Source organism: Pseudomonas sp. 4CAES_32.4 (assembly GCF_058136335.1).
The window spans coordinates 3,599,202-3,655,033 of record NZ_CM176882.1; the positions used below are offsets into that span (position 1 = coordinate 3,599,202).

The window sequence follows — 55,832 nt, forward strand, 5'->3', positions numbered from 1 at the left end:
AGCTGCTGATGCTGCCCATCGGCGGTTTGCTCGCCGGCCTGCTGGTGATGCTGATTGTGCGCCGCACGCGCCAACGCCTGTCGCCGCTGGCCGAATTGCAATTGGCGGTGAAAAACCGCGAATTCGTCGTTCACTACCAACCGATCATGCGCCTGAGCGATGGCGCCTGCGTCGGCGCCGAGGCGTTGGTGCGCTGGCAGCACCCGGACGGCACGCGGGTCTGCCCGGATGCGTTCATTCCGCTGGCCGAACACAGTGGCTTGATTATGCCGATCACCGATCAAGTCATCGACAACGTCATGCACGACCTCGGCCCGCTGCTGGTCAAGGAGCGCAGCCTGCACGTGGCGATCAATCTGGCAGCGAAGGACGTGAGCAGCGGCCGCTTTCTGCCGAAACTGGAAGCCGCATTGCGCCGAGCCGACGTACAACAACAGCAAATCTGGCTGGAAGCCACCGAGCGCGGTTTCGTCGAGATAGACGCCGCACGCGCCACGGTAAACCACGCCCGCGAGCTGGGTTATCGGGCCGCCATCGACGACTTCGGCACCGGATTTTCCAGCCTGCAGCATCTGCAGCAATTGCCGCTGGACGTGCTGAAGATCGACAAATCCTTCGTCGACAACATCGACCAAGACGCCGCGACCGGCACCGTGACCGGCCATATCATCGCCATGGCCAAGAGCCTGCGTTTGCAGATCGTCGCCGAGGGCATCGAGACCGAAGCCCAGCGCGATTACCTGCGTGATCACGGCGTGCATTTCGGTCAGGGTTGGCTGTTTGGCAGAGCGATGCCGGCGGAGGAGTTTTTACGGTTCTACGCAGAGCGCGAGAACGTCGCTGCTGAACGCGATGCCATCGAGGCTTAAGCGTCCAGCAGCGAAGTGCCAGGGTCAGTTGGTGCGGCTGACCACGCGAATGTCCGTCAGCCCTACCCGCTCGGCCTGTTCAAGAATCTGTTCCGGGGTGGCATCGGCGGTGGGCATGACCAGACTGTTTTCGGCGTCGCCCAGGTGCAATTCCAGCACATGCATGGCGGCTTCATGAGCGGCCAGTTGCGGCTCTTTGAGTTCGAGCAGGAACGTGCGTGGCTCGCCGTTGAATTTGTATTCGATGTCGTAGGTGTACATGGTGTTATCCGCGTCAGTGAATAGGGACTGAACATCCTGACGCTCCGGTCAGAATTTTAGTTCCCGCTGAATGCCGACGCGGGTCGATTTCATTTTCCCTGCAAACTTTTCGCGCGCCGGGGCGTCCCTTGCTTAACACTCCCAACCGGCTGAACGCAGCCAAGGACCGGCGATGACCTTTTTCATTTTTCTTCTGGCCTGCGCCGCAGCGGCGACCACTGGCGTCATGTTCAAACCAGGGCCGTGGTATGAAGGGCTGAACAAACCCGGTTTCACCCCGCCCAACTGGGCGTTTCCTGTGGCGTGGACGATTATCTATCTGTTGCTGGCCTGGGCCGGTTATCGCTTGAGTCTGATCCCCGGCAGTCAGACCGTGTTGGCGCTGTGGGCGGCGCAGATTGCCTTGAACACGCTGTGGACGCCGGTGTTCTTTGGCGCGCATCAGGTGTTGGCGGCGATGGTGATTCTGCTGTTGCTGTGGCTGGTGGTCGCGGCGATGGTGGTGCTGGCGCTGCAACTGGACTTGGTCACCGGGCTGATTCTTTTCCCGTATCTGGCGTGGCTGTGCGTCGCGGCTGCGTTGAATTTCTCCATCTTGCTGAAGAACCGCACATGACCGATGCGAATTGGGGCAAGGAAGCGCCGTGGCCGCAGGGCGAACGCGAGCTGGCGCAGGTGCGCGCCTTCAACCGGAAACTCGCCTGGCTGCCGCGTTTCAAGATCCGCAATCGCCTTACGCCGCGTTTGATTCAGGCGCTGCTGCGCGTCGGGCAGATCGGCGGCGACAACAAGTTGCGCCAACACGGGCTGACCGCTGAAAGCAGAACGATGGGCGCCGTGCCGGTGCGAATCATCCGCCCTCAAGGCCCGTCGAAAGGCGTGGTGCTGGATTTTCACGGTGGCGGCTGGGTGATTGGCAATGCGCAGATGGACGACAATTTCAACGTCGCCATCGTCAAAACCTGCAACGTCACCGTGGTCTCGGTCGATTACCGCTTGGCAGTGTCGACGCCGATTCAAGGCCTGTTGGAAGACTGTTTGAACGCAACTCGCGCGGTATTGAGCGATGCCGAGTTTCAAGGTTTGCCGGTGGTGGTGGTCGGCGAATCAGCGGGCGGTCACCTCGCCGCAGCGACGTTACTGGCGCTGAAACAGTGGCCCGAAATGCTGCAACGCATCCATGGCGCGCTGTTGTATTACGGCGTCTACGACCTGACCGGCACGCCCAGCGTACGCAACGCACCGCCTGACACGCTGGTGCTCGACGGCCCCGGCATGGTCGAAGCGCTGCGCCTGCTCACGCTGGGGCTGACCGATGAACAACGCCGCGAGCCCACTTTGTCGCCGCTCTACGGCGACTTCAGCGGTTTGCCACCGGCGCTGCTGTTTGCCGGTGAACTTGATCCGCTGCGCGACGACACGTTGATGATCGCCGAACGCTGGCGGCCATCAGCCCCGGTCGAGGTCTACACGCTGCCCGCCTCGCCCCACGGTTTCATCCACTTCCCCACGGCCATGGCGCAGAGCGTGCTCGCGTACAGCCGTGAGTGGATTTCGGCGCGCATCGAAACGTCGGTGGCAGTTACTCGTTCATATCCTTGATCAGGTACTGGTTGGCGATTTGCGAAACGCCGGTCAATGCCGTGCGCAGCAACTCCGGTTCGGTGCGGTAGCGCAGCGGCTCGTAACCGTAGGTGTTGGCGCCGTTGAACGGGGTGATTGCCTCGCTGCGCTGCCAGATCAATTCATCGCCGCGCTTCAATGCAGCGGTGACGTTGATAGTCGGGTAGACCACGCTGCTGAAACCCTGGGTCAGCGAGAAACCCCAATTGTTCACGGCCAGATCAATCTGCGCATCGGCGGGTTCGTTATCACCGACAATCTTGAAACGCCCGGACGCAACCAGTTGTTCCTCGAAGCTCTTTTTCACCACTTCGGCCAGGTTAATGTTGGCCGTTTCCATGTTGTAGACGATGGCATCGGTAGTCGACATCGACGCCAGATCGCCAGCCTTCAGGCCAGCAGCAAAACCGACCCCACCCAACGCTGCAGTCGCCGCTTTCGAGGCGCCTGAAGCCAGACCGATTCCGGTGCCGACGCCAGCACCAACGGCGGCGCTCCATGCCTGCTCGCGGCCCATGTAGGTGATCGCTTTCGGATCCCAGGTCGCCGGCATCACTTTCACCGTGTGGATCTGGGTGCGGTATTCGGGTTTGAATTTCTGGTTGGTGCAGCCGGCCATGACCAGCATTGCGAACATCAGGACAGCAATCTTCTTCATAAAGCGCTCACGACAGCAAATGGATTGGCATCTGTATCGTCAGCCTGGAGAAATTCTAAAGTGCCATCATGTGGTGCCTACCCGAAGGCAAGCAGCACGGCGTGGTTCAAGTGCCGCTTTTGACCTTGCTCCACACCCGCGTGCGCACCCGTTCGATTTTCAGCGGCAACGGCTGCGACGGGAACAGCGTGGCCAGGGTCGAGGCCGGTGGGTAGACGTCCGGGTTAGTCCTGAGTTTTTCATCGACAAACGCCAGCGCGCTCTTGTTGCCGTTGGGGTAGCCGAGGTAGTTGGAGCTTTTCGCGATCACGTCGGGGCGCATCATGTAGTTGATGAATTGCATGCCCTGCTGCGGGTGCGGGGCGTCCTTGAGCAACACCAGCGTTTCCATCCACACCGACGAACCTTCACGCGGGATGCGATACGCCAGGTTGCGGCCGTTCTTGGCGCGCTCGGCGTTGGTCTTCGCATCGAACACCCCGCCGGACCACGCCACCACCGCGCAGATGTTGCCGTTGGCCAGGTCGGTGATGAACCGCGACGAATCGAAATAGGTGATGTACGGGCGGATTTTCAGCATCAAGGCTTCGGCTTTGGCGTAGTCATCCGGGTTGGTGCTGTCGGGCGGCAAGCCGAGGTAGTGCAACGCAATCGGGATGATCTCGCCGGGCGAATCGAGCATCGCCACGCCGCACTGGCTGAGCTTTTTGATGTTTTCTTCTTTGAAGATCAGGTCCCAGGAATCCGTTGGCGCTTCGTCGCCGAAGATCTTCTTGATCTGATCGACGTCGTAACCAATCCCGGTGGTGCCCCACAGGTACGGAATCGAATAGCGGTTGCCGGGATCGTTCTGCGCCACTTTGGCGAGAATGTCGGGGTCAAGATTGCTGCGGTTGCTCAACTGAGTGTTGTCGAGTTCCTCAAGCACGCCGGCCTTGATCAGGTTGGGCAGCGCGCTGTTGGTCACCACGACCACGTCGTAGCCACTGCGCCCGACCATCAACTTGCTTTGCATGACTTCGGCGCTGTCGAAGGTGTCGAGCACCATCGGTGTGCCGGTTTCCTTTTCGAAATCTTTCGGTGCCTCGGGGGCGATGAAGTCGTACCAGTTGTAGAAATTCACCGTGGCCGGCTGTGCCCAACTGACGGCCGCGGCCAACCCGCAAACGGTGAACACGCCGAGGTGCAGCAAACGCTTGAGTGTCATGGGAAACTCCTGGCGGATCGGCCTCAATGGGCCGTGCGCCGCAATAGTGTTGTTGTGCGAAACCGCAAGGCTCAGGGGATCAGCAGCGTTCGGCGACCGTCCGGGTGTTCAGTGATTTGCGCGGCGAGCTGCAAGCGTTTTTCGGCGCGATAGTCATACAGTGCGCGGGCCGGGGCGATTTGCGCGAGGTCCAGGTCGACGACATGTCGGCACGCCTCTGCGCCGGCCTCGAACAGGCGCTGACCGAACGGATCGACCACCGTGCTGCCGCCAGCGAACACTTCACCGACGCCCTCGCCCACCCGATTGACCATCACCGCGAACAGCTGATTTTCCTGCGCCCTGGCGGCGACGGCGGTGTGATGCACGTGGCCGTAAGGCTGCATGTTGCCGTCGGTAATCAGGATCAGTTCAGCACCGAGCGCGGCCAGGGCGCAGGCGTTTTCCGGGAACTCGATGTCGTAGCAGATCAACAGACCGATGCGCACGCCGCGCCATTGCACCGTGGTGAAACGGTCGCCGGGCAGCACCAGACCGGGTTCGCCGACCCACAGGTGGGTCTTGCGATAGCGCAGGGTCACGCCGCTTTCAGGGGTGATGAACAGCGTGGTGTTGTAAAAGCGTTCGCCATCACGCTCGATCAGGCCGACCACCACCGCGACGTCATGCTCGCGGGCGGCGGCGCAAAGGGTTTCAACACAATCGCCATCAACCGGTTCGGCGCACTGGGCAATGTTGTCGTGGTCGAGAAAACCGGTGAGATACGCTTCGGGAAACACCACGATATCGCTGCCCGGCGCACACTCACCGATGGCGCGCAGGACGCGCTCCAGGTTGTCAGCGGTGTCGCCATCGCGACCCGCCAGCTGTACGAGTTCCAGTTTCATTGTCAGACCTTTCGGAAAAATAGCGTCCTGGCCAGGAAGCAGACGGCTTTGTCAAAGGCCTGACAAGTATGCGGGTCGTGGCAAAACTTCCTATCACGCTGAGTGAGTACCCCCAAAGGGGTAGAGGGCGGCCAGCGGCATCAAGGGGTATTCAACCTTCTTATAACGCTGCGCGAGCCTTGGGGTTTGTTTGGAAAGCGCTATACCCAGTCTTCACAGGGAAAGCGGCCATTGCGTATGGCCTTTCAAAACTGACCACTCAGGAGCCAGCCCATGAAAGAATTCACCGCCACCAATCCGGATTACGACAAGCACGTGCAGATGGCCGTGCTGAGCATGCCGGCGGCCAGATTGCTGGGGTTCAAATTCAATTACCTGAAGCCTGGGCATTGCGAGATCGAGCAAGTCACCCGCAAGGAACTGACCCAGCACAACGGCTATTTTCAGGGCGGGATCATCGGGGCGCTGGCGGATTTCGCCGGTGGCTCGGCGGCGGGCACGTTGCTGCCGCCCGGCTGGATCAACATGACCACCGATTTCACGGTCAAGTTGATCGCGCCGGCAGACGGCGAAACGCTGCTCGCCAGAGGGCGGGTGATTGATGCGTCGACCCACACCACGGTGGCCGCGGCGGATTTGTATGCGGTCAAGCAAGGCCGCGAAACCCTCTGCGCCACCTCGCTGGTGACCCTGCGCAACCTTGCCCTTAAAGGTTGAGCATCACAGGGATTGCGCGGCCACCCACTTGCGGTACTGGCGGGTGCGCAATGCCGTGCCGATCTGCTGCATGATCAGCGCACGCAGCGGCGAAACGTTCGGGTCTGTCTGCCGGGCCTGACTGAGCTTGCGCAGCTGAAACTTGACCACCGCCATGTTGGCCAGCGACGCCATGGCTTTGTTCTTCCAGGTGATCGGCGGCAGTTCGGGGGCACTGTCGCGGCCTTGCAGCCAGTCGCGCGGCAGATTGGGATCGATGGCCAGCGCCGTGCCGATGCCGACCATGTCCACGCCACTCTGCACGACCATTTCCGCAATCGGGCGGCGGCGCACGCCACCGGTGACCATCACCGGCATCTTCGCGACTTTCTGGATGTCACGGGCGAACTCGACGAAATACGCCTCGCGGGCCAAGGTGCGACCGTCGCGGGCCTCGCCCTGCATCGCCGGCGCTTCGTAGCTGCCGCCGGACAACTCGACCAGATCGACGCCCAGATCATTGAGCAACTCGACCACTTGCCGCGCGTCCTCGGCACTGAAGCCGCCGCGCTGGAAGTCCGCCGAGTTGAGCTTTACCGCCACGGCAAACTGCGCAGAAACCACGGCGCGCACAGCCTTGACGATGTCCAGCAACAGCCGCGCGCGGTTGGCCAGCGAACCGCCCCACTCGTCCGTGCGCTGATTGGTCAGCGGCGACAGGAACTGGCTCAACAGATAACCATGGGCGGCGTGGATTTCCACCCCGGTAAACCCCGCCTGTTCACCGATTTGCGCGGTGCGGGCGAAGCGCTGGACAACATCGGCGATCACTTCTGTGGTCATCGCGTGGGGCGTGGTGAAGTGTTTGGACAGGCTGCCCAAGTTCAGCGGCACCGCCGACGGCGCCCAGGTTTTCTGCCCGAGATTGGCTTGCATCTGCCGGCCAGGATGATTGATCTGTAGCCAGAATTGCGCCCCGCCAGCGCGACCGACCTGGGCCCAGCGCTTGAACTTGGCCAGTTGCCGATCGTCTTGCAGCACCACGCCGCCGGGCCCGGTCATCGCCCGGCCATCGACCATCACGTTGCCGGTAATCAGCAGACCGGCACCGCCGTCGGCCCAGGCTTGATACAGACGCAGCAGCTCGGCGGACGGCGCCTGATCGGCGTCGGCCATGTTCTCTTCCATGGCGGCTTTGGCGATGCGGTTTTTGATGCTCGAACCGTTGGGGAGCAGCAAGTTGTCGAACACGTTCATGAGGAGTCCTCGATTGGGCGTGGGACAACCATAAGATTAAAGCCAACTTTAAGGTCAAGGGCTTTTTACCGAGTCCGCTTATTTCGCCGTGACGCCCTTCTCTTGGCGCATCTGGTTGATCAGCAATTGCGCGTTGTCCGCACAACCGACATCGGCGGGTTTGCTCTCGATGCCCTGGATGACCCGCAGCAACTGCGCCTTGTTGTGCGCCAGGCGTTGCTGGAGGATTTCGATTTCTTCGACTTTGCGCTTGAGCGCGATCAGCATCGATTCCTGCTGCCAGTCCTGCGCGTTCACCGGCAGCAACTGGCGGATTTCTTCCAGCGAGAACCCCGCCGACTGTGCGCCAGTGATGATCTGCAGAATCCATTCGGTTTCCGGCGCGTAATCCCGATAACCATTGGCCTTGCGCCCGACCGATTTGATCAGACCGCTGGCCTCGTAAAAGCGGATACGCGAAGGCGCCAACCCGCTGAGTTTTGCCAGTTCACCGATTTTCATGTTCCACCCAAGCAGCGATTGACCCTGAAGCGGACTTTAAACCTTCACTGGCCGGACGACCAACTCTGAGAAATCATGAACTCTGTGCAACCACAGAAACTGTGGGAGCTGGCCCTGCTAGCGATTCGGCTAGTCCAAGCAACATCTTCACAACCTGACCCACCGCCATCGCTGGCAAGCCAGCTCCCACAAGTTTTGCGAAATGCCATCCACCCCAGCCACACCAAAAATCCCTGTGGGAGCTGGCTTGCCAGCGATTTGGCCAGCACAGCCAACATCTCCATCACTGCCCCACCGCCATCGCCAGCACAGCCAACATCTCCATCAATGAACCACCGCCATGGCTGGCAAGCCAGCTCCCACAAGTTTTGCGAAATCCCACCCACCCCAACCACACCAAAAATCCTTGTGGGAGCTAGCCCTGCTAGCGATTTGGCCAGCACAGCCAACATCTCCATCCACTGACCCACCGCCATCGCCAGCAGGGCTGGCTCCCACAGTTTTTGCGAAATGCCACCCACCCCAGCCACACCCAAGCACCCCTGTGGGATCTAGCCATGCTAGTGATTCGGCTAGTCCAAGCAACATCTTCACTACCTGACCCACCGCCATCGCTGGCAAGCCAGCTCCCACAAGTTTTGCGAAATGCCACCCACCCCAGCCACACCATAAATCCTTGTGGGAGCTAGCCTGCTAGCGATTTGGCCAGCACCAACAACATCTCCATCACTCACCCACCGCTATCGCTGGCAAGCCACCTCCACTGCTTTTGCGAAATGCCACCCACCCCAGCCACACCAAAAACCCCTGTGGGAGCTAGCCCTGCTAGCGATTTGGCCAGCACCAACAACATCTCCATTCACTGACCCACCGCTATCGCTGGCAAGCCAGCTCCCACAGTTTTTTTCGAAACCCCACCCACCCCAGCCACACCAAAAACCCCTGTGGCAGCTAGCCCTGCTAGCGATTCGGCCAGCACCAACAACATCTCCATCCACTGACCCACCGCCATCGCTGGCAAGCCAGCCCCCACAGTTTTCCGCGAAATCCCACCCACCCCAGCCACACCCAAGCACCCTGTGGGAGCTAGCCCTGCTAGCGATTGGGTCAGCACCAACAACATCTCCATCCACTGACCCACCGCCATCGCTGGCAAGCCAGCTCCCACAGTTTTTGCGAAATGCCACCCACCCCAGCCACACCATAAATCCTTGTGGGAGCTAGCCCTGCTAGCGATTGGGTCAGCACCAACAACATCTCCATTCACTGACCCACCGCCATCGCTGGCAAGCCAGCTCCCACAGTTTTTGCGAAATCCCACCCACCCCAGCCACACCAAAAATCCCTGTGGGAGCTGGCTTGCCAGCGATTTGGCCAGCACCAACAACATCTCCACTCACTGACCCACCGCCATCGCCAGCAGGGCTGGCTCCCACAGTTTCCGCGAAATCCCACCCACCCCAGCCACACCAAAAATCCCTGTGGGAGCTAGCCCTGCTAGCGATTTGGCCACCACCAACAACATCTCCATTCACTGACCCACCGCTATCGCTGGCAAGCCAGCTCCCACAGTTTTTGCGAAATGCCACCCATCCCAGCCACACCAAAAATCCCTGTGGGAGCTGGCTTGCCAGCGATTTGGCCAGCACAGCCAACATCTCCATCACTGACCCACCGCTATCGCTGGCAAGCCAGCTCCCACAGTTTTCCCCGAAATGCCACCAACCTCAGCCACACCACGCCCCCCTGTGGAAGTCTGCAGCCAGGCAAGTTGACGAACGGTCTGTCGGATGTTCAGATGCCGGCCTGTTTCAGGTGCCCCCTGCCGCCGTGCTTGGGGTGAAACGGGAAACCGGTAGGTTCTTTTTGAACGAGTCCGGTGCTGCCCCCGCAACGGTATGCGCGTGATGCTTTCGATACACCACTGTGGCCAGACGGCCATGGGAAGGTGAAAGCCTCGATACGCGCGAGCCCGGAGACCGGCCTGGAATTTCGTTTGGCAAAATCCTGCGGTGGGCGGGCATGGGCCGGTGTCGGCGTGTGCGCGATGCCTTCTCTTGCATGCTCTTCTGCGAAGATCCTTTTCGAGAAGACAATGATTCGACCTTTCTACACCTCTGCTCCGACCCTCTTGTTCAGCTGCCTGTTCAGCCCGGTTCTGTTGGCCGATGACGCGCCGCTGGAACTCAATCAGCAAATCGTTTCCGCGCCGTCGGTGGAGTCCACTACCGTCGCTGACATGGCGCACTACGGCAGCAAAGTCGAGATCGTTACGCGCGAGCAGATCGAACGCGCCGGGCCCAGTGCCGACGTCAGCCGCGTGATGCAGATGTTCATTCCCGGCCTGTACGTCGCGCCGAAAAACGGCCCGTTCGACTACGGCACCTATTCACTGCTAGGTGGGCGCAATGACGACACGCTGATCCTGCTCGACGGCGTGCGCCTGAATAACCGGCTGTACGGCGGCCTCTATCTCGACACCCTGCCAGCCAACGCCATCGAACGCATCGAAGTGCTCAAGGGTGGGCAAAGCCTGTTGTTCGGCACGCAAGCCGTCTCCGGTGTGATCAACATCGTCACCCGCAGCCCGCAGTCGCGCAAAGCCGCCGGTGAGGTGAACGTCGGTGTCGATACGTTTGGCGGCACCACTGAAGATGCACGGGTCGAGAACATTTTCAGCAATGGCTTCGGCGATCTCGGGTTGCTGGCGTACGTCAGCCACAACGTCTCCGATGGCTACCAGCCCTATCGCAACAGCGAGATGAAAAACGTCACCGAAAAGAATCGCGCCTACGAAGTCACCACGTTTGGCGGCAAGGCAATTCAGTCGTTCGGCGATGATTCGCGCCTGGAATTGTTCTACCAGTACGCCGACGCCAACCTCGATTTCGCCCGCCCGGTCGACAACCACACAACCACCAACGACCGCGTACAGCAGATCGCCACGGCGACCTTCGAACAGAACGTCAACGAACGCCTGAGCTACTTCGTCAAAGGCCACATCAACGACTGGGACACGCGCTACACCCGCGTCAACAACGTCGAGGGCGGTGGCACTAAAGTCATCAACCACAACGACTATTGGGGTTTCACCGATTGGGGCGTGCAGGCCGAAGGCAAGGCTGAATTGTCCGGCGGGCATGTGCTGGTGTTCGGCACCGACAACCAATGGTTCAAGGGTCAGGACGATGTGCTGATCATCGACAACGACAAGGCCGAAGCCCACGCCGTGTACACCCAATTGCGCCCGCAAATCGACGCCCTGCCCGACTGGCACCCGAGCATCGGCATCCGCCACGAAGCCATGGGCGGCGGCGACAGTGCCACGGTCGGCATGCTCACTTCGCTGTACGACCTCAACGACAACTGGGCCCTGCGCGGCCAATACGGCACGGCGTACAAACTGCCAAACGCCGAGCAATTGTTCGTCAACGAACCGGGCGACGAGATCGGCAATCGCAACCTCAAACCGGAGAAAAGCCGCAACGCCGAACTCGGCGTTGACTACAAAGGCTTGCTGCTAGAGCGTGAATTCAGCGCCAGCCTGACCCTGTTCAAGCGCAAGATCGACGACCTGATTACCCTCGACGACGTGCAGTGGGTCAACGGCGACGGCCAGATCCAGATGCGCGGTTTCGAGGCGGACGCCAAACTCGCGCTCAACGATCAGTGGAGCCTGCAAGCGGACATGACCCGCAACCTCACCGAGTCCCGCGCTGGCGTCACGATCAATGACATTCCGAGCTTCTTCGCCCGCTCGCGGGTTGGCTACGAGTCGGAAAACCGTATGTGGGGCGCCGGCGGTGCGATCCGCTATATCCGCGATGTGATCAGCTCGAAACAGGTCGAGTACGGCCATTATTCGGTGGTCGATGCCGACGCCTATCGCTACCTCGACAGCGCCCACCAACATCGCGTGAGCCTGTTGGTCGAGAACCTGTTCGACCGCGATTACGTCACCAGCCGTTCGAGCAACGTCGACAACCTCGGTCGGCCGTTCACCTCCGAAGTGCGCTACACGTACCGCTTCTGATGAGTGAAATCATCCAGGTCGACGGCGTCGACACGCACCCGGACTGGTCGCGCGTGCCCGAGCATGCGCGCCACGTATTCATCTGCACCGGCCCGCGCTGCACCCAGCGCGGCGCCCAGCAGTTATGGAAAACCTTGCGCCGGCATCTGCTGGCGCACGATCGCATCGAGACGCCCGACGGCGTGTTGCTGACCCGCACGCACTGTCAGTTTCCGTGCAATCTCGGGCCGGTGCTGACGGTGTATCCCGAACGGTGCTGGTATGGCGTGCACAGCCATGACGATGTACAGCGGCTGGTCGAAAAGCATCTGCTCGGCGGCGAAGTGGTCGCCGACCTGCTGATCAAGGTTCGACCATGAGAGCACTCATATATGGGCTGGGCGCCCTGCTCTGTTCATCGCCGGTGCTTGCCAACAGTTACCGCAACTGCGGGGAAAACTGGCGCGCCGCGCAACCTTCGCGCATCGTCGCGCTCAACCAGCATGCCGCCGATCTGGTGCTGGCGTTGGGCGCTGGTTCGTCTCTGGTCGGCGTGGCCTATCTGGATGACACCGAGGCCGGTCAGCGGCCATCGGCGTATTTCGGCGTGCCGGTGATTGCGCGGCAATACCCGGCCAGCGAAGTGCTGTATGCGCAAAAGCCGGATCTGGTGATCGGCGGGTTTGCCACGGCGTTTGGTGATGGCGTGACCTCACGTTCGGGGCTGGCGCGCAACGGCGTCGGATCGTATCTGCTTGAATCCGCCTGCAACGGGCATTCGCTGGATTACTTCGGCCATGTGCGCAATGACTTGCTGACCCTCGGCAAACTACTGCACAAACAGCCACAGGCGCGGCAATTGAGCGAAGCGATGGACGCCGATCTGGCCCGCGCCCGCGCACTGGCCAAGCCCGGCAAACCGCTGTCAGTGTTCTACCTCGACAGTGAAGTCAAAGGTCTGGATTCGGAAGGCTCGCGCGGTTTCGTCACCACACTGTTGGCCGCCGCCGGTGCGCGCAATGTGTTTGCCGACATCAACCAGTATCGCGTCACGGTCAGCCGCGAAACCCTGCTGGTCAGTGACCCCGACGTGATTCTGTTGGCCGACGCCGACTGGTCACCCGCCAGCCGCAAACGTTACCTGCTGAGCAACGATCCGGTGCTCTCGCAACTGCGCGCCGTGCGCGAAAACCGCTTGGTCGACATTCCCTTCACCCACCTGCTGCCCACCGTCAATAGCGGCCGCGTGGCCCTCGACCTGGCCCGGCAGCTCAATGCGCTGGATAAAAAGAAATGAACCCGCCGCCGCTCACACCACCTAATGCACAGACCAACAGGAGGTAGCCAATGCAAATCGAAACCGTGTGGATCGTACTGGCGGCAGTTCTTCTGCTAATCGAACTTTGGGCCATCAATCGGGTGCGCAAGAGCGAAGGGAAATCGAGCAATAAAGGTGTGTGGATCGTGTTGATCGTGTTTGTGCCACTGTTTGGCTTGATTGCCTGGGCGTTGGCGGGGCCGAAGCATATCAATCATCGCTCGGCGTAATGACTGACGGTGCGGGGCTTGCACTCAGCAAAGCCCCGCCCGATCAGGTTATTTAGGCGGGCACCAGGGGCGGCATCTCTTCCATTTGCGCCAGCGGCACATCACTGCTGCCGGGGGTCAGAATGACCTTGCGGCAGTTTTCCTCTTTCTTGTCGAAGATCCGGTAACCCTCGGCGACCTGCTCCAGCGACATCCGATGGGTGATGATTGCCTCGGGCTGCAGCCGCCCGGTCTCGATGTAGTCGAGCAATTGCGGCAAGTAGCGCTGCACATGGGTCTGGCCCATCTTGAAGGTCAGGCCTTTATCAAAGGCATCGCCAAACAGAAATCCATGAATGAACCCCGAGTACACGCCCGGCACGCTGACCACGCCGCCGCGACGCACGGCGGCAATGCATTGGCGCAACGCCTTACCGCTGCTGCCTTCGAGCTTAAGCGTGGCGAGAATGGTTTCCGTGGTGCTGCCCTTGGCTTCGAAGCCCACCGCATCGATCACCGCGTCCACGCCACGACTGCCGGGCGTCTGGCGAATAATGGTGTCCGCCGGGTCATCGTCGTCATCGAAGTTGATTGGAATCACGCCGTAGGTGCGTTGCGCATAATCGAGCCGGTACGGGTGGTGATCGACCATGAAAATCCGCTCGGCGCCGAGCATTTTTGCGCATGCCGCACTGAGCAGTCCGACCGGCCCCGCGCCGTAAATCGCGATGCTTGAGCCCGGTCCAATGCTGGCGTTAGTTACTGCTTGCCAAGCGGTCGGCAGGATGTCGGAGAGGAACAGCACCTTCTCGTCAGACAGCGTCCCCGGCACCTTGAACGGCCCGGTATTGGCCTTGGGCACGCGCACCAGCTCCGCCTGGCCACCGGGAATGCCGCCGTACATACGGCTGTAGCCAAACAACGCTGCGGGCGGCGGAATGATCTTTTTATTCATGGCCCCACCCGGCCCGCTGTTGGTCGTTTCGCAGGCTGCGTACAGCTCTTGCTGGCAGAAAAAACAATCACCGCAGGCAATCACAAACGGAATCACCACCCGGTCACCGCGCTGTACCGCCGTCACCGCCGATCCGGTTTCCTCGACCACGCCCATAAACTCATGGCCGAAAATATCGCCATGCTCGACGGTCGGAATCTTGCCGCGATACAGGTGCAGGTCCGAACCGCAAATCGCCGTGGCGGTCACTCGCAGGATGATGTCGTCGGGCGCTTCGAGTACGGGGTCCGGGACGGTTTCGACTCTGATGTCATGGGCGCCGTGATAGGTCATTGCTCGCATGGTGAGATCCTCATTCGCTTGAGTGAAATGCCTGCTGTTCTCATTACGGCAAAGCAATGCGAAAACGAGTTCAGAAGGCTTTTGCAGATTCGGATCAGCGGCGCCCCGAACGTGGCAAAGCGGTGATCTGCACTGCCGGCAACCCCCTTTTCATGCAGGCTGCACGAAGGCCTTTTGCCCGTGTTCGCGTAAGCCCTTGATCCATAGCGACAGAGCGTCACGGATGAAAATGGCACAACAAATGCGATGGATTGAGAGCATTCACAGCGCCGTGAGACAACGAGCCTGTGTTCACTCCGTGACAGCAGAGGCCACTCAATATGAACGCCATCGACCTTCTCAAAGCCGATCATGCAAAAGTCAAAGACATCCTTAGCCAACTGAGCGACTCGACGGAGCGGGCGCTGAAAAAACGCGTGGAACTGTTGGGCAAACTGGAAATGGAAATCTCGATCCACACCCGCCTGGAAGAGGAAATCCTCTACCCCGCGTTCAAGGAAGCCGGCAGCAAAGAACAGGACATCATGTACTTCGAGGCCAAGGAAGAACACCGCACCGTCGACTCCCTGGTCCTCCCCGATCTGAAACTCACCGACCCAGGCACCCCGGAGTTTTCCGGCCGAGTGAAAGTGGTCAAAGAGCTGCTTGAGCACCATATCGAAGAGGAAGAAACGGAGATGTTCCCGCAAGCGAAAAAGCTGCTGGGCAAGGAAAAACTCGAAGAGCTGGGCCTGCAGATGGAGGCCATGAAAGCCAGCTGCAAGAAGGAAATGGCCGCTGGAAACATGGCGGCGTAACGCTGCAAATCCAATATCGCCCGGCGCTTGCCGGGCTTTTTATGGGCGTAGAACACGTCTTTTGCGCAATGTAGTACCGTTGGCCCGCAGCGGCAGGATTTGGCCGGATTCACGCCAAGGCCCGGTTCGGCTATTTCACCCGTTTCAATGTACAGATTGGCGTAAAAAAGCAACCCAGATGCTTTGGCATCGACGTGAAATATCCCATGGACCCTATCGAATGGTTTGATCCTGCCGACAACACTCTGATGGACAGCGCCAGATTGAAAGAGGCCAGTCCAACCCCTCATTTTTGATGCAAGAGGCTGCACCTATGAGCAACGCCTGGAACGAAGGTTATTTCACCGACGAGGGCTACACCTACAGCTATAGCCGGGAAATCAATCCGGTTTTCCAGCGTTACTGCCTGTTGTTGCGCGGCTACTCCAGTCTGGACAATCCCGACGGCTACCACTGCGAGCTCGGCTTTGGTCAGGGTGTGTCGATCAATATCCACGCCACGGCCAACCCCGCAGCCTTCGTCGGTACGGACTTCCATCCGGGTCAAGCGGCCCATGCCATTGAACTGGCGGAACTCAGCAACAACGGCGCAAAGCTGTATGACGACAGTTTCGAGCAACTGCTGGCGCGCCAGGATTTGCCACAGTTCGACAGCATCAGCCTGCATGGCATCTGGAGTTGGGTCAGCCGTGACAACCACAAACTGATCGTCGAATTTGCCCGCCGCCACCTCAAACCGGGTGGTCATCTGTATGTCAGCTATAACGCTCTGCCGGGGTGGTCGCCTTCGGCGCCGTTGCGCCAACTGTTCAGCCTGCACGACCGTTTTGCCAATCACTCGACGCGCCCGGATCAGCGCATCGATGCCGCGTTGCAGTTTTCCGAGGCGTTGCTGGCGGCCAACCCCAAGTATGCGATTGCCGCGCCGCACTTGGGCGCCAGGTTGAAGACCATCAAAGGCCAGGATCGCCAATACGTCGCCCACGAATATTTCAATCGCGACTGGAACTGCATGTTTTTCGCCGACATGGCCGATGCGTTGGCCCCGGCCAAGCTCGACTACGTCACGACGGCGGTGCCGATGGACTCGGTCGATGCGCTCAATCTGAGCGCCGAAGGCCTGGCCTTTCTCGACGGTATCGAGCATCCGATCATGCGCGAACAAGCGCGTGACTATTTCGTCAACCAGTCCTTCCGTCGCGATCTATATGTGCGCGGTGCCAACCGCCTCAGCGCCGCCGAGCGCCGCTCGCGCATGCTCAAAACCCGATTCATCCTGATGCAGCCGGCAGAAAACGTCGCGTCCAGCGTCACTGGCCCTGCTGGCGAAGCGTCGCTGCAACCGGCAATCTACGGGCCGGTGCTCAATGCACTGGCGGGCCAGACGTATGAAGCCAAAACCCTGCAGCAGTTGCTCGCCGACGTCGCGCCGATGGCTTATGACGATCTCGAGCAAGCCATTGCAATCTTGATCGGCATGGGCGCCGTAGCGCCTTGCCAGAGCGAAGCCGCCGAGGCGCTGGTGTACGAGCGCTGCGCCGCGTTCAACCTGCAACTGTGCAAACGCGCGCTGTTCAACGCCGACATTCAGGTGCTGAGCAGCCCGGTCACCGGCGGTGGCGTCGCGGTCAGCCGCTACCAGCAACTGTTCCTGATTGCGATCCGCCAAGGCAAACAGCACCCGGCGGAATGGGCGCAACTGGTGTGGAGCGTCATCGCCGAACAGAACGAAGTGCTGCTCAAGGACGGCAAACCATTGACCACCGCCGAAGCCAACATCGCCGCGCTGACCGAACAGGCCCAGGCCTTTGCCGAGCAATCGCTGATCGTGCTGAGCGCTTTGAAAATCGTTTGATCGAGGTGGGTGGTGCATGGATGCACCGCCCGCTGCAACCGCCCTCCTCAGCTCATCACTGCACCTTGTACTGCATGAATTTCTCGACCATCTGATCCACCGTAAACGTCGCCGGGCGCTGGCGTGGCGGGAATTGCTGGAAGGTCGCGAGGAATTGCTGCACCCGCGCCATGGCCGGCAGGCCGACGACGCCGACTTTCTTGTCCCACCACTGGTTGTAATTGTTCGAGTCGGTGTCGGCGCGCTCATACGGATCGCGGCGCAGGTTGAATACCTTGGGGATACGCAGTTCGACAAACGGGTCGCGCCAGACGTCGAACTGATGGGCGCGCTGCTCAGCGAACACCAGTTTCCAGTCACCGTCGCGCACGCCAAGCAACTTGCCGTCATCACTGAAATAGTAGAAATCGGTGCGCGGGCCCTTGTCTTCCTGGCCGACGAGATACGGCAGGAAGTTGTAACCGTCCAGATGCACTTTGAAGTTCTTCATGCCGGTCTTGTAGCCTTTGAGCAACTGCTCCTTGACGTCATTGACGCCGGCGACAGCGAGCAAGGTCGGCATCCAGTCCTGGGCGGACATGATCTGGTTGGAAACCGTGTCGGGCTTGATGTGGTTCGGCCAGCGCACGATGGCGGGCACGCGGAAACCGCCCTCCCAGTTGGTGTTCTTTTCCCCGCGGAACGGCGTGACGCCGGCGTCCGGCCACTGATTGAAGTGCACACCGTTGTCGGTCGAATAAATCACGATGGTGTTGTCGGCAACGCCCAGTTCATCGAGTTTCTTCAGCAATTGGCCGACCTGGCCATCGTGTTCGAGCATGCCGTCGTTGTACTCGCCCTGCCCGGACTTGCCCTTCACTTTGTCGCTGATGTGCGTGTAGTAATGCATGCGCGTGGAGTTGTACCAGACAAAGAACGGTTTATCGGCCTTGACCGCTTTGTCCATGAAGTTGGTCGAGGCGGCGAGGAATTCCTCGTCGATAGTCTCCATGCGTTTTTTGGTCAGGGCACCGAGGTCTTCGATCTTGCCGTCGGCGCTGCTGCGAATCACGCCGCGCGGACGGAATCGCTTGTCCATCTCCGGATTCTTGGTCCAGTCCGGGTCTTCCGGGCCTTCTTCGGCGTTGAGGTGATAGAGGTTGCCGAAGAATTCGTCGAAACCATGGTTGGTCGGCAGGTATTCATCGCGATCACCCAAGTGGTTCTTGCCGAACTGGCCAGTGACGTAGCCGAGCGGTTTGAGCAACTCGGCGATGGTCGGATCTTCGGCCTTCAAACCGGTCACGGCGCCGGGAATGCCGACCTTGGTCAGGCCGGTGCGTACTGGATGCTGGCCGGTGATGAAGGCCGCGCGTCCGGCGGTGCAACTCTGTTCGCCGTAATAGTCGGTGAACATCACACCTTCCTTGGCCAGGCTGTCGATGTTGGGTGTCTGGTAGCCCATGATGCCGTTGCTGTAACGGCTGATGTTGGTGATGCCAATGTCATCACCGAAAATGACCAGGATGTTCGGTTTGTCGGCCGCCATCGCCGAGGACAGGCCAGCCGCCAGCAAGGCCAGCACGCCGCACCAGCGCTTGAGCGTTATGCTCGTCGTCATCATCCCCTTACCCCTTTTCTTATAGTTGTTGTGCTTGATCTGCTGTGATATTCAGCGCCTGTAGGCTGCCCTGAGAGGCGCGCCGAAACTTGGCATTTGACGACAGATCTTTGCCATTTGCCGCCACGGCGCAAACGGGTCACTGCACTTGGGCCACGCCCGGCGGTGTCCATCCACCGCTCAAGACTTGCGGTTTTGGCCAGTACGTACGAATGGTCACTTCGAACTCGCTTTTCGGCGCTGGCAGCCAGTTGGCTTCCTTGTCCTTGCCCGGCGAGTCGTGCTGGATATACAGGGTCAACGAGCCATCGGCGTTGGTCTGCATGCTCTTGCTGTTCTTGGTGCCGAGGGAATAACGATTGATCGCGTTGGGCGCGAAGAAGTGCTGCGGGTCATACAGGGTCAGCGACCAGAAACCCTCGGCCGGCGGCGTCTGGCCTTTGGGGAACGTCAGCGTGTAGCGGTGATCGCCGTGAAGGCGCTGGCCCTTCTCATCGACTTCGAGGAAGAAGTAGCGCGTCTCTTCGGGCTGATTGGTGTACATGTTCGACTTGGCCGTCGCCGTGCGACTGAGATAGTCATTGCCCCAGCGCGCCACGTTGGTCGGCGAGTTCCAGCCATTGGCCAGGCGCGAGCCGTTGGTGCGGAACGAGAACAAGGGCGAGACGACTTCTTCTTCGGTCTTGACCGCTGCCTTGACGATGGCGTCCTTGATTGCCGGGTCTTTCGCGGCAGCATCGAGCAGCGCGTGCATCATCGCGTAGCGGCTTTCTTCGCCGGCCAGCGGCGGCACCTTGGCGAGGACTTCCGGCAATTGCTCGAAGAATTTTTCCGGGATGACCCAACGCGACTCTGCAGCGCTTTTCTGCACTTGCGGGAAATGCGGAGTGGCTTTCCAGTCCTTGGTTATGGTTTTGCCGGTGTACTTGCTCAACGGGTAGACCACCACTTGATTGAGCACGGCCTGCACGGCTTTGCGATCTGCATCGCTGTCGTCGAGGAAGGTACGCGGGCCGACGGCAACCAGTTCGGTGGGCGACTTGATGACCGCCGTGATGCCTGCCGGCACGCTGCCCTTCCAGTTCGGCCCGACCACCAGATAATTGCCGGGCTTGGTCCCGTACTGTTTGCCCAGTCTGGAGAATTCCTCGCTGCGGGCGTCGTAGAGCGCGTAGACCCAAAAGCGATCGCCGAAGTCCGGCACCTGCAGCACCATCGGATCGTCGTCGGTGGCGCCATAACCAAAACCGTAAACCACGTCCTGGTTAGGGTGCGCGATCCAGCGCTGTTCGGGCGATATGTAGTCGGTGAGCATGCCCACATAGCCCGTTGGCGCCGCCGGCAGAATGCCGCCGACCAGACCCGGCTCCGGCGCCCTGGAAAACGAAGTGCGGCGGTTGAACGCGTTGACGATGGGCCAGCCCCACAGGTACGCATCCTGGGCAATCACGCTGGCGCTTGACGGGGTAATCACGGTGCCGACGGGAACACCCGGCACTTGCGACGCGGGTTTGCCGGCAGAGTTTTCACTGGCAAGGCTTTCACTCGCATGGATATTGGCGGCCATCACAGACGCCAGCGCTACCGCGAGCAATGAGTGGGTCAGTGGATTTTTCATTGGGTTCAAACTCCGTTTGGATGATGGGCAGACGTGCTGACTCGACCCAAAAATAGAAAATTGATCGCTGCTTCGAGCGTGGGGAAAAAGGGCCCGGCTCAACAATGAGCCGGGCCTTTCGGCAAGGATTCCGACAAGCGTCGATTCACTCAGATTTTTGGCGTGGGTTGCGCAGCCTTTGCCTTGGGCAGCAACCAGGCGGCCAGCGCCGGCAACAGCAGGATGGCGCCGAGCATGTTCACCAGGAACATGAAGGCCAGCAGGATGCCCATGTCCGCCTGGAACTTGAGGTTGGAAAACGCCCAGGTGGCAATCGACAACGTCATGGTGACCGCCGTGAACACCGACGCCGTGCCCCGCTGTTTCAGCGCTTCGACAAACGCCTCCCGCAGGCTCAGTCCGCCTTCGTGCATCTCGTGCTTGATCCGCTCGAACAGGTAGATGCCGTAATCCACGCCAACGCCGACACCCAACGCGACCACCGGCAAGGTGTTGACCTTGACGCCGATCCCGAGCAGCGCCATCAGCGCATTGCACAGCACGGTGACCAGCGCCAGCGGGATGATCACGCAGAGGGTGATGCGCCAGGAACGGAACATCCACAGACACAACAGCGCTACCGAGGCGAACAATGCGCCGTTGACCAGTCGATCTCCGGCGTGCACCACTTCGTTGGTCGCGGCCATGACGCCGACGTTGCCCGAGGCCAACTCGAAGGTGACGCTGTCGTTGTCATAGGCCGCCTTGAACGCCTTGATCTTGGCCATCAGGTTGCTGATGGTGTCGGCCTGGTGATCGCGGGTGTAGATCGACACCGGGATCGCATTGCACGCGCTGTTCATGTACTCGGTGCCGACCCGTGTCGCGAAGCCGACGCCTTGGGCGATTTGCGCAGTGGGTTCGGGCAGCACTCGCCACTTCAGGTCGGTTTCCGCGTAGGCCTGAGTGATATTGCCGACGAAACCGGCCAGGCTGCGCACCGATGACACGCCGTCATCCTGACGCAGGTACAGCTCCAGCTCACTGATCGGGTCGAGCACTTCGCGCTTCACGCACGGTGTTTCGTCGCCCTGCGCCTTGACGATCACTTGCAGCAAATCGACGCCAATCGCGAAGTCGCGGGTGATCGCGGCCACGTCCTGGTTGTAGCGCGAATCTGCGCGCAGTTCCGGCACACCGGCGCCGATGTCGCCGACGTGCAGTTGCCGCGCCTCCCACAATCCCCAGCCGAGCAGCAGCGCCGCACACAGCAACGCCCACGCCGCACCGCGCCGGGTTGCCAACACACCGAGGCGTTCCCACAGACCTGCACCGAGGGTTTCCTTGCCGCGCAGCTTTTGCGCGTCCGCCGCCGACAAACGCATGAACGACAACAGAATCGGCAAGAGCATCTTGTTGGTGACGATCATGACCGACACGCCGAGGGTCGCGGTGATCGCCAGTTCGCGCACCATTTCGATGTCGACCAGGGCAATCACCATGAAGCCCAAGGCGTTGGCGAGCAGCGCCACGGCGCCGGGCACGAAGAGTTTCTGGAAGCAGTTGCGCGACGCCGTGACGCCGTCAGCGCCGTTGAGGGTTTCCAGTTTCCACGCGTTGGTCATCTGCACCGCGTGGGACACGCCAATGGAGAAGATCAGGAACGGCACCAGAATCGACATCGGGTCCAGCGTCAGTTTCAGCAGCGGCAACAATCCGAGCAGCCAGACCACTGGCACCATCGCGCAGATCAGCGCCCAGCCAGTCAACATCAACGAGCCGCAATACCAGTACAACAGCAACGCGCTGATGACGAAGGCGATGACGAAGAACACCAGCACATCGGACGCACCCTCGGCGATGTCACCGATGGATTTGGCGAAACCGATAATGTGAATGCTAATGTCGGGGTTCTGGTTGTCCTGACGAATCTGCTCGAGTTTTTTCGCCACCTCCTGCAAATCCAGACGCTGGCCGGTCACCGGGTCGGTCTCTTGCAGGTTGGCCACCACCATCGCCGATGACAAATCATTGGAAACGATGCGTCCGACCCAGTCGGATTTAAGTGTGCGCTCGCGCACCTGTGCCACTTGCTGCGGTGTGCCGGCGTAGCTGGAATCGACCAGATTGCCGCCGGTAAAACCGTCTTCGACCACTTCGGTGTAGCGCACGTTGGAGGTGAACAGCGAGGTCACCGAACTGCGCTCTACGCCATTGATGAAAAACACTTCGTCGGAGACTTTGCGCAACGCGGCCATCGCTTGCGGGGTGAAAATTTCGCCCTTGTTGCTCTTCACCGCCACCAACACTTTGTTGGCGCCGCCGAAATCCTTCTGATACTCGAGGAAGGTCTTCATGTACGGATGATGCAGCGGGATCATCTTGAAAAAACCCGCTTCGATCTTCAGATTCGTGGCGCTGTAACCCAGCGCCACGGTAAGCAGAATGAACAGCGCCAGCAGCGGTTTGCGCTGATGGAAAATCCAGTAGGAGACTTTGCCGACAAGGCCTTGGGCAAAGTCCTTGCGCTTCATCTGTTCGGCATTCGTCACGTACTTTTCCTGAATGCTCATGGCTTACTCCTGACCCTGGGTCACGTTGGCCGCGAGGGGCGTGACGCCGCGATCGCCGACCGCGAGCAGTTGGCCGTCGGCCAGTTGCAGCGCCTTGGCCAGACTGGTGTGAGTGGATGGCAGCGTCTTGAAGGTCTGGCCCTGATCGTCACTGGCCAGCAGCAAACCACTGTTGCCCAGCACCAGCACCCGTCCCGACTTGAGCTGCAACGCCCCGTTGAACGCGAACGTGGTGGCCGTGTCGCGCCGCGCCCAGGTCTGGCCGTCATCGCTGGACTGCCAGACGTTGCCGCGCATGCCGTAGATCAGCAGCGCGCCATTTTGCAGTTGCAAGGCACCGAACAGGCTGCCGGCGTAAGGGCTGTCCATGGCTTGCCAGGTTTCGCCGTGATCCCGCGAACGGGCGAGCGTGCCGCTCTCGCCGACCATCAGGCAATCGCCATTGGCCAATGTGATGACTTGCGAAATATGCCGGTCGAAGTCGCCGTCCAGCACCGGCAGTCGCTGCCAGCTGACGCCGTTATCGCTGGAGCGCAGATACAGGCCGAACGCGCCCCAGGCAGCCATGCGCCCGTCGCCCAATGCAATGACACCGAGCAACGAATCACCATTGGCGGGCGTCTCGATCGACGACCAATGCTGGCCGCCGTCCTCGGTGCGCAACAACGTGCCGCCGTGCCCCACGGCGACACCAATCGCTGCGCTGACAAACGCCACGCCGGACAAGGTGCGTGTGGTGTCAGTGCGCACCGAGCGCCATTGCGCATTTTTTTCATCGGCGATCAGCACCACGCCGCGCTCGCCGACCGCCACCAGATGGTCGCCGCTGTCGGCAATGTTGAGCAGGAACGCGTGTTGCGAGCTGACCTGATAGTCGAGCTTGGGCGTTTCGGCGCGCAGTGCGCCGGCCAGCAGGCACAACCCCACGCCCGCCAGCCATTCCAGATGACGTAACGACATGACAAGGATTCCAGTAAGCCTGCGAACGACCGGATGGCCGTCCGCAGCGGGTTAATCAAGAGGCGTGGCGATCACTTGCCCATGCGCCGCAAGGCGTCAGGCTGGAAGTCGACGAAACGGCCCTTGATCCCGAATTTCCACGGTTGCTGTTCTTCGTTGGCCAGGCCGGACAGGTAGTAGCTGCCATTGCTCAGGTCATGCCAGATGTTGGCGCGATACCACGGCACTTGCGCGTCGTAGAACTGGATCAGCGGATGCACACCCACGCGCCACAAGGTGCCACGGGTGTCATAGGCATCACTGGCCAACACGGTCCAGGAATCTTCGTCGAGGTACATCACACGCTTGCCGTAAACGTGTTTGGCATCGGCGCGCAAGTTGCCTTCGACCACCCAGACACGGTGCAACTCGTAGCGCAGCAAATCGGGGTTGGGCGTGTTGACGGTGAGGATGTCTTTGTACTTGACCTGTTTCGAGCCGAGCTTGTAGTCGTTGTACGGCACGTACATTTCGCGCTTGCCGACGAGTTTCCAGTCGAAGCGATCCGGAGCACCGTTGTAGCCGTCGAAGTCGTCGGTCACGCGCAGGCCTTCGGTGCCGTCGTTGACGTTGTCATAGGCCAGATCCGGCGCACGACGCACGCGGCGCTGACCGACGTTGTAGATCCACGCCGAACGCACCTCCTTGACCTGATCGATCGGTTCCTGCACCAGTTGTACGGTGCCGGCGAGGGTTGCCGGGGAGATGAATCGCGCCGAATAGTTGAGCAGGCGGTTGTCCGATTGCTTGTCCATGTTGGCGTCGAAGACGCGATTTTCTTCCACGCGCAATGCGTAGTAATCACCGCCGCCCCGCACCGGGAACGAGGCGTAAGTGCGCTGCAAACCACCGCCGAGGTAACGCACGTTGTGGTTCCAGATGGCTTCAAGACCATTTTTCGGAATCGGGAACGGCGTGGTCGAACCGTTCAGGTTGCTCACGCCAAAACCGTTGAGTTCGACGTGCGGCGCCTCCTGTTTGACCTTGTCGGCAACGGCTGCCGGAACCATCGCCGTGCGATGCGTCGGGTAAACCGGCATGACAAAACTCGGGTACTTGGCCAGCAGCGCCTGCATGCCCGGCGTGAGTTTGTCCTTGTACTGCGCGAGGTTGGCGGCGGTGATGGTGAACAGCGGTTTTTCGCTGGCGAACGGGTCGACGTAGCCCTGCTCCGGGCTCCAGCCACTGGGCGGCTGCGCCATGCCGCCGGTGTAGGCCGGAATCGAGCCGTCAGCATTGCCGGCCATCTCCCCACCCAGCGGGGTCAGGTCTTTGCCCAGGCGGGCGGCTTGATCGGCGCTGATCTGGGCGTGCGCCGGGCTGCTCAAGGCGAGCAGCAAGGCAGACGCCACGCCACCCAGGCGCGTGGCATGAATAAGCTTGTTCATCAGACTTACCTCTTATTGTTCTGTCAGAAGCTGTAGCTGTAATTGACCGCGTAGAAATCGCGGTCATGCAGGGGGTCGTATTCGGCGCTGTTGTCGAAACTGACGTAGCTGAAATCAAGTTTTTGCTGCTTGTTGTAATCGAAGGTGATGCCCACCGCCGTGGTAATCCGCCCCTCGTTGAACTGGCCATCCATCGACACGCCATCGACGTCCTGACCGAAGAACGCGTAAGGCGAAGCGGTGACGCTGGTGCCGAGGAAGTTGTTGTAATCGAGCTGGCCGCGCAGGCGATAACCCCAGGCAAAATCGGTGACATAGCCTTGGTTCTTGCACCCGGCCGGGCTTGAGTTGTTCAGGCTGGCGATGGTCGTGGTGCAGGTGTTGCCACCCCCGGGAATGGTCGGTGACGAGCCCATGCCGTAGATGAAACCGCGACCGTAACGGCGGTCTTCGTCACCCTGCGCAATGTTGTTCCACTGGAACCCAGCTTCGGCAACCACTGTCAGGTTGTCCGCCTTGAGCACGTTGGGGAACACGTTGACGCCGTTGACCTGAAACTGGGTTTTCTCGTACCGGTCCCAACCGGCGGTGAATGGCGCACTTTGCACCTTCACCGCTTGCAGCAATTCACCTGCCGGGCCGACCCCGGTCAAAGCGCCGTTGAGCAAATCGGCGCCGTTGATTTGTGCCGGTTGATTGGGCGAATAGCTGAGTTCCGAGCCGATCGACCAGCCGCTCAGCGTGGTGGTGAAACTCAGCCCGTACAGGCGGATGTCTTCCGGGTATTCCCAGCTAGGCCCGACGAACTGACCTTGCGCGTTGCGCGCGATAGCACCGGGTGTGCCAGCGTTGGGAAACGCCGTCAGCGCGGCCGAACCGGTGCTGCGCATGCCCAGATAAGGCGTGCGCGAGTGGTAGTTCATGTAATACACGCCCAACTCGCCGTCGAGGGCATCGAGCGGGAAACGGAACGCCACGCCCCACTGGCCGCTGTCGCGCGGGTCTTTGCCCTTGACTTCCGGCAAGTACGCGCCAGCGGCAATCTTGGTGGGCGATGAAGGATTGGTGCCACCGAGTAAGGTGCCCACCTGGCAATCGCCGAAGTCCTGGCCAATGGCACTTTCGGTCACTGACCAATAGTGACCGCAGCCTTCGATGGCCGTGCTTTCGTACTTGAGCTGGTAGAACGCCTCCATGGAAATCCCGGCGGGCAGACCAATGTTGACGTAGCCCATCCACACCGGAATCAGCGCTTCCTTGAGCTCCGTGCCGGGGCGGCGCAAGGCCGGGACGTCGAGCGGGTTGATCTGGTTGATGCCCTGGATATAAGCGCTTTCGCCCCAGTTGACCACTTGCCGGCCAAGGCGCACCTGCACCGGCGTGTCGTCGAAGTAATAGGTGTTGTAGGCGTAGGCATCGAGCAGGTAGACGCCGCTGAATTTCTGCAGGTCGGCGTATCCGTCATCGTTGAGCGGTTTCTTGCGATAGCCATTGCCGGCGCTGCCGAAATTGACGTCTTCGTCCTTGAGCGCTTCGTCATACCAGCCTTTGACCCGCACCAGACCGCCCATGTCGCCATTGCGCAGCGACAGGTCGGTGACGAATTTGGCGATGGTGGAGACGCGGTCGCCCTTGTCATAGTTGAGGTTGCCAGCGTCAACCGAACCGCCCGTGCCGCCGGACTTGCCGAGCAGTGCACCGTTGGCGCCGCTGTACAGCGCTTTGTCCTGGTTTTCCGCACGCCATTGCGAACCGACCGACAGCGTGGTGTTCCACTCCCCTTCCCAGCCGTTTTCCAACTGGAACGGCAGGGCCTGCACGGCCCCGGCCGACACGCAGGAAATGGCCACGGCCAACGGTTTCATCCAGGTACGAACGTTGCTGTTTTTATTGTGCATGCAGGTCTCCGCCATCGCCCTTACCGTGCGGGGCCGGACTTGACCCCATGGCTGAGCGTTCTTGTTTGTGTGCGCAAGCATGCAGAGAGGGCGTGCAGAATCATTTGTCCGTTCATGTCAGACTTTTGTCATTAGCCGTCAGCCAACGAATTAAACTGTTCGTCCATCACAAATGCAGAGACGATGGCGCTGCCCGCCCGCAGAGGTCGGGCATCGCCTGTTTCATGACACAAGAGCCTAAAAGCCGACCATGACTGCCCTGATCAAAACCTCATCCCTGACCGGTTACCCCCAGCTCGTGCGAGAACTGGGCGGCAATCCCGATGACCTGCTGCGCCAGATGCAGATCGATCCCAAGTCGCTCGACAACGGCTCGGCCGTGGTACCCTACCGGGCGATGATCAACTTGCTGGAGCTGACTGCCGAACAGTTGCAATGCATTGATTTCGGCCTGCGTCTGGCCGAGCGGCAAAGCATCAATATCCTCGGCCCGTTGGCAGTGGTCGCACAGAATGCGCGCAATGTCGGCGAAGCGCTGACGGAGATCGTGCGTTTCCTGCACATCTACAGCCCCGGCGTGCTGGTGCACCTGGACACCGAAATCGACCCGGTCCACCCCTACCTGATCTATGAAATGACCCTGCGTCCGCCACCGCGCCAGCGCCAGGTGATCGAGACGTCCCTGGGGGTCATGTTCAAAACCTTGCAGATGCTTTACGGCCCGGGATTCCGCCCGCACTCGGTGCTGTCGCGCACCGAAGCGCGGCTGCCGCAGAGTCGCTATCAGCGCTTCTTCGGCGCCCGCACCTATTTCGGCCAGGCGCACAACGCCCTGGTGCTGCAGCCTGATTGCCTGAGCAAACCGATCGACCAGCACAACAGCCAATTGCACGACACCATGATGGAATACGTCAGCAACATGGGCGCGAACCCGCTGGACATCGGCAAGCAGGTCGAATCGTCGATTCGTCGTTTGTTGCCGACGCAACGCTGCGCGCTGCCGCTGATTGCCGAACAACTGGGCATGCGCGAACGCTCGCTGCAGCGGCGGCTGGCCGACAACGATCTGGTGTTCGAAGACATGGTCGAGCGCGCACGCCAGGAACTTGCCGAGTTGTACCTGGCCGAAGCGAACATGCCGATGGCGCAGATTGCCGGTCTGCTTGGCTATGCCGAACAGAGTTCGTTCAACCGCGCCTGCAAACGCTGGTACGGCGTGCCGCCGCGCGTGCGACGCACGCAATTGCGCGCCGACCCGTAAGCCAGCGCGCAAAGGCTTTCACGCGTAGGTGATGATGATTTTCGCGTGCTCATCCGGCTGCGCCAGATCGGCGAACGCACCGGCCACCTGATCCAGTCCGACGCGACCGGTGATCATCGGCGCACCGTCGAGTTTGCCGTCAGCGAGCGCGTGCAAGGTGTGGGCGAACTCTTCCCCGGTGTAGCCGAAGGAAAAATGCACGTTCATTTCCTTGCCGATGCCGATCAAGGGTTCGATGCGGTCGCTCTCCATGCACACGCCGACGACGATCAGTCTTGAGCGCGGCGCAGCGTTCTGGATCACTTGCTGAATCAGACCCGGCACGCCCACGCACTCGAACACCACGCACGGCTTGGGTTGTGGCCCCAAACCCAACAGCGCCATCGGCCCGGTGATGTCGTAACCCTCGGGCGCCGCGACTTGCAGCCACGATTGGTACGGCGACTGTTCAGCCGGATTGACCACCACGTCGGCGCCCATTTTCTCTGCGAGGGCGCGACGCCCGGCGGAGAAGTCGGAAGCCACCACCGGGCCGATACCGCGGGATTTCAGCACCGCGATCACGGCCAGGCCAATCGGCCCGCAACCGATCACCACCGGCACTTCGCTGCCATCCAGACGCGCACGATTGACGGCGTGAGCGGCCACGGTCAGCGGCTCGGTCAACGCCGCGATGTCCGCCGGCAGATCGCCCGGCACCGGCATCAGCATCTGCTCGGCCAACACCATCTGCTCGCCGTAACCACCCGGATAACGGTTGGAAAAACCGATGTGATGGAAATGCTCCGGGGTAATCACGAACGGCAACGAACAGACGCGCGTGCCGACCTTGAGTTTCTTGTCGCTGCCCGGCCCGTGATCGAGGATCTCGGCACAGTATTCGTGGCCGAACACCACATCCTGGCGATCATCGAAGGCAATCGGAATGTGCCCGCGCTTGAAGTTGGCCAGCACATGTTCGCAGTGATGGAACATGTGCAGGTCCGAGCCGCAAATGCCACAAGCGAGGGTCTTGACCAGCACCTCACCCTGCCCCGGCGTAGGCGCTGTGATCGAATCGACCTGCAATTGCTTGTCACGCATGACAACCGCTTTCATCAGAATTCTCCTTATCAGATTGCACCGCCGACGACTCGGCGGCGTGCAGGCATCAGCTCAACTGGCCGACTTCACGCAGCCACGCCTCGGAACGGCGCAGGCCTTCGTCGAGGCTGACCTTGGGCGCGTAACCCAGCAGACGGCGGGCCTTGTCGATGGAAATGCCACCGGTGCGGGCGAACATGTACATGGTGTCCGGCGTGACTTCGTCGTTGCGGCGCAGCAGTTGATTGATCTGCCAGATCGCCCAGGTCAGCGTCACCGCCAGACCCAGCGGCAGGCTGCGCGGCGCACCGCTGCGACCGGCCCAGCGCCAGTGGTGGCTGAAGAATTCACGGCAACTGACCGATTCACTCGCACTGACGTGGAAGATCTGCCCGCTCGCCTGAGGCAAACCGGCGGCGAGCATCACGCCGTCGAGCAAGTCTTCGATGTACACCGGCGTCCAGCGCCCCTTGCCGCCGTTGGGCAAAATCAGCGCGCCGGCCTTGGCCATCTTCAGCGGCTCGCTGAGCCACGCGCGGGAACCGGGGCCGTACACGTCACCGGGACGCACCACCGTGCACTCGATTTCGCCCGCTGCATGCGCTGCCAGTACCACGTGCTCGCTCGCACCTTTGGCCACGCCGTAGCGATAGTGATCACCGATGACCACGTCACTGCGCTCGTCGGCCTGCTCGGCGTAGTCCCAGCCGAGGGCGGCAATCGAGGAAAACTGCACGAAGCGTTTGGCGCCGCTGGCGATGGCGACATCGAGGCAATTGCGCACACCGCGAACCGAGACCTCGCGGTACTGCTGCCACGACGCCGCGAGGGACACCACCGCTGCGGTGTTGATGAACAACTCGCAGCCGCGAGCATGTTCGGCCCATTGCTGCGGGCGGGTCAGGTCGCCGGCGACCACGCCGTTGGCAGCGTCGGCGCGCAGGTCCATGCCGCGCACTTCGACCCCGAGCGCCCGGTAGCGACGCGCCAATGCCTGGCCGATAAAGCCGCTGGCACCGGTGATGAAAACCGAACGCGGCACGTCAGGCGTCTGCCCTTCGCTACCGGTTGGCATGACAGGTTGGCTCATTGAGCACACTCCCCAAATCCAGACGAATGGGCGGCCGCCGCAGCGCCCGCCGCGAGTGCTCAGCCAACCGTGTAATCGGCGTTGCCAGGGCGGATGTAACGCGCCGGGTCGAGGCCGCGCTCCTTCACCAGACGGTCGATGAGTTGCATGATGTCGGTGGCGTCCATGACGTTGACGAAGTTGCCGTCCTGGTCGAAGTTGATGTTGGCGCCGTGGACCACCATGAATGTGTCGGTGGGCTCGGTGTTGTCTTGCGGCACCATGAACGTGTGGATCGAACCGCCCGGCTCGTACAGATAGCTACCGGCAGTCTGTGGCTGATCCGGGTATTCGACGTAGTGCCACCGCCCCGACATCGTGAACAGGTGCACCGGGCCGGTGTGGTAATGGCATGGCAGGCGCACGCCGGGCTGAAAGATCACGCGCAGCGTCCAGATACCGAGGTTTGGGTCCAGATACAGCGGCTGCACATCGACGCCGGGAAAGTACGGCGCCAGCGCATCTTTGTAGATCGGCAGGTCGTGGGTGTTGAGGGTCAGCAGTTCCTTGTGATCGAAGAACGGCACGGGCATTGGCATTATTGTTTTCCTCAGGCAGACAGTGGCAGGTAACGGTTATTACGTCTGCCCATACTGCGGTGGATACCGGCACAAGAATTGTCATTTGCCGCCACTCGTTTGGCATTTGCCGACAGCTCATCGACCGCGCTGACGCCGACTCATGCGCACCAACTGCAGAGGCGCAAATGGCGGATGCGGCTACGCTCATTCCATCCCCCACACGCCTGGAGTCGCCCCATGACCCGCCTGTTTTTTACCACCCTGACCTTGCTCGCCCTCAGCCTGCCGGCTCACGCTGACGTCACGCCGTTCCCCGCCTCTTTCAAGACCCAGGACATCAAAGTCGAAGGCGCAACCATGCACGTGCGCGTTGGCGGCAAAGGCCCGGCGGTGGTGCTGTTGCATGGCTTTGGCGATACCGGCGACATGTGGGCGCCGCTGGCGGCGGATCTGGCGCGGGATCACACCGTGGTGGTGCCGGACTTGCGCGGCATGGGCCTGTCGTCGATTCCCGAGGGCGGTTACGACAAGAAGACTCAAGCGGCGGACATTCGCGGTGTGTTAAGCGCGCTGAAAATCGAACATTCGGTGGTCATCGGTCATGACATCGGCACCATGGTCGCCTTCGCCTACGCCGCGCGGTATCCGCAACTCACTGATCGGCTGGTGGTGATGGATGCGCCTGTACCCGGCATCACACCGTGGAACGACATCGTGCGTTCGCCGATGCTCTGGCACTTCGACTTCGGCGGCGCCGACATGGAGCGTTTGGTCGCCGGTCGCGAGCGCATCTACCTCGACCGCTTCTGGAACGAATTCGCCGGCACCCCCGCCAAGGTCGACGAAGGCACCCGCCAGCACTACGCCAAACTCTACGCCCGCCCCGGCGCCATGTACGCCGCGTTCGCCCAGTTCCGCAGCATCCGCCAGGACGCCATCGACAACGCGCCGGTTCTGCAACAGAAACTGACCATGCCGGTGCTCGCCGTCGGCGGCGAAAAATCCTTCGGCAACAACGAAGCCATCGTCATGCGCAACGCCGCCGACAACGTCACTGAAGTGGTCATCCCGGCCGCCGGCCACTGGCTGATGGAAGAAGCGCCGACGCCAACCATCAAAGCCGTGCGCGACTTTATCGCCATGTGAGCAAATCACGTTGCCTGAACCCGATGCATGCGTCAGGATTCGCCCCTTTTTGAAAGCGCGGCCATGGAGGCCTGCGTTTACGCCCTTCGATCGTTGATTTTTTACCTTTGCTTACTGAGTAACACACATGAATCGTCAGAAAAAACTGAAGCAGTTGTTCAAGGAAAAGGCCAAAAAGGCCAGCGCGAAACTGGCGCCGAAGAAGCCTAAGTACATCAGTAAGGCTGAGCGGGCGAAGATGGAGGTTGAGGGACAGCAGGCGGTGGAGTCGGGTGAATCTGTCGAGAGCTGACAGGTCGTCCGCGATCAACTGCTTTCGACCTGCGTCAGACTCACGCACGCTGGCGTGAACTATATCCAGACGTTGTTCAAAGCCGTTCTTTCGTCATCTTCATGGCCTGTATTCAAAATACCTCGTGGCTCGATCATCATCAGTTTTGCTTCACCGTGTGCGGCAGTTCTGTGTTCCGCGCCGCGACTTTACTTGTTGATTATCTGGGTAGCGTTGTAGACGCTCCGACGAATGTTCGCGTGGCGGCGCATATTGCCTATGCACTTCATAACGAGGCGGAGGCTATTTACACCAATGCTGACTTTGCGCTCGATGGCGCATCCCAAAAAATCGCTGCGATCGATCAAATTTTAGGTGTCACTGACGGCGCCGCGCTATTGGGCAGATTTGATATCGAAACCTAAGTCATTCCAGATCATGCTAAGCCAAGATGACCGCTATTGGCCGAAAGTAGTGGTTCGTGAGCAGCAGCTTTCGGCCAAAAGCAGACATTTTATCGGATAGTTTCCGCTGCAATTGGGAAGACTTGTGAACTTTTTACTATCGGCGTTCAGTCCTCCTCTCTAGAACATGTCAGTAGTTAGCCATGACCAGATTTCAAGTCTTGGTTTCATTACGCGCTGTGGATGATCACAGCTAATCGAAGGGACTTACTCAAGTATTTCGTTTATACGACCTCGGCACTCATCACATGAAATTATGGTTTTTTTTGCTACTGACTATCGTGACTACCGACGCATGGGGCTCCGCTGTTGAGCGAAAGGCATGTGATGTGTCCGGCAGCAGTATTTTGCAGGTCATGGAATGCATGGAGCACTTCGCAGTTCAAAAACGAGCTGCCGTCGAGCGTCTGTACAGGGATTCTTTGGCGAGAGTTCCTGAAGACGCGGATGACGTACGATCCACTCGGCAGCAATTTGAGCAAGAACATGCCGCATGGAGGACGTATGTGGACGAACACTGCAGTTTTTATGGCGGGATATCGGAGGGAGGCAATCCTTGGAGAAGCCTTGCTGCACTCAGTTGCGAGCTCAATGAGTTAGATGCTCGTAGTCTTTTTTTGCAAAACATCCCGAGGAATCTAGAGCGCTATTAATCGTACTAGAACCAGTATGAGCCGGATTGGTGGGCAGCCCGTTTTCCGAAAACAGGTTCAGACGAGCGTCCGTTTTTTGCCGGAATCGGACGTTCGTGAGCGGCCACTATGTGCCAAAAGCGGTCATGTGCGATTCATAAAAGTGCCCATTAAAGGGGGAATCACTTAGTAGGTCTTTGATTGATTGCACCGATCAGACGGCCCCACTATTCCCGTTATGCTTTTCGCCAGCACGGCCCGATTTTTGTGTCGTTTGGGGAGAAAAACCTGGCGTCCGCCAGGTGAGATGAAGCATTACGGTTGCACAAAGTGCGAAGGGCAATCCCACCGAGAGCGACACTTTGTGGGCCAGCAATACTCCCGCTGCGCCACCAACGAAAGCGGCTAAAACGAGAAAGCCGGCGTCTGCCTTTTCCGTTCCCGGTCGAATAATTAATTTTAGTAAGCCATGCATCTTTAAATTCTCTACAAAAGGTATTTTTGCATCGCCCTGATAAGCCTAGATCTCATCAACCGTCATTGATGAGAGTAGTTTTTTCTCGGCGTCATTGGGAATTAGCCCTGTCGTCTCCGCGAGCAAGACAGCCAGGCCGCTACTGTTGGTCACGATTACCTCGGCTTGAGCCCGATTACCCTCATCGATCGCCATAATTTTCCACACGCAGGTAAGCTCATCCCCGATATAAACGGGGCGCTTGAAGCGCAAATTCATGGAGGTAGCCAACCACCCCAACTGCCCTCCGATCTCTGTAACCAATGTCGCCGTCAGCAAGCCATGAGCGATGACACCATCAAAGCCTTTGGCCTCTGCATACATGGCATTGGAATGCACTGGGTTGTGATCGCGCGATAGCGCTTCAAACTGGGCGATGTCAGCGTCCGAAAAAGTGCGTTTGATTTCAAAAGTGTCACCTTCCTCGAGGCCTTCTATCGCCTTCTGGCGCAGTGTGCTCATTGCGATCTCCGATGCTCTAAAAAGTATGTTCTGGCCCAGGGAATGAGCCCGATTCGACATCTTTAGCGAAGGCTTGAGCAGCGTCACTCATCACCTTTCTCATATCCGCATACTGCTTGACGAATCGCGGCAACTGACCATCCCTTAGCCCTGCGATGTCCTGCCAGACAAGCACCTGTGCATCGCAGCCATTACCAGCACCAATTCCTACGGTAGGGATGGAGACTGTCTCGGTGATCCTCGTTGCTACATCGCCTGGCACCATCTCTATCAGCAGGCCAAACGCCCCAGCACGCTCGAAGGCAACGCTCAAGTCAATCAACCGCTGCGCGTCTTCGCCTTTGCCCTGGATGCGGTATCCGCCCAGCTGATGTTCTGCCTGTGGGGTAAAACCGATATGAGCCATAACCGGTATGCCAGCGGCTACCAACATCTGTACCTGCGCAAGCATCTCGATCCCTCCTTCGAGCTTTACGGCATGAGCGCCGCCTTCCTTCATGAAGCGCACTGCGGTATGGAAGCATTGCTCAGGCGACCCCTGATAAGAGCCAAAGGGCAAATCGGCAATGACCAACGCCCGTTCGGTAGCACTCGAAACCGCCCTGACAAGAGGAAGCATCTCGTCCACTGTTATTGCCAACGTCGAGTTATGTCCAAACACGTTGTTGGCAGCGGAATCGCCTACGAGCAGCACTGGAATTCCTGCCGCCTCAAACACCGACGCGGCGTACATGTCATAAGCAGTCAACATGGCCCATTTCTGACCCTGTACCTTCATATCCCGTAAATGTGGAATTCGTACCCTACCGCGACGCGGGCTGTTATAGGGGGCAATATTTTGATCAGACATTTCGCTTCCTCAATTCAAATGGCCAGCCGCTCGGCAGCTAGAACCACAGCGATTACGATCATCGCGGCTCCCGATAGCCGACTCACATTGATTGCCGCTGCTGGTCGTGAAGCAAGCACCGCACCAGCGCCATAGCCGACCGCGAGATAGACGACACCGCAACTGGCACCATGAATCAGACCTAGAGCGACAATCTGAGCCCCTACTGGCCATGCGGCTGACGCATCAGTGAACTGAGGTAGCAGCGCCAGGAACAACAATAGGACTTTCGGGTTGAGACCGCTGACGCATAGTCCCTTTATCGCCCAGGCCATCCCGGCACCTTCATCGCGGGATGCCCCTTGAGCAGGCAGCGAAGGCTTGAACAACATGTTGAGGCCGAGCCATAAGAGATAGGCGGCCCCCATCAGCGTTAACGTCAGCAATGCATAGGGAATTTTGACCAACACTCCCCCCACACCTGCGGCGACGATCAGCGTGGCCACAAGATGGCCGGAAACCATGCCGACTACGGCGGGTAAGACGCGGCCTCGCAAACCTGCCGAAATCGCGTAGGCCCAGTCGACCCCGGGCGTGATAACAAACAAAAATGATACGGCCCAAAACGCCATAATCAGAGAAACAGTCACGATCAAATCCTTCCTCTTCCATCAATTCAAAGCGCCGCTTGGCCCTGAAAAACCGTGATAGAAGGATAATGAAAGCGAAGTGGTATTATCTTTCGAAGATACCTGTCAAAGCTCACTGAATTAGAAGGTTTTACTTAATGGATCGCATGGACAAGAAGATTCTTGCGCAACTGCAGCAAGATGGTCGTCAGTCACTGACGGAGCTGGCCGACCGCGTAGGTCTCAGTTTGTCTCCATGCCATCGACGCGTTCGGGCGATGGAAGATCAGGGAGTGATCAAGGGTTATCGAGCTCAACTATCCGCAACTGAGTTAGGACTCAATTTCTCGTCCCTGATATTCGTGACGCTTAGAGAGGGACACCAAAAAGCAGTAGCTGATTTTGAAGATGCTTTACCGCGAATTCCTTACATCGTCCAAGCTCAGAGACTTTTTGGTGATCCTGATTACCTGCTGATGGTGGTGACAGCAGATCTTCCTGCATTTCAAAAACTGTACGATGAGGAACTGTCGAGGTTACCCAACGTACAGCGTCTGACATCGACGTTGGTAATGAAGCACGTGATCATTGATCGTCCGCTGCCGTTGGAATGAAGTTCAAATATTGCGGATAACGTAGGGAAGCCGTCAGGCCTTTGTCGAATCGCCCCAAAGCTCAGATACGGATGCCTTGTGGCCGCACTTGGAATGCCTGATTTGACCGCCTCTGAAGCCCACGGCCAAAGACTAAATTCAGAGGTTACATGCCGGGAGACAAGCGTGCCGCGCCCACCAAGCCGTCCAGCCAGTCCTGATGACCGTTGATCATCGGATTGGGTTTGGCCTTGGCGAGATCCTCTGCTGGTTTACCCTTCTGTGTTTCCTGAGTCAGGATGCGCACTCGTCCACCAGAGAGGTCTTCAATAAGCCAGGCATGGTGAACGTCAAGCCGAGCGTTACCCTCACCCGACCATCCATGCCACGCAATTCGTCCTGGAGAGGTTGGGGTTGGCGGCACGTACTCATTGCATAAAGCCTCGACCGGAAAGCCGAACGTTTCAAAGTAGAAAGATACCCCGTCTTGCAGATCCGGCCCGATGTGATCATGAAACTGGATGTTTGCCGAGTTGGCGTAGTACGAGGGCCATCTCTGCGCCTGGCTGAGCAGAGGCCATACCTGTGCGGCACTCAATCCCGCGATGATGACCTCGTTAGAGACAAAGTTTTCGGTAAACCCTGGCAGGTAGCCTTCAGGCCAAATGATCTGGTTCATGGTTATGCAGCGCTCAGTTGATGAATTGAGACCATGATGGGTGTAGGCTAGAAATAAGACCAATCGCTATATTTTATTTCGCACATCATGAATCCTGATATCAGAACTCTCGATCTCAACCTGCTCAAAGCACTGGATGCGTTGCTCGACGAACGTAGTGTTACGCGAGCTGCAAATCGACTTTCGCTCACCCAGCCTGCTGTGAGCGGCATGCTTAACAGGCTCCGAGAAAGCTTCGCCGATCCGCTGTTCGTGCGCGCCCAACGCGGCATCGTGCCAACGTTGCGCGCTGAGCAACTTGCAACACCGGTTAAGAAGTTGCTGGCAGATATTGAAGGCATGCTTCAGCCGCAAAGCTTTGATCCGTTGACGGCGAGCATGACAATAAGGATTGCTTCGACCGACTATGCATTGCGTGCCGTAGTCGTATCGTTTCTCAGCGCGCTAAGGATACAAGCGCCGAACATCCGCGTTAGTGTCCAGCCAGTGGATCATCAAGAGCTTCAAAATCAGCTAGATCGAGGTGAGATCGATCTCGCATTGGTTACCCCTGAAGCGGTAACACCAGGATTGCATGCGATGGCACTCTTTGATGAAAGCTATGTATGCGTGATGCGCGCTGATCACCCAGATGCGCTGAATGGCAAGCTTTCACTGGATCGATTCTGCGCATTGGATCACGCCTTGGTTTCCCCGGCAGGGGGCGGTTTTCATGGAGTGACGGATGATGCTCTGGAAAAACTTGGAAGATCACGTCGAGTGACAGTGTCGGTGACCAGCTTTCTGGTACTTCCAGAGATTCTAACGTACAGCGACATAATCGCTGTCGTGCCGCGTCGATTGGCAGTGAACAACATCGGGCTCACATCAATAGAGCCGCCTGTTGAAATTCCAGGCTTCAGAAAAATCCTGGTCTGGCATGAACGAACTCAGCGAGACGCAGGCCATCGCTGGGTGCGTTCACTTATCGTTGAAACAATCCGGGAATCCGCCCCCTTCAACACCCCCGTTTAAAAGACACCCCCTGTTACGCCACCTACCCTACAACACCTTGCGCCGTTGCCTACGCGTGCGCCAGAATCCGCCGGCTTACACGGCTGTGGGGCGGGCGTTATCGTTGGCTGGTCACTGAGAAACAGTGATCGGGTTTGGTAGCCCGTCTGTAATAGTTGTGTGGCGACACCTTGATCAGTCTCTTGCGAGACGAATTTATGGTGGTCATGCGGGGGGCTCATTCGTGAGCGCCGGGTTCCTATTGCAGCCGGTCTACCAACCCGCGTATGGCCACCACCCATCGTTTGGTAGCGAAGGTGATGGCTCCTTGAATTCTGCGATAGGAGTTTCATCCATGTTCAAAGCCACACCAAATCCTCCAGAAACCGATCCAATCCCTTACGACGCCGCGCTCGAACCTCAAAACATCAAAGAGGCCACCGACCGGGCGATCCATTTCTATCTAAACCCGCGCACTCCAAAGACCTCAACCCCATCACGCAAAACCGGCAAGATCTACGTCATCGACCCCACCGTCGACGATGAAACCCTGCTCGTCGAGGCGTGCGAATCGCTGTCCACGGCCGGTGACATGGCGCGTGATTTCGCCGATACCATGGACGGTTCGCAGCGGCGGGCGATGCTGGTGTTGCAGCAGGTGATCATGCTCAGTGAGCTGGCGGTCAATCGTGTGTTGGACAACTACCGCGTGCCGCACTAGTTGCCGGGATTGATGAGCGAGGGGCGTGTGCCCCTCGCTGCACACGGGCCGTTCGCGGTCGCGATGTTTCCCTTTCTGGAGTCTCAGTCGATGTCCAAGACCCCACCGCTTGCGCCGGATTGCGATCCGGCCTCGCCTTACGAATCGTTCGATTCAAGAAAACTCCACGACGCCGCCGAGCGTGCGCTCGATCATTATCTTTTGCCGGCGGCGGCGATCATGGCTGCGCCCTACTCGCCCAACAGTCTGTTTATGGTCAATCCGCAAAGCGACACCGAATCCTTGCTGGCGAATGCCTGCGAGTCTTTGGCGTCGGCGACGGTGATGCTCGGTGATTTTGCCGGGACGTTACAGGGGCCGAACCGCAACACGCTGTTGGGCATAGCCCAGGTGGTGATGCTGGGGGAATTAGCGGTGAATCAGGCGCTGGATAACGTGGTGCCGAAGGAATGAGCAACCGCCCTCACCCAGCAAGTGCCATGCATTCTGCTGGCGAGGGCTACGTTTTCTGCATTCCGCTGCACCGAGGGACGCTGCAAGCATGGTTCTCTTCATGAGAACTCGCGGTACGTTTAAATCGCGTTGGAGGTGCAGTCACGAATTCGGAACCCTCTTTTTCTGGCTTTAATCAGCTATTTTCCGGACGTCCTTTTTGAGCCGATAGAAGCCATGCTGGCTTCCTCTCAAAACACTCAAAACCGTGCTCCTGAACAGGTGTTTTCTTTCACATCACCAAATTCCGACTAGGGTTACCAGTCGAGTCGATGGTTTGTCACACGGCTCGTTCCCCCACTTGAGTACGAGGGGAATGTTTACCGATGACCCAAACGGAGTTTGAACCCGATGAAAAATGCATTCACCTATTCCCTGCTGGCCCTTGCGATGTCGGCGGTTCTGAGCGCAGGTGTTCAGGCTGGCGAGAACTCCACGGGCAAGCCGGCTGCTGAGGTGCCGGGTGTTCCGGCAGGCACCGTGATTACCCCTTCGAGTGCCGCGATCATCGCGCAGGACACCTATCTGTGGGGCTGGCCGCTGGTCAACGCGTTCAACCGTCGCGCCTCGTTTGCCAAGGCGCCGGAGCCGGGATTGATCGGCGGCATTTTGCCGGCAGCGCCGACGGGTTATGTCAGTCTGCTCACCGGCTATATTTCGCCGGAACAACGCTGGGTCGCGCACCCGAACCAGGACGTGGTGTACGGCTTTGGTTATGGCGCCACCGACGACGACCCGATGGTGTTGCAGGTGCCGGACTTCGGTGATCGATTCTGGGTGTACGCGCTCTACGATGCACGCAGTGAAGAGTTCTCCAAACTGGGTAAACAATACGGCACCAAGCCCGGCAACTATCTGGTGGTCGGGCCGAACTGGAAAGGCAAGGTGCCCGAGGGCATCACGCAGGTCATCAAGTCCCCCACCGAACTGGTTGCTGCCGGCCCACGGGCGTTCCTTGACGACAGCGACGAAGACCGCAAAGCCATTCAGCCTGTGCTCAATCAGATGGTCATCTACCCGTTGAGCAAATACACCGGCAAAACCGTGACCAAGGACTGGAAGGCCACACCGCACTTCCCGCAGGCCGAGAAAACTTCTGCCGAGTCGCGCTGGGTGATCCCGGAGACTTTCTTCGACCAGTTGCCGGAAGTATTGGCCAAGGTGCCACCGCTGGCCGGGGAAGAGAGCCGTTACGCGATGATCAAGGCGTTGCTCGAAGCGGCGAACAAAGACCCGTCGATCAAGGACGCGATCGTCAAAGCGGCGGTCGAGACCGAAGACAAGGCCATCACCCCGCTGTTCGCTTTCCGCACCAATGGCTCACGCCTGCCCAATGGCTGGAACTCACCGACCAACGTGGCGCGTTGGGGCAACGATTACCTCAGCCGCACGGCCACCGCCAAATCGAACATGTACACCAACCAGCCCGAGGAGACGCGCTACTTCTTCCTCGAAGTGGACGACAAGGGCGAGCGTCTTAATGGCGACCACCGCTATACCATCACTTTCCCCAAAGGCAAGACACCGCCCGCCAATGGCTTCTGGTCGTTGACGATGTACGACCCGCAGCATTTCTTTGCGCCCAACGACCTCAAGCGCTATTCCCTGGGCACCAAGAACAGCAAGAGCATGAAGACCAATGCCGATGGCTCGCTGACCTTGTATATCCAGCACGATTCGCCGGGCAAGGACAAGGAAGCCAACTGGCTGCCTGCGCCGAAAAGCGAATTCGAGACGACCATCCGCACCTATTGGCCGAAGCCCGAAGTGCTCAGTGGTGAATGGACGCCACCAGCGGCTGTCCGTGTGAATTGATCGATGCCAGGGCCGCGACTTGCAACGAGTCGCTGCCCTGTTTGATTCGCCGATTATTTGATTTCTGTCGGCTGCGCGATGGTGTATTTGCCGCTGACTACGCTTTCGCCGGGCCGATAGATGCGCATGCCCAGATACCAATTGTCGCCCGGCGTTGGCAGCCAGTTGGCGACCTCACCGCATTTCTCTTTTGGCCCGTAGTGAACGGTCACGGTGCCGTCCTTGTTGAATTTCATCGCGCGGTTGTTCAAGTTGGAGTTTTCACTTTTCAGGTACTTGTCCGCCCCGTACATAGTGAACGAGAAGAATCCGCCCTCCAGAAAGTCCGGCTTGGCATAGGTCGCCTGATAGCACTTTTCGCCGCTCAAGCCGTAATCGCGATAGATGTATACCGCGTCTTTTGCCGGTAGCAGCCCCAGTGCGACGGAAGCACTGAGGCGCAGCATTTCCGGTTTGATGACACCGCGCGGGCCGGAGGTGTTATTCAAGTTGGGCAGCTTGGCCGCTTCTTTCTGATACTGATTGCGCAGGGTCGCCAGGCTGCCCTTGTCCCAGTCAACGACCTTGTATTCCTTGGGCGTCGTGCCTGCTGGCCAATTGACCTTGATGCCGTCCTGCAGGGCTTTGACGTTCTGGGTGTCTTCAGGGTCGTTCGGGTCGATCTGGGTGCGCATGACCACAGCGGCAAACTCGGTCTGCGAATTGATCTCGAACGTGCCCGGCGCATAGAACACTTGGTCGGTGAAGTCATCGTTTTGCATGATCATGGCCGACTGATAACGGTTGTCGGCTGATTTCGGCAAGGTGATGGTCGTGCCTTTGGGCACATAGAACACGCCGAAGGAATACACCGTGTCGCGGTTCATGGTGACCGCCGGCTGCTTGTCCAGCGGTATCAGTGCCCGGTCATGCCGGAAGGTGTTCGCCCCCACATCCGAGACAATGCTTTTGAAGGATTCGTCCACTTCGGCGCGGGCGTAATTGTCGGGTGTCACGGTCATGGCGGCGTGCGCGGCAGTCGTACCCAGCAGGGTTCCGAACAGCAGAAGGTTTTTCATTCCCGTCATCGGATTCAATCCTTTAGTACCTGTCGACAGAGATCGAAACAAGCGTAGTAAAGATATGGCTTTGATCCAGCCATCCGACGGCTGCACGGCCATGCCGAGCAGCCGAAGTGATTACTTGCCGACTGCCTCGATGGCCGGGAATTTATACCCGCCCTCCTGCACGGCTTTGCTCGGGCCGTACATGCGCATGATGATGTAGGCGTCCTTTTCCGGGATGGGCAGGTAGTTGGGATTGCTCGCGTCGCCCTTGGCGCTCATCTCGATGGTGTACAGGCCATCGGCGTCAGGTTTCAACGTGCGATCCCCACGGCTGTGGCGGTTTATTTCGTTGTGGGCCATCAGACGATTGTCCGAGGCATACACCGTGAACGACCAGAACTGACTGACGTCAGGCGCCTTGAAGTGCATGCGGTATTTCTGGCCGTTGGCGCCACTGAGGTGTTTGCCGCTGCTGTCGGTTTCCGCTTTGAGGTAGACGCTTTCATCCGGCGGCAAACCCCACTGGCCAAGGTAGGTGCCCTCGGCGAACAAATCGCGTTGACCCTCGCCCAGTTGCTCGCGAGTGCCGAGCAACTTGCCGGCGTTGGTCATCTTCGGCGCCAGTTCCTTGATGTGTTTCATACCCAGCTCTTCGCCTTTTTTCGCGGCGGCGAGCTGATCCTGAGTGAATTTTTCATTGCACGGTGCAAGGCCGATGTCCTTGTACTGATCGAGCCACTTCTTGTCAGCGCTGCCCATGCTGCCGTCACACAACACGGCGTTGACTCGTTGCAGCCAGTTTGTTTTGGCCGGATCGAGGTAAGTCCGTCGTTTCTCCTTCGGACCGGATGCGCCCAGATAGGCCGACAGCGTGCGCACGTTCCAGTCGTCCATGTACTTGAGCGCGACTTTCTCGTCCTCGGGCCCGGTGGCCATGATCCGGCCCATGACTTTCACCAGGTTGGACTCAACCCTTATCACTTCGTCGACACTCGGCGGCACTTCGCCTTTCCAGTCCTTGGCAGCGAACATGAAATGGCCGCCCTTGGTGCCACGGGTGCGGGCACCGATCATCGACGTGGTGTAGTGGCCCATATCCATGGTGTGCAGCACCCAATAGCGCCCCCTGTCCATGTCGGGCACGCTGATGATCACCGGCTCCGCCGCCACGTCCAGCCAGCCCATGAGATGCAGGGTGTCGTTGTTGATGGTCGGGTGCGCGGTGTAGGTGTCATCGGCCAAATGGCGGATGTTCTGAAAGCGATTCAGCGGCGTATCGGTTTTCACCGCCGTCTCGTAGAAAAACTTGTACGCCTCGTCAATCGAGTAGGCATAGATGTAAGCGTCTTCTGCGACCTTGTCCGAAATCTGGGCAAAAGCCGGAACCGCTAATGAAAGCAGGGACGCTGCAAGTATGGCTCTCTTCATGAGAACTCCCGTTCCGTTTTAGTGGAGTTGGGAGTGTAGTCATGGATCGGGAGTCATCGATTTTTTTGGGCGGGTGCGGGTTTGGGAGAATGGCTGCTTTCGGCCAAACGCAACCGTTCGACACTCTAGCGCTGCATAGGCGGAAGAGGCCCGACGAACATCACCTTTAGCCGATCCTTTCCGATGACACGGGCCAACTCTGCGATAACGCAATACATGAATATCAGCGTGATGAGGAATATCTGCACCGCCCAAAATCGCGGCCAGTTCATCGAAGCCCACAGCAAAGAGTTCGCTTCCATGAGGTTCGGCGCTTCTTTCCAGAAATCGTAAAGCCGCTCCAGATAGTGGACGATCAGCGCCACCAGCGCATACATGAATGTTTTCCAGATGACGTTCCAGATCAGCGGTTTATTGGGAAACCGGTTGATGAACGGCAGCATATCCGCGACCAACACGGATTTTCCAAGAATGAGAGAGGCAATCAGCACCGAGGCAGACACCGGAAGATCGAGCCCCGTCCCTTTGATCATGAGTGAACGAATCAACGCGACTATGTGCAAAATCACGAAAAAAAACACGGTGGGTGGCAGCACTTTCATGAACTCATGTTTGACCTTAATCATCACCGCGTTCATTTCGGCGTCCTTTAGAAGGTAAAAAATCCGCTTTGCACCAAGACCAAGAATGTTTAAGCATTCAGGGTGTACTGCTTTTTTATCGTGCCTTCAGAACCGCCACGTCGCACCACCACCGATGATGTGCAACGCGGCGCTCTTGTGGATGCCCGATAAGGGTGTGCCCGAACGTGCAGCGCTATTTCTTCAGCTGCTCATAAGACTTGACCATGTCCCGTGCCCAGACATCGAGCACCGCTTTGAAGTCATTGGCCTCGAGGACTTGCGCGGAATTGTCGAGGTCAGCACCGGCGCCCTTGCGCACCACTTCGGCGACCAGCTTGTTGTCACTTCCATCGAGAAACGCGGCTTCGGTCGCCAGGCTGGTGTCCTGATCACGAATGCCGGTGGCGGCACTGACACCAGCGGCGACCAAGGCAATCGGGATGACTTCATACGGACGCAACCCCTTGGTCTTGGCACTGGCTGCGGTGATAGCCGGACGTACCACCAGCACGCCCGCCCCTGGGCCGCTGGCGAGCGGAAGCGCGCTGGAAAACGCATTTTTTAAGGTCTGATCGTAGTACTGAGTGATGCCATTGAGGGTCTTTTGCGGGATTTTTGCGGTAGGTTGCGGCTTGGGAAAGAGCTGACTGGGTTCGACGTAAACGCTGGTGAATTTGCTGACATCTACCTTCGGATCAATCCAGCGCATGACAGCGGCACCGGAAGGCGATTTCTCCTCCTTCAGGACGCTGTAGTCGCCGAGAAATCCGGAGTACTGCTCGGGGTCCACGTACTTGCTGGCACAGCCGGAAAGGGCCAACGACAGCACACACAACGGTACAGCGAGTGCCTTGAATTGCATGAGAACGCTCCATTGTCGACATACGGGTGTGACGCGGGTCTGCGGCGGCGTTTTGAACCGCTACCGCAGACCGACATCAACTGACTCGGTCGTTACGGCGTGACGATGTTGAACCAGAAATCGAAGTCATCCATGTACGACACCAACTCTTCGAGCTTGCCCTGCGTGCCGTCGACTTTGATATCACCCTTGGCCAAGGCGTCCTTCAACGTGGTTTCTTTCAGCACGATTTTGTTCAAGGTGTCGCGAGTCAGGGTCACTTTGGCATCAGCATCTTTGGCTGCAACGCCTTCAGTGTGGTTAAGCACGCCGTTCTCCATTTCCAACGAGTAGTTTTGCTTCAAGTCAGTGAAATCAAAGTTGAGCGACAGACGCTTGCCATCCGCTTTCGGGCCATTGAGGCGCATGGCCAGGAAATCGAAGAACAGATCGAGATCCATCGCGCGCACAGTGTCCGGACTGGCGGTGTCCGGCGTCGGCAGTTTCCTTACGCCATCGCGCAGTTCTTGTGCACCGGTGAGGTAGAAATTGCGCCATGGGCCGCTTTCGGCCTGGTAACCCAGTTGCTCAAGCGCATCGGCTTGCAGGTTTTTCGCCGCTTGGTTGCTCGGGTTGGCAAACACCACATGATTGACCACTTCGGCGACCCAGCGGAATTCGCCTTTATCCATGTACTCCTTGGCCTTCTTGAGTACGGCGTCTTCGCCGCCCATCATTTCCACGTAATGCTTGGCGCCCTCCTCCGGCGGCAATTCATTCAACGTGGCCGGGTTGCCGGTAAACCAGCCCAGGTACAGCACATAGGTGGCTTTGACGTTGTGGTTCACCGAACCGTAATAACCACGGTTGGAGAATTTGTTGGCGATCGCTTTGGGCAGTTTGAACTGCTCGGCGATCTCCACCATCGTGTAACCCTTGTTGATCATGCGCAGGGTTTCATCGTTGATGTAGCGGTACATGTCGCGCTGGGAAGACAATTGCTCACGCACTTCCTTGTTGCCCCACACTGGCCAGTGGTGCATGGCGTACATCACCTGGACATCGTCACCCCACAGTTTCAGCGCTTCGTTGAGGTACTTGGACCATGGCAACGGTTCGCGGATTTTCGCGCCGCGCAGCGAGTAGGTGTTGTGCAGCGTATGGGTGGAATCCTCGGCGGTGTTGAGCGCCTTTTTCTCCTTGATGTAATAGAGCATTTCCGCCGGTGCTTCACTGCCGGGCGCATACAGGAATTGGTAGGTCAGACCGTCGATGACGTGGGTTTCACCGGTGGTCTTGATGATGTCGGTCGGCGGTATCAGTGTCACGGTGCCGGCCGATGTGGTGGTGCCCAGGCCTGCGCCGAGCTGACCGGTCGCCGAAGGGGGTAGCAGGTTACCGTACATGTAGCTGGCCCGGCGACTCATGGCGGTGCCGGCCATGACGTTTTCGGCCACTGCGTGTTCGACGAAGCCCAGTGGGGCGTAAACCTTGACCTTCCCGGCCTTCACATCGTCTTCGTTGATCACCCCGCGTACGCCGCCATAGTGATCGACATGGCTGTGGGTATAGATCACCGCGACCACTGGTTTCTTTGGACGGTGCTGATAGTAAAGATCGAGGGCTGCCTTGGCGGTTTCGGTGGAAATCAACGGGTCAAAGATGGTGATGCCGTCCTTCCCCTCAACGATGGTCATGTTCGAAAGATCGTAGTTACGCACCTGATAGATGCCATCGGTGACTTCGAACAAGCCAGAAATATTGATCAGTTGAGACTGACGCCACAGGCTGGGGTTGGTGGTGTCCGGTGCAGCCTCACCTTCTTTGATAAAGGCATACTTGGCGGGGTCCCAAATGACATTGCCCAAACCGCCTTTGATGACTGTCGATGGCAACGGCGCAATAAAGCCTTTGTGCGCCAGTTCAAACGAGGTCTTGTCGTTGAACGGCAGCTCATTGAGCAACGCGTTGTTCGCCGCCTTGGTGGCTTCCGACGCAGGCTTTGGCTTTTCCGCGTCAGCCGCGAAGGCTTGTGAAGCCAATCCAATAGCTGCCACCAACGAAAAAGCGGCGCCAGCCAATTTCAAGGAACGCCATTCCCCTCCGGACTGACGTTGCACTGTCGAGTGAGTTTCCCAGACCATCTTCTACGCTCCTTCATAGTAGGAATGCGCTAAGCCTAAAGCGCAAAGAACAAGCCCGTTTGAAGGTAGTAGGAAATCGCAATTGGCCAGGAAAAAGCTCGATGAGTTTCAGAAATCAAGTGAAACAAATTTTATCGTTGGTGGTGCAACGCTCAGGGATTTACAGGTGAAACGGTTTCAGACCAAGCGCTAAAAAAGTCCGAAAACCCTATAAATATCAGTCATTTGAGAATGATCTTTACCTATCAAAGGAAGTTGGCGCACATTGGCGGTTAATCGATAACTGCAGTGCTGGCGATAACCTGTACAGGCGACGAGCGGTAATTTTACTGAAGAAGGTCATCACCATCGCGACGGTCGCAAATGGCCATACAGACGAGATTTTAAACACCAAGCTGCGAGCGCTATCGTTGTCGGTCACTGAGAAACAGTGATCGGGTTTGATAGCCCCTTGCCGGGTTGATGAGCGAGGGCCACATTTTCCGCGTTCAGACGCACTGATGAACAGCGCTCATGAGCCCTTGCCGATTTACCCGTCTAGTGCTCAGTGGTTAGCGCGCTTACTGTTCCCCAACGCCATATTCGGGAGAACGAAATGCACAAGCGCACACTCGGCAAAAGCTCACTTGAAGTATCGGCACTCGGTTTCGGCTGCATGGGCCTGAGCCATGGTTACGGCCCGGCGACGGACACTCAGCAAGCGATCGCGCTGATTCGTTCGGCGGTCGATCGCGGCGTGACTTTTTTCGACACCGCCGAGGTCTACGGCCCTTACTTGAACGAGCAAGTGGTGGGCGAAGCCCTGGCACCGGTGCGCGATCAAGTGGTGATCGCCACCAAGTTCGGCTTCACCTTCGGCGACGACAATAAACAGCAGATTCTCAACAGCCGCCCGGAGCACATTCGGGTTGCTGTCGAGGGTTCGTTGCGTCGACTGAAAACCGATTACATCGATTTGCTCTACCAGCACCGCGTCGATCCGGACGTGCCCATCGAAGACGTCGCCGGGGCGGTGAAAGACCTGATCAGCGAAGGCAAGGTCAAGCACTTCGGCCTGTCGGAGGCTGGCGCGCAGACTATTCGCCGTGCGCATGCGGTGCAGCCGGTCACGGCGCTGCAAAGCGAATACTCGCTGTGGTGGCGCGAGCCCGAGCAGGAAATCCTGCCGACGCTTTGGGAGCTGGGTATCGGCTTCGTACCGTTCAGTCCGCTGGGCAAAGGATTTCTTACCGGCACGGTGTCGGCAGACACCACTTACGGCAGCGACGATTTCCGCAGCATCGTGCCGCGCTTCAGCCAGTCGGCGCTGCAGGCCAATCAGGGCCTGGTGGTGTTGATCCGCCAGATCGCCGCGCAGAAACAAGCGACACCGGCACAGATCGCGCTGGCCTGGCTGCTCGCGCAGGCACCGTGGATTGTGCCGATTCCGGGGACGACCAAACTGCATCGTCTGGAGGAAAATCTCGGCGGCGCGGACATCACCCTCGACGCGACCGAACTCCAGGCGATTGATGTTGCGCTGGCGCAGATCCGCATCGAAGGCGAGCGCTATCCCGAGGCCCTCAAGGCGCGCGTCGGCCGATGAGCAACGATCACGATCCGCTGCGGCGCACGGTCATCGCCGCACTGGCCAGCGCCCCGCTGCTGTCGCTCGCCGACACGCAAGGCGCCCGTGAAACCCCGCGTTCGGGCTCGCGGATTCTGGTCGCGTATTTCTCGCGCTCGGGCAACACCCGCGTGGTCGCTGGGCTGATCCAGCGTGGACTGGGTGCCGATCTGTTCGAGATTCGCCCGGCCCACGCCTACCCCGAGGACTATCTGCAAACCGTGGAACAGGCGCGCCAGGAGCGTGACAGCGGCTTCGAACCCGAGCTGCAAAACACGGTTCACGCCCTCAGCGACTACGACACGATCTACCTCGGCTTTCCGATCTGGGGTGAAACCGCGCCGCCAATCGTACGCGCCTTCCTCAGCGCCCACGACCTGACCGGCAAGACCCTCATCCCCTTTAACACTCACGGCGGTTATGGCTTGGGCAACAGCCGCAGCGTGCTCCTCAAGCACGCACCGAAAGCTAAGGTTCTGGAAGGTTTTGTGATGGAGGGTGAGCAGGAGCGCAAGACCATGGAACGCGTGAACGGCTGGTTGAACGATCACCCTCTCACGCATTAATCGAATTCTGTACGGAGTGACATAATGAAAAACCGCACGTTGGGCAATGGCCTGGAAGTGTCTGCATTGGGCCTTGGCTGCATGAGCATGACGTCGGCCTACGGGCCGGCAGCCGACCAAGCCAGCATGATCAAGCTGATTCGTTCGGCCCACGAGCAAGGCGTCACCTTGTTCGACACCGCCGAAGCGTATGGCCCGTTCGCCAATGAAGAGCTGCTGGGCGAGGCCTTGCAGCCGATCCGCGAGCAGGTCGTCATCGCCACCAAGTTCGGCTTCGATATCGACCCGATCACCGGCGCACGAGGCGGCGGCACCAATAGCCGGCCGGAGCGTATCCGCGCCGTCGCCGAGGCGTCGTTGAAGCGCTTGCGTACCGATCACATCGACCTGTTTTATCAGCACCGCGTTGATCCGCAGGTGCCCATTGAAGACGTCGCCGGCACCATCAAGGAATTGATCGCCGAGGGCAAGGTCAAGCATTTCGGCCTGTCTGAGGCAGGTGTGGAAACCATCCGCCGGGCCCACGCGGTACAACCGGTCACGGCGGTACAGAGCGAATACTCGCTGTTCTGGCGCGGCCCGGAACTGGAGCTGCTGGCGGTGCTGGAAGAACTGGGGATCGGCTTCGTACCGTTCAGCCCGCTGGGCGCCGGTTTTCTCACCGGTCAGATCGATGAGCACACGCAGTTCGACGCCAGCGACTTCCGCAACTTCGTCCCGCGTTTTTCCCCCGAAGCGCGCAAGGCCAACCTGGCGCTGGTCGATGTGGTGAAAGTCGTCGCTGAGCGTAAGCACGCGACACCTGCGCAAGTCGCGCTAGCCTGGTTGCTCGCACAAAAACCGTGGATTGTGCCGATCCCTGGCACGACCAAACCCCATCGACTGCAAGAGAATCTGGGCGCGGTCGAACTGCAATTGACCGGCGACGATCTGCGCGTGATCAACGAGCAGATCGCGCAGATTCAGGTGCACGGTGAACGCCTGCCGGAATCGGCACTGAAAATGACCGGACTCTGAGTCTGCCCAACGCGGCGCCACGGGCGGCGCCGCTTTTCTTGTCTGACCGGAGAACCAATCCGATGAACCGATTGATTGCGCCACTCGTTGCTTTGTCACTGATGGCGGCAGAGTCCCAGGCCGCCGGCGAAATCCGCATCACGCCAAACGGCGCGCAGCCCTCGGTCAAGGGCGCGGCGCAAAACTTTACCGGCACGGTGCGCGTTGATGGCCTGTTCAAAGGTGAACCGCCGGCGCGCATCGGCGGCGGCACAGTGACCTTCGAGCCGGGCGCACGCACGGCGTGGCACACCCATCCGCTGGGGCAAACGCTGATCGTCACTGCCGGCGTCGGCTATGTGCAGCAAGAGGGTGGCGCGCGTCAGGAGATCCGTCCGGGCGACAGTGTCTGGATTCCACCGAACACCCGTCACTGGCATGGCGCCACGGCCAGCAACGGCATGACCCACATCGCCATCGCTGAAGCCGAGGACGGCAAGACCGTCACTTGGGGGGAACAGGTCTCGGATGCGCAATACGCCGGTAAATGAAGTTACGGAATGTGTCGAAGTTGCGCTCCCGGCACGTTGGGGGCAATCGACTAGTCGACGTCTAAGCCCCGAATCTGCGGGGTTGCGTCTGGATTTCTGCGATGACTGCTCCGTCGATTCATGAGTTCTGCTCAGGAACCCATGCGCAATATCAGGGTTAATCGCCATAACCAACCTCCGTACGATTCAGCGACACCGCAGCGCCCCGCAATGGATGGAGCCCTTCACGATGATCACTGACACCCGCAACAGCACTGCACTCCCCACACTCATGGCGCTCTGCCTTGGCGTCGGGGCGATGTTCAGCGTCACCACTCAAGCAGCCGAGGCTTCGCCCACCATGACCAGCACACCCGCCAGCGCAGCCAGCTTGTCGAGCCAGCAACAAGCCATTCCACTGATCGCGGCGTTCATGGCGACCAGCGACATGCCCAACCTCAACACGGCGCTCAACCAAGGGCTTGATGCCGGCCTGACCATTAGCGAAACCCGTGAAGTTCTCGTGCAGCTCTACGCCTACGTCGGCTTCCCCCGCAGCCTCAACGCCTTGAATGAATTGATGACCGTGGTGCAGGCGCGCAAACAACGCGGCCTTGACGATGCGCCGGGACGTGAGCCGAGCCGGGCGACTCCGGTCGGGGATGAGCTATTGGCAGCGGGTACGGCGAATCAAACGAAAATCTCCGGCGCCCCGGTCAAAGGCCCGGTGTTCGAGTTCGCTCCGGTGATCAACCGGTTCCTGCAAACCCATCTGTTCGGCGACATTTTCGAGCGCGACAACCTCGACTGGCAAAGCCGCGAACTGGCGACAGTCGGGGCGCTGGCAGCGTCCCCGGGCGTGGAATCGCAACTGCGTTCGCACATGGCGGCGAGCCTGCGCGTCGGGCTAAGTGCGGCACAGTTGCGCCAGGTCACCGAGCTGCTTGAAAAGCATGGCGATACACAGACTGCCAAGCGGGCAAGCGCAGCGCTGACCCAAGCGCTCGCAACAGCGGGGAAATGACATGAAATCTGCAAAGCATTTACTGAGCGTCACGCTGCTGAGCCTGTTGGCGGCCTGCGCGAACCACTCCGAAGGCCCGCTGCTGATCCAGAAACAAGGCAGCTTCGCCGCCGGCGGAACGATGACCACGGCACCGGGCACCTTCAACCCGCGCCAACCGATGACACCCAACGGCCAGACCTACCACGGTGACCACGTCTACGCCTTCTATCAAATCCCGGCGGACGCGCGAAAACTGCCCATCGTCATGTGGCACGGCGCGGGTCAGTTTTCCAAGACCTGGGAAACCACCGCCGATGGTCGCGAGGGTTTTCAGAACATCTTTCTGCGCCGCCACTACGGCGTCTATCTGATCGATCAGCCCCGGCGTGGTGATGCCGGGCGCAGCATGGTCGAGACCACCATCAAGCCTGTGCCGGACGAACAACTGTGGTTCAACCAGTTCCGCATCGGCCTTTGGCCCCGCTACTTCAACGGCGTGCAAGTGGCACAGGACGCCCAGACCCGCGAGCAGTTTTTCAGGGCAATGACGCCGAACACCGGGCCGTTTGACATGGGCGTGGTCTCCGATGGTGTGTCGGCGCTGTTCGACAAAATCGGCCCCGGCATCCTGTTTACGCATTCTCAGGGTGGCGGGCCGGGCTGGTTGACGGCGATCAAGAACGACAAGGTCAAAACCATCGTGGCGTTCGAACCGGGCAGCAGTTTCGTGTTTGCTGACGGTGAAGTGCCGGCGCCGATTCCCAGCGCGTTCGACACGGTGCAAGGCGCAGCGGTGCCGATGGAGCAATTCATGGCACTGACGCGCATTCCGATCCTGATCCTGTACGGAGACAACATTCCGGAACAGACAGTCGATCTGCCCGCTCAGGACAGTTGGCGCGCACGCCTGAAAATGGCCCGGCTCTGGCGTGACGCGGTCAATCGCCATGGCGGTGATGTGCGACTGATACACCTGCCGGATATTGGCATTCACGGCAATACCCATTTCCCCATGTCGGATCTGAACAACGTGCAGATCGCTGATCTGGTCGCGCAGTTCCTCAAAGAAAAACAGCTGGACTGACCCAAATACTTTTGCTACTGCCGCCCTTTTTTTGCTCAGGAGCTTCACGTGAAAAACACTCTCAAAGCCACGCTCATGTCGGCATTGGTCGGTCTCTCGGCGGGCGAAGCGTTAGCCGCTGACTACAAGAAGAACCCGTTCACACTCGCCTATGACGGCGCGATCAGCAAGAACGAGCCGGGCAAGGTCAACATCCACCCGGTCAGCTATAAGCTCAACGGGCTGGACATCGCCGCCAATGTCTACACTCCTGCCAACTACGACGCGAAGAAGAACTACCCGACCGTGGTGGTTGCGCATCCCAATGGCGGCGTAAAAGAGCAAGTCGCCGGTCTCTATGCCCAGCGGCTCGCCGAACAGGGCTACATCACCATCACGGCCGATGCGGCCTATCAGGGCGCCAGCGGTGGCCAGCCGCGCAGCATCGATAAACCGGCGTATCGCATCGAAGACATTCACGGCATGGCCGATTTCATCAGCCAGTTCGCTGGCGTGGATGACAATCGTCTGGGCCTGCTCGGCATTTGTGGCGGCGGTGGTTATTCGTTGGCGGCGGCGCAAACCGACAAACGCTTCAAATCCCTGGCGACGGTGAGCATGTTCAACTCGGGTCGAGTACGCCGCAACGGCTACAACGACTCGCAAATGGACAGCATCCAGCAACGTTTGCAGCAGGCATCAGCTGCCCGCGCGCAAGAAGCAGCGGGGGGCGCGGTGCTGTATTCGGGGGATGCCAACCTCACCGACGAGCAGATTGCCAAACTGCCTTTCGAACTGTATCGCCAAGGCTATGAGTACTACTGGAAAACCCACGCGCACCCGAACTCGACCTTCAAATACACCACCAGCAGCCTTATTGACCTGATGCGTTTCGACGCCACCGACCATATCGAATTGATCAATCAACCGTTGCTGATGATCGCCGGCAGCAAGGCCGACAGCCTGTACATGACCCAGGATGCGTTCCCCAAAGCCACCGGCACCACCGACAAGGAAGTGTTCATCCTCGATGGCGCCACCCACATTGAAACCTACTGGGTGCCGCGTTATGTCGATGCCGCGATTGGCAAACTGACCACGTTCTACGCCCGTACCTTGTAATCAACTCTCTGGGGGTCGCGCATCTGTGTGCGACCTGCTTTCATGGATTAATCCCGCGCCCCTCATGAGAGGTTCTCATCAATGTCCCGCGCTAACCTCAACGACCTGCAAGCCTTCGTGGTCATCACCCGCGAAGGCAGTTTTACCCGTGCCGCCGCGCAATTGGGCGTTTCGCAGTCAGCGCTGAGCCACACTCTGCGGGCACTGGAAACTCGGCTGGGCGTGCGCTTGCTGACGCGAACTACGCGCAGTGTTTCACCAACGGAGGCGGGCCAGCGGCTGTATCAATCGATGGCGCCGCGCTTCGATGAGATTGAACTGGAACTGGCTGCAGTCAGCGAGTTTCGCGACACCCCTGCCGGCAATGTGCGCATCCAGGCCTCAGAGCATGCGGCGAACAATATTCTCTGGCCGAAGCTGCTGAAGGTGCTGCCCGACTACCCGGACATCAAGGTCGAAATCACCGTCGATTACGCCCTCGCCGACATCGTCGCGCAGCGCTATGACGCGGGTGTGCGACTGGGTGATCAGGTGGCCAAGGACATGATCGCCGTGCCGATCGGGCCATCGCTGCGCATCGCCGTTGTCGGCTCGCCGGAATATTTCAAACAGCGGCCTTACCCGATGGAACCGGGAGATCTGGCGGCGCACAACTGCATCAACCTGCGCCTGCCGACTCACGGCAGCCTGATGCAATGGGATTTCGAAAAGGATGGCCACGAACTCAAGGCGCGCGTCGAAGGCCAATGGACCTTCAACAGCAGCGCGCCGATTCTGCGCGCGGCGCTGGCGGGATGCGGTCTGGGCTTTCTGCCTGAAGACATGGTGTCCAACGACCTCGCCGGGGGCCGTCTGGTGCGGGTGTTGGAGGATTGGTGCCAGCCGTTTGCCGGCTACCATCTCTATTACCCGAATCGCCGCGAGCATTCGTCAGCCTTCGGCGTGGTGGTCGACGCTTTGATCTACAAAGATTGAACTCAGTTGCCCAGGCGCAAGGGCAGTTCAATGCTTCTTGTCTTCGCCAGTTTTACGTTGCAAACGATAGAACCAGAAACAGCGCGCGCACACGTAGCATCAGGCCCGGAAGCAACAGGATCACCGACACGCCGATGATGTACCAAGGCC

53 protein-coding genes, 1 pseudogene and 1 riboswitch (1 of these 55 only partly in view) are annotated in these 55,832 nt (G+C 59.2%); of the genes and pseudogenes, 28 read left to right on the plus strand and 26 right to left on the minus strand.

Going from position 1 to position 55,832, the window contains the following annotated elements:
• On the plus strand, positions 1-869 hold the 3' portion of the coding sequence (locus AC3Y64_RS15985; RefSeq protein WP_489984419.1) for an EAL domain-containing protein. The gene continues 709 nt to the left of window position 1, outside the view; the window shows 869 of its 1,578 coding nt (coding positions 710-1,578); the start codon falls outside the window, past its left edge; it ends in the stop codon at positions 867-869.
• Positions 870-893: 24 nt separating this feature from the next.
• Here AC3Y64_RS15985 and AC3Y64_RS15990 read toward each other — a convergent pair whose 3' ends face one another.
• On the minus strand, positions 894-1,130 hold the full coding sequence (locus tag AC3Y64_RS15990) for a DUF6555 family protein (protein WP_489984420.1): 237 nt from the start codon (positions 1,128-1,130) through the stop codon (positions 894-896).
• Between the two features lie 172 nt (positions 1,131-1,302).
• On the opposite strand from AC3Y64_RS15990, the gene tspO reads away from it, so the two are divergent.
• Both tspO and AC3Y64_RS16000 read left to right on the plus strand, forming a co-directional pair.
• Positions 1,303-1,746 (plus strand): tryptophan-rich sensory protein TspO, encoded by a 444-nt coding sequence (tspO, locus tag AC3Y64_RS15995; RefSeq protein WP_489984421.1) that lies wholly within the window; start codon positions 1,303-1,305, stop codon positions 1,744-1,746.
• Positions 1,743-2,732, plus strand: coding sequence for an alpha/beta hydrolase (locus AC3Y64_RS16000; protein ID WP_489984422.1), 990 nt, complete (start codon positions 1,743-1,745; stop codon positions 2,730-2,732). The genes tspO and AC3Y64_RS16000 overlap by 4 nt, the downstream gene beginning before the upstream one ends.
• On the opposite strand, the gene AC3Y64_RS16005 is transcribed toward AC3Y64_RS16000, so the two are convergent.
• The 3 genes from AC3Y64_RS16005 to AC3Y64_RS16015 all read right to left on the minus strand — a co-directional run bounded on the left by AC3Y64_RS16005 (position 2,713) and on the right by AC3Y64_RS16015 (position 5,505).
• Entirely contained in the window at positions 2,713-3,411 is a 699-nt protein-coding gene (locus AC3Y64_RS16005) for a hypothetical protein (protein ID WP_489984423.1), read from the minus strand. The genes AC3Y64_RS16000 and AC3Y64_RS16005 overlap by 20 nt on opposite strands.
• Before the next feature lie 106 nt (positions 3,412-3,517).
• Positions 3,518-4,618: a polyamine ABC transporter substrate-binding protein gene (locus AC3Y64_RS16010; RefSeq protein WP_489984424.1), complete on the minus strand. Its 1,101-nt coding sequence runs from the start codon at positions 4,616-4,618 to the stop codon at positions 3,518-3,520.
• 71 nt (positions 4,619-4,689) lie between these two features.
• Entirely contained in the window at positions 4,690-5,505 is an 816-nt protein-coding gene (locus AC3Y64_RS16015; protein ID WP_489984425.1) for a carbon-nitrogen hydrolase family protein, read from the minus strand.
• Positions 5,506-5,778: 273 nt separating this feature from the next.
• Between AC3Y64_RS16015 and AC3Y64_RS16020 the strand changes: the two genes are divergently transcribed.
• A complete protein-coding gene (locus AC3Y64_RS16020) occupies positions 5,779-6,222 on the plus strand; it encodes a PaaI family thioesterase (RefSeq protein ID WP_489984426.1) in 444 nt (147 codons plus the stop codon).
• Between the two features lie 3 nt (positions 6,223-6,225).
• On the opposite strand, the gene AC3Y64_RS16025 is transcribed toward AC3Y64_RS16020, so the two are convergent.
• Positions 6,226-7,458 (minus strand): NADH:flavin oxidoreductase/NADH oxidase family protein, encoded by a 1,233-nt coding sequence (locus tag AC3Y64_RS16025; RefSeq protein WP_489984427.1) that lies wholly within the window; start codon positions 7,456-7,458, stop codon positions 6,226-6,228.
• A gap of 78 nt (positions 7,459-7,536) precedes the next feature.
• Positions 7,537-7,959: a MerR family transcriptional regulator gene (locus AC3Y64_RS16030; protein WP_489984428.1), complete on the minus strand. Its 423-nt coding sequence runs from the start codon at positions 7,957-7,959 to the stop codon at positions 7,537-7,539.
• A 1,796-nt stretch (positions 7,960-9,755) separates the two neighbouring features.
• Positions 9,756-9,961, plus strand: a riboswitch (cobalamin riboswitch).
• Positions 9,962-10,054: 93 nt separating this feature from the next.
• Between AC3Y64_RS16030 and AC3Y64_RS16035 the strand changes: the two genes are divergently transcribed.
• Genes AC3Y64_RS16035 through AC3Y64_RS16050 form a run of 4 tightly spaced genes read left to right on the plus strand, consistent with a single transcriptional unit; the run spans position 10,055 to position 13,519 of the window.
• Positions 10,055-11,992, plus strand: coding sequence for a TonB-dependent receptor plug domain-containing protein (locus AC3Y64_RS16035; RefSeq protein ID WP_489984429.1), 1,938 nt, complete (start codon positions 10,055-10,057; stop codon positions 11,990-11,992).
• Positions 11,992-12,351, plus strand: coding sequence for a (2Fe-2S) ferredoxin domain-containing protein (locus AC3Y64_RS16040; protein WP_489984430.1), 360 nt, complete (start codon positions 11,992-11,994; stop codon positions 12,349-12,351). Before AC3Y64_RS16035 ends, AC3Y64_RS16040 begins: the two co-directional genes overlap by 1 nt.
• Positions 12,348-13,268, plus strand: a complete 921-nt coding sequence (locus AC3Y64_RS16045; RefSeq protein WP_489984431.1) for an ABC transporter substrate-binding protein — start codon at positions 12,348-12,350, stop codon at positions 13,266-13,268. The genes AC3Y64_RS16040 and AC3Y64_RS16045 overlap by 4 nt, the downstream gene beginning before the upstream one ends.
• Before the next feature lie 50 nt (positions 13,269-13,318).
• Positions 13,319-13,519, plus strand: coding sequence for a PLDc N-terminal domain-containing protein (locus AC3Y64_RS16050; protein WP_158956497.1), 201 nt, complete (start codon positions 13,319-13,321; stop codon positions 13,517-13,519).
• A gap of 52 nt (positions 13,520-13,571) precedes the next feature.
• Here AC3Y64_RS16050 and AC3Y64_RS16055 read toward each other — a convergent pair whose 3' ends face one another.
• The gene (locus AC3Y64_RS16055; protein ID WP_489984432.1) at positions 13,572-14,795 is read right to left on the minus strand and encodes a zinc-dependent alcohol dehydrogenase; all 1,224 of its coding nucleotides are present in this window, start codon (positions 14,793-14,795) and stop codon (positions 13,572-13,574) included.
• Positions 14,796-15,115: 320 nt separating this feature from the next.
• Here AC3Y64_RS16055 and AC3Y64_RS16060 point away from each other — a divergent pair, with 320 nt between their 5' ends.
• Positions 15,116-15,592: a PA2171 family ribosome-binding persister protein gene (locus AC3Y64_RS16060; RefSeq protein WP_158956493.1), complete on the plus strand. Its 477-nt coding sequence runs from the start codon at positions 15,116-15,118 to the stop codon at positions 15,590-15,592.
• Positions 15,593-15,905: 313 nt separating this feature from the next.
• The gene (locus tag AC3Y64_RS16065) at positions 15,906-17,447 is read left to right on the plus strand and encodes a methyltransferase regulatory domain-containing protein (RefSeq protein WP_489984433.1); all 1,542 of its coding nucleotides are present in this window, start codon (positions 15,906-15,908) and stop codon (positions 17,445-17,447) included.
• A gap of 55 nt (positions 17,448-17,502) precedes the next feature.
• Here AC3Y64_RS16065 and AC3Y64_RS16070 read toward each other — a convergent pair whose 3' ends face one another.
• The 6 genes from AC3Y64_RS16070 to AC3Y64_RS16095 all read right to left on the minus strand — a co-directional run bounded on the left by AC3Y64_RS16070 (position 17,503) and on the right by AC3Y64_RS16095 (position 27,502).
• On the minus strand, positions 17,503-19,047 hold the full coding sequence (locus AC3Y64_RS16070; protein ID WP_489984434.1) for an arylsulfatase: 1,545 nt from the start codon (positions 19,045-19,047) through the stop codon (positions 17,503-17,505).
• A gap of 139 nt (positions 19,048-19,186) precedes the next feature.
• Positions 19,187-20,665: a DUF1254 domain-containing protein gene (locus AC3Y64_RS16075; protein ID WP_489984435.1), complete on the minus strand. Its 1,479-nt coding sequence runs from the start codon at positions 20,663-20,665 to the stop codon at positions 19,187-19,189.
• Positions 20,666-20,814: 149 nt separating this feature from the next.
• The gene (locus tag AC3Y64_RS16080) at positions 20,815-23,217 is read right to left on the minus strand and encodes an efflux RND transporter permease subunit (RefSeq protein ID WP_489984436.1); all 2,403 of its coding nucleotides are present in this window, start codon (positions 23,215-23,217) and stop codon (positions 20,815-20,817) included.
• 3 nt (positions 23,218-23,220) lie between these two features.
• Positions 23,221-24,177, minus strand: a complete 957-nt coding sequence (locus AC3Y64_RS16085; RefSeq protein WP_489984437.1) for a WD40/YVTN/BNR-like repeat-containing protein — start codon at positions 24,175-24,177, stop codon at positions 23,221-23,223.
• A 71-nt stretch (positions 24,178-24,248) separates the two neighbouring features.
• Positions 24,249-25,604, minus strand: coding sequence for a DUF1329 domain-containing protein (locus AC3Y64_RS16090; protein ID WP_489984438.1), 1,356 nt, complete (start codon positions 25,602-25,604; stop codon positions 24,249-24,251).
• Between the two features lie 23 nt (positions 25,605-25,627).
• Positions 25,628-27,502: a DUF1302 domain-containing protein gene (locus AC3Y64_RS16095; protein ID WP_489984439.1), complete on the minus strand. Its 1,875-nt coding sequence runs from the start codon at positions 27,500-27,502 to the stop codon at positions 25,628-25,630.
• A gap of 250 nt (positions 27,503-27,752) precedes the next feature.
• On the opposite strand from AC3Y64_RS16095, the gene AC3Y64_RS16100 reads away from it, so the two are divergent.
• Complete coding sequence (locus tag AC3Y64_RS16100; protein WP_489984440.1) at positions 27,753-28,763, plus strand: AraC family transcriptional regulator; 1,011 nt, start codon at positions 27,753-27,755, stop codon at positions 28,761-28,763.
• Positions 28,764-28,781: 18 nt separating this feature from the next.
• On the opposite strand, the gene AC3Y64_RS16105 is transcribed toward AC3Y64_RS16100, so the two are convergent.
• The 3 genes from AC3Y64_RS16105 to AC3Y64_RS16115 are packed head-to-tail and all read right to left on the minus strand — an operon-like array spanning position 28,782 to position 31,514.
• A complete protein-coding gene (locus AC3Y64_RS16105; protein WP_489984441.1) occupies positions 28,782-29,861 on the minus strand; it encodes a zinc-binding dehydrogenase in 1,080 nt (359 codons plus the stop codon).
• 52 nt (positions 29,862-29,913) lie between these two features.
• Positions 29,914-30,936 carry an NAD-dependent epimerase/dehydratase family protein gene (locus AC3Y64_RS16110; protein WP_489984442.1) on the minus strand — a complete coding sequence of 341 codons (1,023 nt, stop codon included), beginning with the start codon at positions 30,934-30,936 and terminating at the stop codon, positions 29,914-29,916.
• Positions 30,937-30,995: 59 nt separating this feature from the next.
• Complete coding sequence (locus tag AC3Y64_RS16115) at positions 30,996-31,514, minus strand: 2,4'-dihydroxyacetophenone dioxygenase family protein (protein WP_158956471.1); 519 nt, start codon at positions 31,512-31,514, stop codon at positions 30,996-30,998.
• A 219-nt stretch (positions 31,515-31,733) separates the two neighbouring features.
• Between AC3Y64_RS16115 and AC3Y64_RS16120 the strand changes: the two genes are divergently transcribed.
• Positions 31,734-32,642, plus strand: coding sequence for an alpha/beta fold hydrolase (locus AC3Y64_RS16120; protein WP_489984443.1), 909 nt, complete (start codon positions 31,734-31,736; stop codon positions 32,640-32,642).
• A 127-nt stretch (positions 32,643-32,769) separates the two neighbouring features.
• Positions 32,770-32,934 (plus strand): DUF2986 domain-containing protein, encoded by a 165-nt coding sequence (locus tag AC3Y64_RS16125; protein ID WP_489984444.1) that lies wholly within the window; start codon positions 32,770-32,772, stop codon positions 32,932-32,934.
• Positions 32,935-32,993: 59 nt separating this feature from the next.
• Here the strand turns inward: AC3Y64_RS16125 and AC3Y64_RS16130 are convergent.
• Positions 32,994-33,119 (minus strand): annotated as a pseudogene (locus AC3Y64_RS16130) (cupin domain-containing protein); the annotation flags it as partial.
• On the opposite strand from AC3Y64_RS16130, the gene AC3Y64_RS16135 reads away from it, so the two are divergent.
• Together AC3Y64_RS16135 and AC3Y64_RS16140 are read left to right on the plus strand one after the other, a co-directional pair.
• Positions 33,105-33,338: a hypothetical protein gene (locus tag AC3Y64_RS16135; RefSeq protein ID WP_489987983.1), complete on the plus strand. Its 234-nt coding sequence runs from the start codon at positions 33,105-33,107 to the stop codon at positions 33,336-33,338. The pseudogene AC3Y64_RS16130 and the gene AC3Y64_RS16135 sit on opposite strands and share 15 nt — an antisense overlap.
• Positions 33,339-33,742: 404 nt before the next feature.
• A complete protein-coding gene (locus AC3Y64_RS16140; RefSeq protein ID WP_489987984.1) occupies positions 33,743-34,030 on the plus strand; it encodes a lysozyme inhibitor LprI family protein in 288 nt (95 codons plus the stop codon).
• A gap of 499 nt (positions 34,031-34,529) precedes the next feature.
• Here the strand turns inward: AC3Y64_RS16140 and AC3Y64_RS16145 are convergent, their stop codons facing one another.
• The 3 genes from AC3Y64_RS16145 to AC3Y64_RS16155 are packed head-to-tail and all read right to left on the minus strand — an operon-like array spanning position 34,530 to position 36,470.
• Entirely contained in the window at positions 34,530-34,985 is a 456-nt protein-coding gene (locus AC3Y64_RS16145; protein WP_489984445.1) for a MaoC family dehydratase, read from the minus strand.
• A gap of 16 nt (positions 34,986-35,001) precedes the next feature.
• On the minus strand, positions 35,002-35,835 hold the full coding sequence (gene panB, locus AC3Y64_RS16150) for a 3-methyl-2-oxobutanoate hydroxymethyltransferase (protein ID WP_489984446.1): 834 nt from the start codon (positions 35,833-35,835) through the stop codon (positions 35,002-35,004).
• A gap of 14 nt (positions 35,836-35,849) precedes the next feature.
• A complete protein-coding gene (locus tag AC3Y64_RS16155) occupies positions 35,850-36,470 on the minus strand; it encodes a LysE family translocator (protein ID WP_489984447.1) in 621 nt (206 codons plus the stop codon).
• A gap of 131 nt (positions 36,471-36,601) precedes the next feature.
• Between AC3Y64_RS16155 and AC3Y64_RS16160 the strand changes: the two genes are divergently transcribed.
• The gene (locus AC3Y64_RS16160; protein ID WP_105706407.1) at positions 36,602-37,057 is read left to right on the plus strand and encodes an Lrp/AsnC family transcriptional regulator; all 456 of its coding nucleotides are present in this window, start codon (positions 36,602-36,604) and stop codon (positions 37,055-37,057) included.
• Positions 37,058-37,202: 145 nt separating this feature from the next.
• On the opposite strand, the gene AC3Y64_RS16165 is transcribed toward AC3Y64_RS16160, so the two are convergent.
• Entirely contained in the window at positions 37,203-37,715 is a 513-nt protein-coding gene (locus tag AC3Y64_RS16165) for an SRPBCC domain-containing protein (RefSeq protein WP_489984448.1), read from the minus strand.
• A gap of 87 nt (positions 37,716-37,802) precedes the next feature.
• Between AC3Y64_RS16165 and AC3Y64_RS16170 the strand changes: the two genes are divergently transcribed.
• The 4 genes from AC3Y64_RS16170 to AC3Y64_RS16185 all read left to right on the plus strand — a co-directional run bounded on the left by AC3Y64_RS16170 (position 37,803) and on the right by AC3Y64_RS16185 (position 41,736).
• On the plus strand, positions 37,803-38,729 hold the full coding sequence (locus AC3Y64_RS16170) for a LysR family transcriptional regulator (protein WP_489984449.1): 927 nt from the start codon (positions 37,803-37,805) through the stop codon (positions 38,727-38,729).
• A gap of 334 nt (positions 38,730-39,063) precedes the next feature.
• Positions 39,064-39,429 (plus strand): DUF6124 family protein, encoded by a 366-nt coding sequence (locus AC3Y64_RS16175; protein WP_489984450.1) that lies wholly within the window; start codon positions 39,064-39,066, stop codon positions 39,427-39,429.
• Positions 39,430-39,519: 90 nt separating this feature from the next.
• Positions 39,520-39,882 (plus strand): DUF6124 family protein, encoded by a 363-nt coding sequence (locus tag AC3Y64_RS16180; RefSeq protein WP_489984451.1) that lies wholly within the window; start codon positions 39,520-39,522, stop codon positions 39,880-39,882.
• Positions 39,883-40,272: 390 nt separating this feature from the next.
• Positions 40,273-41,736: a DUF1254 domain-containing protein gene (locus AC3Y64_RS16185; RefSeq protein WP_489984452.1), complete on the plus strand. Its 1,464-nt coding sequence runs from the start codon at positions 40,273-40,275 to the stop codon at positions 41,734-41,736.
• A gap of 53 nt (positions 41,737-41,789) precedes the next feature.
• Here AC3Y64_RS16185 and AC3Y64_RS16190 read toward each other — a convergent pair whose 3' ends face one another.
• From AC3Y64_RS16190 to AC3Y64_RS16210, 5 genes are all read right to left on the minus strand, one after another.
• Positions 41,790-42,803, minus strand: coding sequence for a DUF1214 domain-containing protein (locus tag AC3Y64_RS16190; protein ID WP_489984453.1), 1,014 nt, complete (start codon positions 42,801-42,803; stop codon positions 41,790-41,792).
• Between the two features lie 111 nt (positions 42,804-42,914).
• Positions 42,915-44,210, minus strand: coding sequence for a DUF1254 domain-containing protein (locus AC3Y64_RS16195; RefSeq protein ID WP_489984454.1), 1,296 nt, complete (start codon positions 44,208-44,210; stop codon positions 42,915-42,917).
• A gap of 125 nt (positions 44,211-44,335) precedes the next feature.
• Positions 44,336-44,848, minus strand: coding sequence for a hypothetical protein (locus AC3Y64_RS16200; protein WP_489984455.1), 513 nt, complete (start codon positions 44,846-44,848; stop codon positions 44,336-44,338).
• Between the two features lie 178 nt (positions 44,849-45,026).
• Positions 45,027-45,695: a DUF3313 domain-containing protein gene (locus AC3Y64_RS16205; RefSeq protein WP_489984456.1), complete on the minus strand. Its 669-nt coding sequence runs from the start codon at positions 45,693-45,695 to the stop codon at positions 45,027-45,029.
• A 92-nt stretch (positions 45,696-45,787) separates the two neighbouring features.
• Positions 45,788-47,818, minus strand: coding sequence for an alkyl/aryl-sulfatase (locus AC3Y64_RS16210; RefSeq protein WP_489984457.1), 2,031 nt, complete (start codon positions 47,816-47,818; stop codon positions 45,788-45,790).
• 595 nt (positions 47,819-48,413) lie between these two features.
• Between AC3Y64_RS16210 and AC3Y64_RS16215 the strand changes: the two genes are divergently transcribed.
• The 8 genes from AC3Y64_RS16215 (at position 48,414) to AC3Y64_RS16250 (ending at position 55,682) form a co-directional block, all read left to right on the plus strand.
• On the plus strand, positions 48,414-49,403 hold the full coding sequence (locus AC3Y64_RS16215) for an aldo/keto reductase (RefSeq protein WP_489984458.1): 990 nt from the start codon (positions 48,414-48,416) through the stop codon (positions 49,401-49,403).
• Complete coding sequence (locus AC3Y64_RS16220) at positions 49,400-49,990, plus strand: flavodoxin (RefSeq protein ID WP_489984459.1); 591 nt, start codon at positions 49,400-49,402, stop codon at positions 49,988-49,990. Before AC3Y64_RS16215 ends, AC3Y64_RS16220 begins: the two co-directional genes overlap by 4 nt.
• A 24-nt stretch (positions 49,991-50,014) precedes the next feature.
• Complete coding sequence (locus AC3Y64_RS16225; RefSeq protein ID WP_007913036.1) at positions 50,015-51,007, plus strand: aldo/keto reductase; 993 nt, start codon at positions 50,015-50,017, stop codon at positions 51,005-51,007.
• Between the two features lie 62 nt (positions 51,008-51,069).
• The gene (locus AC3Y64_RS16230) at positions 51,070-51,537 is read left to right on the plus strand and encodes a (R)-mandelonitrile lyase (RefSeq protein WP_007913035.1); all 468 of its coding nucleotides are present in this window, start codon (positions 51,070-51,072) and stop codon (positions 51,535-51,537) included.
• Positions 51,538-51,766: 229 nt separating this feature from the next.
• Positions 51,767-52,540: a carboxymuconolactone decarboxylase family protein gene (locus tag AC3Y64_RS16235; RefSeq protein WP_007913034.1), complete on the plus strand. Its 774-nt coding sequence runs from the start codon at positions 51,767-51,769 to the stop codon at positions 52,538-52,540.
• A 121-nt stretch (positions 52,541-52,661) separates the two neighbouring features.
• Positions 52,662-53,606, plus strand: a complete 945-nt coding sequence (locus tag AC3Y64_RS16240; protein WP_489987985.1) for an alpha/beta hydrolase — start codon at positions 52,662-52,664, stop codon at positions 53,604-53,606.
• A gap of 48 nt (positions 53,607-53,654) precedes the next feature.
• Entirely contained in the window at positions 53,655-54,707 is a 1,053-nt protein-coding gene (locus AC3Y64_RS16245; RefSeq protein ID WP_007913032.1) for an alpha/beta hydrolase, read from the plus strand.
• A gap of 81 nt (positions 54,708-54,788) precedes the next feature.
• Positions 54,789-55,682, plus strand: a complete 894-nt coding sequence (locus AC3Y64_RS16250) for a LysR family transcriptional regulator (protein ID WP_489984460.1) — start codon at positions 54,789-54,791, stop codon at positions 55,680-55,682.
• The last annotated feature ends 150 nt before the right edge of the window (positions 55,683-55,832 follow it).

Excerpts from the sequence above, each read along its gene's own strand:
- AC3Y64_RS16070 (WP_489984434.1), bottom strand. The coding sequence starts at position 19,047 with ATGACGACGAGCATAACGCTCAAGCGCTGGTGCGGCGTGCTGGCCTTG.
- AC3Y64_RS16060 (WP_158956493.1), top strand. The coding sequence starts at position 15,116 with ATGAACGCCATCGACCTTCTCAAAGCCGATCATGCAAAAGTCAAAGAC.
- AC3Y64_RS16025 (WP_489984427.1), bottom strand. The coding sequence starts at position 7,458 with ATGAACGTGTTCGACAACTTGCTGCTCCCCAACGGTTCGAGCATCAAA.
- AC3Y64_RS16010 (WP_489984424.1), bottom strand. The coding sequence starts at position 4,618 with ATGACACTCAAGCGTTTGCTGCACCTCGGCGTGTTCACCGTTTGCGGG.
- AC3Y64_RS16190 (WP_489984453.1), bottom strand. The coding sequence starts at position 42,803 with ATGACGGGAATGAAAAACCTTCTGCTGTTCGGAACCCTGCTGGGTACG.
- AC3Y64_RS16250 (WP_489984460.1), top strand. The coding sequence starts at position 54,789 with ATGTCCCGCGCTAACCTCAACGACCTGCAAGCCTTCGTGGTCATCACC.
- AC3Y64_RS16225 (WP_007913036.1), top strand. The coding sequence starts at position 50,015 with ATGAAAAACCGCACGTTGGGCAATGGCCTGGAAGTGTCTGCATTGGGC.
- AC3Y64_RS16185 (WP_489984452.1), top strand. The coding sequence starts at position 40,273 with ATGAAAAATGCATTCACCTATTCCCTGCTGGCCCTTGCGATGTCGGCG.
- AC3Y64_RS16095 (WP_489984439.1), bottom strand. The coding sequence starts at position 27,502 with ATGCACAATAAAAACAGCAACGTTCGTACCTGGATGAAACCGTTGGCC.
- AC3Y64_RS16000 (WP_489984422.1), top strand. The coding sequence starts at position 1,743 with ATGACCGATGCGAATTGGGGCAAGGAAGCGCCGTGGCCGCAGGGCGAA.
- AC3Y64_RS16215 (WP_489984458.1), top strand. The coding sequence starts at position 48,414 with ATGCACAAGCGCACACTCGGCAAAAGCTCACTTGAAGTATCGGCACTC.
- AC3Y64_RS16050 (WP_158956497.1), top strand. The coding sequence starts at position 13,319 with ATGCAAATCGAAACCGTGTGGATCGTACTGGCGGCAGTTCTTCTGCTA.
- AC3Y64_RS16140 (WP_489987984.1), top strand. The coding sequence starts at position 33,743 with ATGGAGCACTTCGCAGTTCAAAAACGAGCTGCCGTCGAGCGTCTGTAC.
- panB (WP_489984446.1), bottom strand. The coding sequence starts at position 35,835 with ATGTCTGATCAAAATATTGCCCCCTATAACAGCCCGCGTCGCGGTAGG.
- AC3Y64_RS16180 (WP_489984451.1), top strand. The coding sequence starts at position 39,520 with ATGTCCAAGACCCCACCGCTTGCGCCGGATTGCGATCCGGCCTCGCCT.
- AC3Y64_RS16030 (WP_489984428.1), bottom strand. The coding sequence starts at position 7,959 with ATGAAAATCGGTGAACTGGCAAAACTCAGCGGGTTGGCGCCTTCGCGT.
- AC3Y64_RS16230 (WP_007913035.1), top strand. The coding sequence starts at position 51,070 with ATGAACCGATTGATTGCGCCACTCGTTGCTTTGTCACTGATGGCGGCA.
- AC3Y64_RS16205 (WP_489984456.1), bottom strand. The coding sequence starts at position 45,695 with ATGCAATTCAAGGCACTCGCTGTACCGTTGTGTGTGCTGTCGTTGGCC.
- AC3Y64_RS16235 (WP_007913034.1), top strand. The coding sequence starts at position 51,767 with ATGATCACTGACACCCGCAACAGCACTGCACTCCCCACACTCATGGCG.
- AC3Y64_RS16160 (WP_105706407.1), top strand. The coding sequence starts at position 36,602 with ATGGATCGCATGGACAAGAAGATTCTTGCGCAACTGCAGCAAGATGGT.
- AC3Y64_RS16045 (WP_489984431.1), top strand. The coding sequence starts at position 12,348 with ATGAGAGCACTCATATATGGGCTGGGCGCCCTGCTCTGTTCATCGCCG.
- AC3Y64_RS16100 (WP_489984440.1), top strand. The coding sequence starts at position 27,753 with ATGACTGCCCTGATCAAAACCTCATCCCTGACCGGTTACCCCCAGCTC.
- AC3Y64_RS16090 (WP_489984438.1), bottom strand. The coding sequence starts at position 25,604 with ATGAACAAGCTTATTCATGCCACGCGCCTGGGTGGCGTGGCGTCTGCC.
- AC3Y64_RS15990 (WP_489984420.1), bottom strand. The coding sequence starts at position 1,130 with ATGTACACCTACGACATCGAATACAAATTCAACGGCGAGCCACGCACG.
- AC3Y64_RS16110 (WP_489984442.1), bottom strand. The coding sequence starts at position 30,936 with ATGAGCCAACCTGTCATGCCAACCGGTAGCGAAGGGCAGACGCCTGAC.
- AC3Y64_RS16020 (WP_489984426.1), top strand. The coding sequence starts at position 5,779 with ATGAAAGAATTCACCGCCACCAATCCGGATTACGACAAGCACGTGCAG.
- AC3Y64_RS16115 (WP_158956471.1), bottom strand. The coding sequence starts at position 31,514 with ATGCCAATGCCCGTGCCGTTCTTCGATCACAAGGAACTGCTGACCCTC.
- tspO (WP_489984421.1), top strand. The coding sequence starts at position 1,303 with ATGACCTTTTTCATTTTTCTTCTGGCCTGCGCCGCAGCGGCGACCACT.
- AC3Y64_RS16195 (WP_489984454.1), bottom strand. The coding sequence starts at position 44,210 with ATGAAGAGAGCCATACTTGCAGCGTCCCTGCTTTCATTAGCGGTTCCG.
- AC3Y64_RS16210 (WP_489984457.1), bottom strand. The coding sequence starts at position 47,818 with ATGGTCTGGGAAACTCACTCGACAGTGCAACGTCAGTCCGGAGGGGAA.
- AC3Y64_RS16040 (WP_489984430.1), top strand. The coding sequence starts at position 11,992 with ATGAGTGAAATCATCCAGGTCGACGGCGTCGACACGCACCCGGACTGG.
- AC3Y64_RS16085 (WP_489984437.1), bottom strand. The coding sequence starts at position 24,177 with ATGTCGTTACGTCATCTGGAATGGCTGGCGGGCGTGGGGTTGTGCCTG.
- AC3Y64_RS16175 (WP_489984450.1), top strand. The coding sequence starts at position 39,064 with ATGTTCAAAGCCACACCAAATCCTCCAGAAACCGATCCAATCCCTTAC.
- AC3Y64_RS16145 (WP_489984445.1), bottom strand. The coding sequence starts at position 34,985 with ATGAGCACACTGCGCCAGAAGGCGATAGAAGGCCTCGAGGAAGGTGAC.
- AC3Y64_RS16075 (WP_489984435.1), bottom strand. The coding sequence starts at position 20,665 with ATGAAAAATCCACTGACCCACTCATTGCTCGCGGTAGCGCTGGCGTCT.
- AC3Y64_RS16015 (WP_489984425.1), bottom strand. The coding sequence starts at position 5,505 with ATGAAACTGGAACTCGTACAGCTGGCGGGTCGCGATGGCGACACCGCT.
- AC3Y64_RS16035 (WP_489984429.1), top strand. The coding sequence starts at position 10,055 with ATGATTCGACCTTTCTACACCTCTGCTCCGACCCTCTTGTTCAGCTGC.
- AC3Y64_RS16240 (WP_489987985.1), top strand. The coding sequence starts at position 52,662 with ATGACCACGGCACCGGGCACCTTCAACCCGCGCCAACCGATGACACCC.
- AC3Y64_RS16065 (WP_489984433.1), top strand. The coding sequence starts at position 15,906 with ATGAGCAACGCCTGGAACGAAGGTTATTTCACCGACGAGGGCTACACC.
- AC3Y64_RS16200 (WP_489984455.1), bottom strand. The coding sequence starts at position 44,848 with ATGAACGCGGTGATGATTAAGGTCAAACATGAGTTCATGAAAGTGCTG.
- AC3Y64_RS16055 (WP_489984432.1), bottom strand. The coding sequence starts at position 14,795 with ATGCGAGCAATGACCTATCACGGCGCCCATGACATCAGAGTCGAAACC.
- AC3Y64_RS16120 (WP_489984443.1), top strand. The coding sequence starts at position 31,734 with ATGACCCGCCTGTTTTTTACCACCCTGACCTTGCTCGCCCTCAGCCTG.
- AC3Y64_RS16105 (WP_489984441.1), bottom strand. The coding sequence starts at position 29,861 with ATGAAAGCGGTTGTCATGCGTGACAAGCAATTGCAGGTCGATTCGATC.
- AC3Y64_RS16005 (WP_489984423.1), bottom strand. The coding sequence starts at position 3,411 with ATGAAGAAGATTGCTGTCCTGATGTTCGCAATGCTGGTCATGGCCGGC.
- AC3Y64_RS16170 (WP_489984449.1), top strand. The coding sequence starts at position 37,803 with ATGAATCCTGATATCAGAACTCTCGATCTCAACCTGCTCAAAGCACTG.
- AC3Y64_RS16220 (WP_489984459.1), top strand. The coding sequence starts at position 49,400 with ATGAGCAACGATCACGATCCGCTGCGGCGCACGGTCATCGCCGCACTG.
- AC3Y64_RS16165 (WP_489984448.1), bottom strand. The coding sequence starts at position 37,715 with ATGAACCAGATCATTTGGCCTGAAGGCTACCTGCCAGGGTTTACCGAA.
- AC3Y64_RS16080 (WP_489984436.1), bottom strand. The coding sequence starts at position 23,217 with ATGAGCATTCAGGAAAAGTACGTGACGAATGCCGAACAGATGAAGCGC.
- AC3Y64_RS16125 (WP_489984444.1), top strand. The coding sequence starts at position 32,770 with ATGAATCGTCAGAAAAAACTGAAGCAGTTGTTCAAGGAAAAGGCCAAA.